Origin of the sequence: Sediminibacterium goheungense, from assembly GCF_004361915.1 — a bacterium.
GTDB lineage: Bacteria > Bacteroidota > Bacteroidia > Chitinophagales > Chitinophagaceae > Sediminibacterium > Sediminibacterium goheungense.
Genome location: NZ_SNWP01000012.1, coordinates 1 through 57,671 on the forward strand (window position 1 = coordinate 1; position 57,671 = coordinate 57,671).

Here is a 57,671-nt window from a genome sequence, read left to right on the forward strand (position 1 = left end):
ATTGACCATTGACCATTGACCATTGACCATTGACCATTGACCATTGACCATTGACCATTGACCATTGACCATTGACCATTGACCATTGACCATTGACATGTAAAAAAAAGTCAAGGTGAAAGATCGTTTTTGATCGGTAAATAATTATATTTGGATTGAACTGATACACATGAGAAAAGGAGGGGCTACTTTTGTAGCCCTCTTTTTTTGGAGAAACCATATGCAGAAAATAGCCGTAATAGTTGCCGGTGGAAGTGGACAAAGAATGGGTGCATCCATACCCAAACAATTCCTCTTATTGAATAGGAAGCCCTTGCTGTATCATACCCTCTATTCTTTTTTACATACATGGGATGATCTCAGCGTGATACTTGTTTTGCCGGAAGAACATTTCGAAACCGGCCGTGCTATTGTAGCAGATTTGCAGGCTGCTAATCGGGTTACCCTTACGAAAGGTGGTGATAGCCGTTTTCAATCCGTTAAAAACGGACTGGCACTGATTCATCATCCTTCAGTGGTATTTGTTCATGATGGAGTAAGGTGTTTGGTGAGCAGCGATCTGATCAGACGTTGTTATGAACAGACCCTTCGCATGGGTAGTGCTGTGCCTGCTGTGGCAGCAACCGACAGTATACGCATTGTACAGGAAGGCAAACATCAGGTAACTGACAGAAACAACGTAAGGATCATACAAACACCCCAGACTTTTTTGAGTGAATGGCTGGTGCCTGCTTTCGACAGACCCTATGAAGAAAGCTTTACCGATGAAGCTACTGTGGTGGAAGCTTCAGGCAGGGAAGTGCACCTGATAGAAGGGGATTACAACAATATAAAAATTACCCGACCTGCAGATCTGCTGGTGGCTGAACAAATACTGGCATCTATCTCCCAGAAATAATCTCCATTTCTTTCTTTCTTTCTCCCTGTAAAGACTTATCATTTCCTTTTACAGGATGAAGGGTAGAAAGGGAGGTTTGCTGAATTGAAAGGATGATGCAAATGGATATTGTATTTAATACCCTTTCAGAATGTTGCGGGTGTAATGAAAATAGGGCTGTGAGTATCCACCGAATTTTTTATAGAAAGTCCTCACACCTTCCAGTTCCGAGCCCTCAAAATCGAATAGCAGATCCCTGCCTGATAATTCTCTTAACAGCTGATCAAGTAGTAAATGATTGCTATGCATTTGCCTGCCTTCCGTAATGGTGGTGTTAATAAGATGATAGATTCGTTTATTGTCTTTTAAAAGCAATACATTCGATAAGATGTCTCCTTTCTCATTGCGTACCGATCTTACAAGGCAATTGCCTTCCTGAGAAAGCTGTCTACACAACAAGGTGAATCTGGAAAAACAATCTGTATGGATATGCGGCATTCTGGAAGCATAATTTTGCTGGTAAGCTGTTATGGCTGCGAGAAAATCATTTTCACTGGTATAGATTAAGCCCGGGTGTTTTTTTTGTAAAGTTTGTTTGAGGTCATGGCTATAGGCTTCATGAATTTTATCATACCCGTTTTTCAGCGTAATGATGAAATTGATTTTCTGTTTGGCCTTCACCGCTTCTGCCAAACCGCTATTGCTGAAATTGAACATCAGATCGCCATACCATGCAAACTGTCTTATCTCTCTTGTTAACAGTTCCAGATCTATTTTTTCGGTATTACCGGTTAATCCGAGCTGCTGTATGAAAGGTGGTGTATAAAAATAGCGGAGTCCATATTTTTTTCTCCAGGGTAATGGCATCACCGCTTCATAATCTCCGATCACGATACCATGCCAGTTATCGCAGATATTGGAGAGGTAATCATAGCGACTGTAGATGAGTCCGTTTGCATGTTTGGCAATGCATTGGTCCCATTTGTCTTGTTCAATGATGTGTGCGGGTAATATCAGTATTTCTTTTTTCAACCGGTGTTAATTGATACGAGTCCATGTTTCTGTTCTGCCCAAAAGTGATACACCTATATAACCTCTTACGCTTAAGGTTTTAAGATCTTTTAAACGTAAAAAACATTTGTAGTCTTTGCCGTTTTGCGGATCATAAATTCTGCCACCGTTCCATTCATCATCATCAAATACAAAGTCACGAAGAATGATGGAGCCCAGTAATGGTTTGTTTCTTTGTGCAGCATCCGGATTTTTGATATCCATTTTCGGAGCACCTTTTTCGTCATTGGGTTCTTTCAGCCATACCAGTTTTCCATAGTATTTATTGCCTTGTTTGTAAATCTGTATATGTCCTTTACCCGAAGCGTTTATCCATGTACCAATAATGGCATCGGCATCATGGCGTTGCATAGCTAAAACTGTGGCAGGAAGTATCAGGACAAAACTGATCAGTAATAACCGAAATGTTGTACGCATGTTTTTTTATTTATGGTTGCAGATAAATGATGCCTTCTTTCATAACAAAGGAAACTTTTCTCATGGCAGCTATATTTTCTACCGGGTTACCTTCTACTGCAACAATGTCAGCCAATAATCCTTTCTGCAGTTTTCCGATTTTATGGGCCATACCAAAAACCTTTGCATTGACAGATGTAGCAGACTGAAGAACTTTTAGTGAGGTCATACCATATTCCACCATCAGCTCCATTTCACGGGCATTGTCGCCATGTTTGAAAACACCCACATCACCGCCGAAACAGATGGTAACACCTTTTTGTAAAGCCAGCTGAAAACTTTTCTTTTTTGCCTGAATACGTTCTGTAGGCTGCATGGTTTGTTTGTTCCATCCGTTATAAGAGGCGCTGGCTTCTGCGGCATTCAGCGTGGCACATAAAGCTGTTTTATAGGTGAACATCAGATCAAATACTTCTTCATTACCATAATCGCCATGTTCAATGGTGCTAACGCCCGCCAGTGTAGCTCTTTTCATACCTTCAATGGTACTTGCATGCGCCACTACCTGTCTGCCAGAACTCGCACTTACTTCCACAGCCTTGCGCATTTCTTCCAGGGTAAATGTAGGAGCGGAGTTATTATTCAGCCCCCAGCGGTAATCGGCATACAGCTTTATCAGATCGGCCCCATTACCTATCTGCTGCCTGATTTCTCTGGTAAGTCCTTCTACACCATCTGCTTCCGCAGCAGCTTTTACCAGTAGATGGCTGGTATTACCGAGTTTAGGGCCATAAGTCCCGGTGGCAACAATGGCACGGGTAGCTATCAACATCCTGGGGCCGGGTATAATACCTTTTTCTATGGCTGATTTCAGGCCTACATCTGCATAGCCTGCTCCTTCCGATCCGAGATCTCTTACTGTGGTAAATCCGGCCAGTAAAGTGGCACGGGCATGGTTTACGGCTCTTGCCACCCTTTCGGCTTCAGACTCTTCCAATACCTGATTTTGCCAGCTGTTTTCATTGTAAGGGTGGAGAAGCAGGTGTGAATGTCCCTCTATCAGCCCCGGCAACAGGGTTTTTCCTTTCAGGTCAATGGTTATTTGTCCTTGCCGGGCAGATAAGCTTTCCAGCGGGCCGGCTTCCACAATCGTTTTGCCCTTTACGAGAATGGCCCAGCCGCTATGCATTTGTTCACCATCAAATACACGATCTGCTTTGATCAGAATAAAACTATCGGTTGTTTGTGCTTTTATAGAAAAACACAGACAAACACTAAACAGCAGCATGAGAAAATGCCTAAACTGTACCATCATGTATCGGTTTTGCTGAAAATAACAAACTATCAAAGAAAAAAAATTTGTTTGTATACATCAACTGCCCCATTTTTGCAACACAATGAACAGAATAATTAATAATCAGTGGTGGTGGCATACAAACTCCGATCGGGGAATGTAATGGCGTAGCCAGTACTGTATGAATCATATTCAGAAACCCCGACAGAATTTGTCGGGGTTTTTTGTTGTTATCTGTTCAGTGCCAAAAAATAAATATGAAAAAGATCCAGCTTGAAACGAGTGTAAAAAAAATGTTGGCAGACGTATACACGCCGGTAGGTATTTACCTGCGCATCCGTGATCGCTTCCGGGATACGGTTTTACTGGAAAGTACCGACCACCATGCAGCTGATAACAGTTATTCCTTTATCTGCATCAATGCCATTGGAGGCATTGAAATACGGACGGCAGCAACCATGGAAATAAAACTGCCTGCAGAACAGCCTGAAAAATTAAGTATTACTGATAGGTCGGCCGTTCCTGATCAGCTCTGGAATTTTATGCAGCGCTTTGACGTGGTAAAGTCAACACAGAAAGAAGCCGCTTTTGCGCAGGGACTTTTTGGATACAGCTCTTTTGATGCGGTTGGTTTTTTTGATACGGTTCAGTTACAAAAACCAGCAACTGAAACAACCGCCATCCCTTTAATGCGTTACAGACTCTATCAGTATGTGATTGTGTTCAATCATTATAAAGATGAATTGTTTATCTGCGAAAACAAGATTGCCGGACTAGAATCTGAATTGACGGTAGTAGAATCCCTGATCAGAAGTAAGGATGTACCTGTATATCCATTTGCTGTGAGCGGAGCAGAAACATCCAATATGACCGATGATGATTATCGTACTATGGTAGCGAAAGGGATACAAAGTTGTTTGCGTGGTGACGTATTTCAGATTGTATTGAGCAGGCGTTTCCAGCAATCATTTACCGGCGATGAGTTTAATGTATACCGCGCATTGCGTACCGTGAACCCATCACCTTATCTATTTTTCTTTGATTATGGTGAGTATAAACTCATGGGCTCATCTCCCGAGGCACAACTGATTATACAGCAGGGTAAAGCCATAGTACATCCTATCGCAGGTACTTTTAAGCGAACAGGCGATGATGAGGTAGATCAGCAGATGGCAGCCCGACTGCTGGATGATGCCAAAGAAAATGCAGAACATGTAATGCTGGTTGACCTCGCACGGAATGATCTCAGCAGAGCCTGCACCGATGTAGCGGTGAGCCATTACAGACAGGTACAATACTATAGCCATGTGATTCATCTGGTAAGCGAAGTACAGGGGAAAGTGCCAGCCGCACACAACCCGTTTTCAATACTGGCCAAAACCTTTCCTGCAGGTACATTGAGTGGTGCGCCGAAATTTAAGGCCATGGAACTGATTGATACTTATGAGCCCACAGCAAGAAGTTATTATGGGGGTGCGATCGGGTTTATGGGTTTTGATGGCAGTTGCAACCACGCCATTATGATCCGTACTTTCCTGAGTAAAAACAATACGCTCTACTATCAGGCAGGTGCAGGCGTAGTAGCCGCGTCCAATCCGGAAAGTGAATTGCAGGAAGTGAATAATAAACTGAATGCCTTAAAAACAGCTATTGGGATTGCGGGTGAGGTAGCAGGCAATTAAAGAAGGGTATAGAAATTCAAAAGTCAAAATTTTCAGAAAGTCTTTTTAAAAAAATAAAAAATGAAAATCAAAGAATCACAGATTGAACAATCAAAAAATCAGCCCCGATGAATATTCTTGTTTTTGATAATTACGATTCTTTTACCTACAACCTTGTTCATCTGGTAGAGAAGATTATACATGGGAAAGTAACGGTAAAAAGAAACGATGAGATAGCACTGGAGTCGGTGGATGCTTTTGATAAGATTATTCTGTCGCCAGGTCCGGGAGTACCCTCAGAAGCAGGGTTGCTGGTGCCATTAATCAAAGCCTATGCTGATTCAAAGTCAATATTGGGTGTGTGTCTGGGGCATCAGGCCATTGCCGAGGCATTCGGCGGTAGTCTTACCAATCTCAGTTCCGTATACCATGGTGTAGCCACCGATATTCAACTGGTGCCTGGACGTAGCGAGACAAAGGCTAATGATGTTTTTCAGGGTTTCAGTAATGAATTGTTGGTAGGCCGTTACCATAGCTGGGTGGTGAGTGAAGAGGGTTTTCCTGCTGAACTGGAAGTAACTGCCAGGGACCAACAAAATTATATCATGGCTATGCAGCATAGAAAATATGATGTGCAGGGTGTTCAGTTTCATCCTGAAAGTGTGCTCACACCCGATGGAGAAAAAATGTTACGTAACTGGCTGAAAGCGTAAAGTTGTTTGCCTTTTCATTTTTGCATGTTGAATTTTACAATCGTATGAAAAAAATATTACAATACCTTTTCGAACACAAAACACTCAGCAGAGAAAAAGCGAGAGAAGTATTACTGCAGATGTCGTCTGGTCAGTTTAATGAATCTGAAATCGCTTCTTTTATTACTGTATTCCTGATGCGTAGCGTTACCATAGAAGAATTGCAGGGTTTCAGAGATGCGCTGCTGGAACTTTCTATTAAAGTGGACCTGAACGGGCATGATGTGATGGATATTGTTGGTACGGGTGGAGATGGAAAGAACACATTTAATATTTCCACACTTTCCTGTTTTATTGTAGCAGGTGCGGGTCAGCAGGTTGCCAAACATGGTAATTATGGGGCATCTTCTGTGAGTGGTGCTTCCAACCTTATGGAACAGATTGGGTATAAGTTCAAGCATAATACCGATCATTTAAAACGTGAACTGGAAACAACTAATATCTGTTTTCTGCACGCGCCACTCTTTCACCCGGCATTAAAAGTGGTGGGCCCTGTTCGTAAAAACCTGGGTGTGCGCACTTTCTTCAATATGCTTGGTCCCATGGTGAATCCGGCCGCACCCGCCTATCAGTTGGTAGGTGTCTACAACCTGGAAATGGCAAGGATTTACAACTACCTGCTTCAGCAAACCGGTAAAGCCTTTACCATCATTCATAGCCTCGATGGTTATGATGAAATATCCCTGACCAATGATACCAAGGTAATTACCAATGAAGGGGAGAAAATTATGACACCCGAACAATTGGGTAAACGAACGGTAACGGCACAGGATATTTATGGTGGTAATACAGTGGAAGAAGCGGCTAAATTATTCCTGCGCATTATTAAAGGCGAAGGTAGCTGGGCGCAGAATGCAGTGGTACTGGCCAATGCAGCCATGGCTCTTTTCTGTACGGGCAAGTATTCAGATTATGAAACCGCATATGCCGCCGCTGTAGAAAGTCTGGAAAGTAAAAAAGCATATTCCGCATTGGAGCAACTCATCAACCTGCAATAACCATGAATATATTAGATACTATTATTGCGCAGAAAAGAAAAGAAGTAGCCACTCGTAAGGCCGCTATTTCCTTAACCCAACTGGAACAGGAAACCTATTTTGCAAGGTCCTGTTTTTCCCTCACGGGCTTTCTGGCCGATACCAGCCGAACAGGTATTATTGCTGAGTTTAAGCGGAAGTCGCCTTCAAAAGGTATCATCAATGCAACAGCATCCGTAGAAGAAGTAACAGAAGCTTACGCAAAGCATGCCGCAGGCATATCGGTGCTCACTGATACAGATTTTTTTGGTGGTAATACAGAGGATCTGCATAAAGCCCGCTTCAATCAGGTACCCATCCTTCGTAAAGATTTTATGATTGATGAATACCAGGTATACGAGGCCAAAGCCATGGGAGCTGATGTTATTCTACTGATTGCTGCCTGTTTAAGTCCGGAAGAAGTGAGTACATTAGGTGCCTGTGCCAAAGGGCTGGGTATGGAAGTATTACTGGAGATACATAATGCGGAAGAATTAAACCACATTAATGATATGGTAGATATGGTAGGTGTAAACAACAGAAACCTGAAAACATTTGAAGTAAATATTCAGACTTCTTTGCAGCTCATTGAACATATTCCGGCCGGAAAACCTGCTATTGCAGAAAGTGGAATCAGTAATGTAGATACTATCGTAACTTTACGCAATGCGGGATTTTCGGGTTTTCTGATCGGAGAAAACTTTATGCGGGAACCCAAGCCTTCGGTTGCTTTTGCTGATTTTGTATGTCAACTAAAAGCAAACTAATATGCGAATTAAGGTCTGCGGTATGACCAATACCGAACAAGTAATGCAACTGGATACAATGGGCGTTGAATTTGCCGGATTCATCTTTTATCCCAAATCGCCCCGTTATGTGTTCAGGCATATGTCAAGACCGGATATCAAAAAAATAAAAGGACAGCATATTAATAAAGTAGGGGTATTTGTGAACGCTCCGGTTGAAGAATTGTTACAGACAGTAGACGATTGTGGTTTGCATCTTGTACAGTTACACGGAGACGAAACGCCCAAATATTGTGAAAAAGTCGCCGATTATGTAGGTGTCATCAAAGCGTTCAGGTTAAGAGACGATGATCAGGTATTATGGAAGGTGAAAGATTATCAGGATATAGCCGATATGTTTTTATTTGATACAGATGGAACGGGTTATGGCGGAACAGGGAAAAAATTCAACTGGTCTATGTTGCAAGGGCTCCGTATCAACAAATCTTTTTTTCTGAGTGGAGGTATCGGACCGGATGATGTGGAAGGATTGGCATCATTTTCGAAAGATACCGTTGCAAAGGATCTTTTTTCGATTGATGTGAACAGCAAGTTTGAAACCATTCCCGGATTGAAAGATATGATGGCAGTTGAAAAATTTGTAAAAGCAGTAAAACAATTATAAGCAATGGTAACAACTTATCAGCAACCGGATGCGCAGGGGTATTATGGCCAGTTTGGTGGAGCCTATATACCGGAGATGTTGCATAGAAATGTTGCAGAACTGAGGGAACAGTACCTGACGATTATGCAGGAGCCTGATTTTAAAGCAGAATTTGAGGCATTGCTGAAAGATTATGTAGGCCGGCCCACACCTTTGTTTCATGCAGAGAGATTGAGTGAGGAACTGGGAGCTACTATTTTTCTGAAAAGAGAAGACTTGTGTCATACAGGCGCACACAAAATCAACAATACCATTGGTCAGATATTACTGGCCAGAAGATTGGGTAAAACAAGGATCATTGCAGAAACCGGAGCGGGGCAACATGGCGTGGCTACCGCTACTGTGTGCGCATTGAAAGGTATGCAGTGTATTGTATACATGGGTGAAAAAGATATAGAAAGGCAAGCACCTAATGTGGCAAGGATGAAAATGCTTGGTGCCACGGTAGTACCCGCCATCAGTGGCAGTAAGACTTTGAAAGATGCTACCAATGAAGCCATCAGAGATTGGATCAATAATCCGCATGATACACATTATATTATTGGAAGTGTGGTGGGGCCGCATCCTTATCCGGATATGGTGGCAAGGTTTCAAAGTGTTATCAGCAAAGAAACCAGACAACAGTTACTTGAAAAAACAGGTACTGAATTACCTACCCATGTAGTAGCCTGTGTGGGAGGCGGTAGTAATGCAGCAGGTGCATTTTATCATTTCCTTGATGAAAAAGAAGTAAAACTGGTAGCGGTAGAAGCAGCCGGTCATGGTGTACATACCGGTATGAGTGCAGCCACTACCCAGTTGGGTAAACCCGGTATTTTGCATGGCAGTAAAAGTTTATTGATGCAAACGGCAGACGGTCAGGTAATTGAACCACATAGTATTTCTGCTGGCCTCGATTATCCGGGTATCGGACCACTGCATGCGTATTTATTTGAAAGTCGTAGAGGCGTATTCCTTAGTGCTACAGATGAAGAAGCATTGGCATCTGCTTTTCATGTAAGCAAAACAGAAGGTATTATACCGGCATTGGAAACGGCACACGCATTTGCCATACTTGATAAACTCAATTTGAAAAGTACCGACCGGGTGGTGGTTTGTTTGAGCGGAAGAGGCGATAAAGACCTGGCAACTTATATGCAACACCTATAAAACAATGTAGCACTGATGAGCAGGATTCAACAATTATTCCACCGAAAAAAACAAAGGGTACTGAATGTGTATTGTACAGCAGGTTATCCTAAGTTACAGGATACACTTGAAGTGATACTCGCATTGGAGCAAAACGGTGCAGACCTGATAGAACTCGGTATGCCTTACAGCGACCCGTTGGCAGACGGTCCGGTTATACAGGCAAGCAGTACCATTGCATTGCAGAATGGTATGAGTATTGAAGTGCTTTTTGAGCAATTAAAGGAACTTCGGTTAAAAACAAATATTCCGGTGATACTGATGGGGTATATGAACCCTGTATTGCAATATGGTTTTGAACGTTTTTGTAAAGAAGCTGCTGCTGTGGGGGTAGATGGACTGATTTTGCCGGATCTGCCTGAGTATGAGTATGAAACCATATATGGTAGCATCATTAAAAACAATGCCCTTGATTTTATTTTTCTGGTAACGCCGGAAACAAGTGAGGGGCGCATCAGAAAACTGGATACACTGAGCAGTGGTTTTTTATATGCAGTAAGTTCTTCGGCTACTACGGGTAATGATAAAGATTTTACGCCCGTGGAATCGTATTTGCAGCGATTAAAGGATATGTCGTTGCGTAATCCAGTACTGGTAGGTTTTGGTATAAAAGACAAAGCAAGTTTTGAAACAGCGGGTAAATATACCAATGGAGCCATCATCGGGTCTGCCTATATAAAAGCACTGGAGCATTCGGCAGATATCAGGGCCACAACAAAACAATTTCTTCAACAGGTATTACAATAAGATATGAAGTTGGTGATCATAAAATACAATGCAGGTAATATACAGTCGGTTCGTTATGCATTAGAGCGTATAGGTGTAGCGGCTGAGGTTACCGACAATCATGAAGAGATAGCTGCGGCAGATAAAGTAATTTTTCCGGGTGTGGGAGAAGCCAGTACGGCCATGCAATACCTGCGCGAAAGAAAACTGGATGTTTTGATTGCAGGATTGAAACAACCTGTACTGGGCATTTGTCTGGGCATGCAGCTCATGTGTAAACACTCGGAAGAAAACAATACCGACTGTCTGAATATTTTTGATGAGGAAGTGAAATTGTTTCTCCCCAAAAAAGGGGATGGGCTGAAAGTGCCACAAATAGGATGGAACACGATTCGTGCCTTGCAAACACCGTTGTTTGAATCGGTTCCTGAAAATAGTTACTGTTATTTTGTACATGGTTATTATGCTGCAACCGGCGAACATACCATAGCGACTACTGACTATGTTCAGCCTTATAGCTCGGCTTTACACAGAGACAACTTTTATGGTGTTCAGTTTCACCCTGAGAAGAGTGCAGAGGCAGGGGAAAAAATTTTAGCTAATTTTTTAAAGATTTGATCCGTAGTATATGCAGATTATTCCGGCGATAGATATCATTGATGGTAAATGTGTAAGGCTTACGCAGGGCGATTACCAGCAGAAAACCATTTACAACGAAAACCCGCTTGAAGTGGCTTTGCAGTTTCAGGATGCCGGTTTGCAAAGATTGCACCTGGTTGATCTGGATGGCGCCAAAGCCGGGGCTGTTACCAACTGGAAAGTATTGGAACAGCTGACAGCTAAAACCTCTCTGGTGATTGATTTTGGCGGAGGTATTAAAAAAGAAGAAGACCTGACTATTGTATTTAATTCAGGTGCCGCATTGGCTACTATTGGTAGCCTGGCCGTAAAACAGGAAACCCTGTTTGCTGAATGGTTGAAAAAATACGGGCCAGACAAATTTCTGTTAGGGGCCGATGTGAAAGAAGAAAAAATAGCCGTGGCAGGTTGGCTGGAAACAACCGATATATGGATCTATGATTTCATAGAGAAGTATATGGCTCATGGTGTGCAGCAGCTTTTCTGTACTGATGTAAGTAAGGACGGAAAACTGGAAGGGCCCTCTGTACAGTTATACAAACAGATTTTGGAGAAATTTCCATCCCTGCATTTTATTGCAAGTGGTGGGGTAAGTAATATGGGTGACCTGGAATTGTTAAGAGAAGTGGGTTGCTCAGCTGCGATTGTGGGCAAAGCGATTTATGAAAACCGGATCAGCTTACAGGCATTATCAAAGTTTAATAGATAAATTCAATCTGGATAAGATGCTGGCAAAAAGAATTATACCCTGTCTGGATATTAAAGACGGCAGAACCGTTAAGGGCGTGAATTTTGAGAATATACGTGATGCGGGCGATCCTGTAGAACTGGGGGCATTGTATGCAAAAACAGGTGCCGATGAACTCGTGTTTCTTGACATTACAGCGACCAATGAAAAAAGAAAAACACTGAGTGAACTGGTGAGCCGCATTTCGCAGCATATCAATATTCCTTTTACCGTAGGTGGAGGCATCAGCAGTGTGGAAGATGTACAGGTATTATTACAACATGGTGCCGATAAGATTTCGGTGAACACGGCTGCGTATAAAAATCCGCAGTTGATTGCTGATCTGTCAAAAGAATTCGGTTCGCAATGTGTGGTACTGGCTATTGATACCAAACAGGAAGCTGATGGTCAATGGTATGTATACCTGAATGGCGGAAGGGTGAAAACAGATACTTTATGTATGGACTGGGCGAAACGGGCTGTTGAACTGGGTGCAGGTGAAATATTGCTCACTTCCATGAACCATGATGGTACCAAACAGGGTTTTGCCCTCGACATCACAGCAACACTTTCCGAAACCTTATCGGTACCAGTGATTGCCTCGGGCGGTGGCGGAACCATGCAGCATTTTACAGATGTATTTACCAAAGGAAAAGCCGATGCAGCACTGGCTGCCAGTATTTTTCATTTCAAAGAAATCGCGATACCCGAACTGAAAGAGTATCTTGCAGGGCAGGGAGTGAGGGTGAGGAAATGAGGAATAAGAAATAAGAAATGAGAAATGAGAAATGAGGAGGGGGAGAGGCTGTTAAGTTACCATTTGCTCTCTTAATAGCTAATTGCTAAAGGCTACCCGAACGCTGCTCATATTCTAAGAACCGATTAATGACTATTGTATGAAAGTAGATTTTGCTAAATATTCGGATGGGCTGGTACCGGCCATTGTGCAGGATTTTAATACGCACAAAGTACTTATGCTGGGTTTTATGAACCAGGAAGCATTGGATAAAACAGAAGCCACCGGAAAAGTCACTTTTTATAGCCGTAGTAAACAGCGTCTCTGGACAAAGGGAGAAGAGAGTGGTAATTTTCTGGAACTGAAAAGTATGGCCGTAGACTGCGACAATGATACTTTACTGATACAGGTCCACCCTCTGGGACCGGTTTGTCATACAGGTGCCGATACCTGCTGGAGCGAAAGAAACCACAGTGAAGACTTTCTTTTGTACCTGGAAGACATCATCCGTTTGCGTAAGCAGGTTTCGCCTGATGAATCTTATGTGGCGAAATTGTTTTCCAAAGGCATGAATAAAATAGCCCAGAAAGTGGGGGAAGAAGCGGTAGAGCTGGTGATTGAGGCTAAGGACGACAATACCGATCTCTTTCTCAATGAGGCAGCGGACCTCCTTTTCCATTATTTACTTTTGCTTAACGCCAAAGGTCATAACTTAGGGTCTGTGATTGATATATTGAAAAAACGACATTCCAGATAAGTATGAAAAAAATCTGTTTTTTACTTCTCATGCCCTTTGCCTTACTGGCACAGGGTGGTTCGGGTGAATATGTAATAAAGGGTACACTGAAAGGCCTCGACAACAATACCAATATCTTTTTGATCAATGGTATCAATGGTCAGACTATTGCCACGGCACCTGCCCAGAACGGACAGTTTACACTAAAGGGAAAACTGATGCATCCGGAACTGGTACAGCTGGGTTTTTCGGGCAGAAAAGAAATGCTGGATATATTTATTGGTAATGAAGAAGTGACCATTGACGGTGATATGTCGAAGCTGAATCAGGCTATGGTATCAGGCTCTGCAGTACAGAAAGACTATGAGCGTTTCAGGGTGAAATTCAATCCCACAAAAGATAAATTAAATAACCTCGCATCTGTCATCAATCAATCCAATCAACCTAAGAAAAGAGATTCGCTGATCGGTGTATTTAACCAGTATAAAGCCATTGTACTGGCAGATGCGGCAAGTTATGTTAAGAGTAATCCCGAATCGCCGGTAAGTCCTTTTGTTTTATTTGCGGTAAGTCCACTATATGAAACCATCGATGAACTGGAAGCGCGTTACAATGAATTGCAGCCGATAGCCCGGAAAGGTTTTTATGCTGAAACCGTTTCGAAATTGATTTCCGATGCCAAGGTAGGAAGGGTAGGTTCACAGGCGCTTGATTTTACACAAAATGATGTGGATGGTAATCCGGTAACACTCTCTTCCTTCAAAGGTAAATATGTACTGGTAGATTTCTGGGCAAGCTGGTGTCGGCCCTGCCGCATGGAAAACCCCAATGTAGTATTGGCATATAATACCTATAAAGACAAAAACTTTACCGTACTGGGTGTGTCACTTGATCAGGACAAAAACAGCTGGTTACAGGCCATTAAAGCCGATAACCTTACCTGGACACATGTTAGTGATCTTAAATACTGGAGCAATGCTGCAGCGCAACTCTATCGAATCCAGAGTATACCTGCCAATATGCTCATCGATCCAAACGGAAAAATTATCGCCCGCGATCTACGAGAGCAGTTTCTACAGCAGAAACTAAAGGAAATCCTGAAATAGTGAATGGTGAATGGTCAATGGTGAATAGTTTGTTTCATGAAGTAACTTCTTCACCGCTACTCACTACTGACTACTCACCTCATTCACCATTGACCATTCACGCTTCACCACTCCACTTCCGCATATTTTTTCGCATCAAATCCCACCATTACCACTTTATCTGCTTTGGTGATGACGGGGCGCTTGATGATGCTGGTATGTTCAACCATTACGGGAATGGCTTTTGCGGCGCTGGTGATAGAAGCCTGTTTTTCGGGCCCCAGTTCTTTGTAAGTGGTAGAGCGCTTATTAAAAATCGTTTCCCAGCCTAGCTGTTCACACCAGCTTTTTAATATTTTTGCTGTAATGCCCATGGTTTTATAATCATGAAAGGTAAACGGGATGTTTTTTTCTTTCATCCAGCTCAAGGTCTTTTTAACTGTATCGCAATTCGGGATGCCGTAAATAGTGTACATCTTTTCAGTTTTTTCAGGTGCGAATATAATATGGCAGATAAAACTGTCAATTCCCCGATTTTCAAAAGGGTATAGGGCCAATTATCTAAAATAGCGCTGTTTATAACCCAATAATCTTTATTTTGTTGCCAAGCAATCGATAAACCTTGAGAATTTACTTATTGTGGGTAGTCATGCTGATTACCTCTTCACTTACCGCACAAAAAACAGAGGATAAACCCCGCGCACAAATGGGGTTAATCATTGGTAATATACTGGAAGCCAAATCAGGCAAAGCACTTCCATATGCGAGTATAAGACTGCAATTGTTATCTGATACCTCGAAAAAAATAAATACAACAGCCGATAAAAACGGTGCATTTGAATGCAGTAAACTTTCATTGGGTTATTACCGATTACTGGTGAATATGGTGGGCTTTGCTGAAACGCAGATCGACAGCATCTTTCTTCGGCCGGAGCGATATGATTTTAACCTTGGTGATATTAAACTCAATGACGCATCCAGTGCACTGAATGAAGTGATTGTATACGCAGAAAAGCCGCTGATTGAAAATAAAGATGATAAGATTACTTACAATGTTGGTGAAAGTGCTTTGAGTGGCGGTGCTACGACCGCTGAATTGCTCAAGAATATGCCCCTTGTCAACAATGATCCTACCGGAAAAATATTACTCAAAGGAAAGGAACCCAAAATTCTGATTGATGATAAACCCACCGAACTGAACGCCCAGCAATTACAGGACTTGCTGGAAAGTCTTCCCGGAAGCAGCATTGAAAAGATTGAAATCATGACCAATCCACCACCGCAATATGCAACTGAAACAGGTGGGGTGATTAATATTGTAACCAAGAAAGGAAAAATAGGCTGGGTGGGAAGAACCACTGTAAGTGGCGGTACCCGGGGAGAAGGTAATATTGCGTTGAATGCCAGCTACCGGACACAACCCTTCTCACTGAATATTACAGCAGGGCTGGGAGGAAGTATTTTAACCGGTAACAGTTATTCCAAAAGAGAAAATATTTACAAGGATTCCATCAACTATTTCAATAACACAGGATCTTTCACCAATAAAAATCTCCGGCCTAATCTACGTGTTCAGTCTGATTTTGAACTGGATAAAAGAAACCAGCTGAATATTACTTATCAGGGTAACCTGAATTATTTTGATAATGAAAGTATCAGTACGTTTACCAATATCAATAAAGACAAACAGATTTACCGTTACAGTACACGTACCAACAGAAGTGATGGGGAAGGGTACGGACATAATACCTCTGTATCTTATACGCATAAGGCAAAGAATCCCGCAGAGTTTGTAAGGGTGATCCTGAATGCCAATTTCAATAAGAACAATAATGACCGTGGCTTTTTTCAGGAGTTTTTACAGCCTGATATGTCGCCTACCGGTATTGATTCCACACAGTCGCAGTTCTTCGATAACTATAACAGATCGGTTTCGGCCCGTGTTGATTATAATAAGCCATTGAAGAAAAAAGGCAGTAATTTCTCTACAGGTGTTACTTATAACCGTTCTTATTTCCATAATTCCCTAAACACCAGTTTCCTGAGAAAATCAGACAGTTTGTTTATATCCAATGATCTGCTCAGTAATGACTTTGAATTTCGTCAGGATATATTTACGGCCAGAGCTGGCTTTGGTTTGCAGTTGAACAAAGGATGGCGCATTAATATGGGAGTGCAGGCAGAGCATACCGATATGGGTTTCGCTTTTTTTAAAGGCAACAGTTCCAATGTGAACAATGGCTATTGGAATGTATTACCCAATTTTACCTTACGAAAAGAGTTTAATAAAACGCTGAATACGTCTCTTGTTTATAGAGCCACCATCCGCAGGCCGGGTATTGGAGAACTGAACCCGAATGTGGATTACAGTGATCCTTATAATCTTCGTTTTGGTAATCCATACCTGCGGCCCACACTGTCTGATAATTTTGATTGGAATGTTAGCTGGATCAAGGGTAAATATTATATCAATACGTCCATCGGGTATAACAGACTGAGAGATGTTTTCAATTCGATCCGTAATCTTGTGGGTGGTGGTAAAACAGAAGTAAGCTGGTTAAACATTGCCGATAGGAGAGAATATGAAGCCAGTATCTGGGGTGGATATACTTTCAGCAGACAGTTCCGCATCAATACCAGTATGGGTTATACCATGAACCGTTACAGTGATGCTGAAAAAACTTTGTATAAATACAGAGATGGTAATAGTTTTTACAGCAGCTTGAATTATACATTCACCCCCAGCAATGTACTCAGTTTTGAAGGCAGCGTACGTTTCAGCAATTTTGCCAACCCGCAGGGTAGAAGCAGGAGTAATGTGAATATGAATATCGGCGTACAGCACCGCTTCTTTGACCGTAGATTGATTGTTAGTTTCAATGCCATCGATCCATTTACACCACAACGGTATACAACCTATACATACGGTGCTAATTTCAACCTGGAGAGTTTCAGTTCCAGTAATACAAGAAATTTTCGCTTATCTGTAAGCTACCAGTTAAACAGGGTGGTACAGAAATCGAAGTTGAGTGAGAAGGATAAAAAAGCTGCGTTGAATAAATTGAAAAAAGCCTGAAGCCGACAAGCCATTGATGAACAGCGGATTACTGCATTCGTTTTGTGATATGACTAAAAAATCGTATCTTAATAGGAAGAACATGGCATGAATTACCAGATCAGTCTCATCATCGCATCAGCTTTTGGGCTTTATCCTGTTTGTATTTGCTTACTGGGGTTTCAAGCGAAGTTTCAATGCTTCACTGGCATTGGGTATCAGCAGTTTTATCACCTGAGTAGTTGTAGAATGGTTACGCCCGCTGTTTATAAAAAAGAAAGTGAAGGTTTAGCCGGCTATTGTTTTCATCCTCGCTTTGAGCCAACTTTGTTTCACAGGTATCAGCCATTTTTCCATTAGTTCCTGTTTGGTAGCCACCAGGTTATTGAAATAAAGGGTCTCTGCGTTGATGAAATTATTTTCAAGGGCATAACTGAACTGCGCGAGTGGTATGAGCTGTACTTTATCTTTCACCACAAAAGCCAGCTGCTGTCTGTCGAACATACTCACTTTAAAACGTTCCTCAATCATTTTTACCACACGAACAGAACTATCGGTACTACAGCCACTAACACCGGTTGCTGTTTCATCGGCCATAAAAACCAAAAACTGACCGAAAAGCAGGTTGGCATACCCTTTTACAGGGGTGCCGTGACTTAACCAGTTACCGGTAAATTCTTTTAGCATGCTTTCAATCTCAAACGCTTCACTGATTAAAAATAAACGGGAAGACTGATACACCCAGACACGGGAACTGTCATGAAAATCAGCAGGAATAAAAGATTGATAGTTGAGTTCCATACCGCAAAGATAGGAGAAAGATGTTTTGATGGCAGATCGTAGATGGCAGATGTCAGATCTCGGATGTCTGATTTGAAATCTGCCATCTGCTATCTGAAATCTGATATATTGTCTTATTCTGTTTCGGGATTTTGGAGAATGCGTAGAGGAAACCCATAAAAATAGCAAGGGTCATATGCCGGATGAGACGGGGAAGCGTAAATTCCTGCGCAGCTTCATCCTGCAAGAGGATTCGCCAGCCTATAAAAAAAAGAAACAAAAGGAGACTGAGCAGACACATCCTTTTCCACGAAAAATAACGCCACCTGAAATGTGCCGTTGCTTTATACAGGAAATCGCGGATACCTTTCATACTCGAATATTACTAAACCCACTAAAAATCGCAGATGGCAGATGTCAGATGTATGATCTCGGATGTCGGATGTCTGATTTGAAATCTGAGATCTGCGATCTGACATCTGCCATCAAATCCGACATCAGCGATCCTACATCAGACATCAATCAACCATGCTTTGTGCTACCATTTCTGCCACATCTAGTACCGCTACTTCGTTTTCTTTTTCGCGGTTTTTTACGCCATCGGTCATCATGGTATTACAGAAAGGGCAGGCGGCTGCTATAAAACCTGCACCTGTAGCGAGTGCTTCGTCGGCTCTTTCAATATTAATGCGTTTATCGCCGGGTTCATCTTCTTTGAACATCTGGGCACCGCCGGCACCGCAGCATAATCCTTTGCTTCTGCAGCGCTTCATTTCAACCAGTTCGGCATCCAGTGCTTCGAGTACTTTGCGGGGTGCTTCATAAATATTGTTGGCGCGTCCGAGATAGCAGCTGTCGTGAAAAGAAATTTTCTTTCCTTTAAAACTGCCGCCTTCTTTTAACTGGATCCGGCCTTCATCTATGAGTTGTTGTAAAAGGGTGGTATGATGAATAACTTCATAGGTACCGCCGAGTTCAGGGTATTCATTTTTTAAGGTATTGAAACAGTGCGGACAGGTAGTGACGATTTTTTTGATACCGTATCCGTTTAATACCTGGATATTCTGGTAGGCCATCATCTGAAAGAGAAACTCATTGCCGGCCCTACGGGCAGGATCGCCTGTACAGGCTTCTTCTTTTCCCAGAATGGCATAACTAAAGCCTACTTTATCGAGAATGCTGGCAAAAGCTTTGGTGATTTTCTGGGCACGCTGATCAAAACTGCCTGCACATCCTACCCAGAAAAGTATTTCAGGACTTTCTCCGTTCATTGCCATTTCCGCCATGGTTTTCACTTGCATCGCCATAAAATTATTGCTGAAAAACAGCAGATTATAAAAATCAGATCCACCAAATGGGGTCTTGTATCATTGATCCGGATGTAAATTTATGGGTATCAGGTTATATGAAGGCTGTTTTGTTAGATACCTTGTTCCAGATTTGTATTTATCATAAAAAAAATGGATATTGTTGAACCTAAGGATTCAGAAATATCACTTCCTCTCATGAAAACAAACCGACACACATACACTGGTAAATCGCCGGTTAGATTGGATGAGTCGCAACAGCAGAAATCATCAGCTACTGTTAAATCACTTCCTGCAGTTCGTGCTTTTTCAAATGTGCCAGTGCAAAAAAAAACAGAAGAGCTGAACGGGGACACAACTGAATCCCTGTCGGGTGTACCGGCAGTTCAAATGGCGGGTATCGGTGAAGCTGATGAGGAAGCTCCTTTGGCGGCAAGTGCATCGGCTTTTTCATCTGCACCATCAAAAAGGCCAGGATTATGGGATCGTTTCAAAGCAGGAGCTTCTTCTGTTGGCTCTAGCATTGCTTCCGGGGCTTCTTCATTATGGAGTGCCACAAAATCGGGGGCCAGTGCTGCAGGATCTGCGATTGCTTCCGGCGCATCTGCTGCATGGGATAAAACGAAATCATTTGCCAGTTCAGCAGGTAATGCAATTGTTTCAGGAGCCAAAGCTACCGGAAATGCTATCGGAGATGCTGCTTCATGGGTTGGTGATAAAGCCTCAGCAGCTGCTTCTTCTGCTTCAGCGTTTGCTAACAAAGATGAAAATATCAATAGAAAAAACACCGCACTTGGATCAATGCTTCCAACAGCATTAACAGGTGCGGGTATTTATTCTGCGGTTGATGCCGGACAGAAAGGATTTATTCAGCAGGGCGCATCGGCAGGTTCAAAACTAAGCGGCTCACTCGGAGTAGTAGGTGGAGCTGTTACTGGTGGCTTAGGCGCAGCAGAATTATATGGTGCTTATAAATCAGGCGATACACGTCGTGGATTACTGGGTGCAGCCGATGTAGCCAGCGGGGGGCTTTCTGTAGCAAGTGGTGGGTTGTCTATTGCCGGCACAGCTGGTATGGCCATTCCGGGATTGGGTATAGCTTCAGCTGGATTAGATACCGTAGTTCAGGGTGGTAAAAGCATCTATGCCCATAAGCAAATGAATAAGCTGGCTGCCATGCAGGATCGTATTAAAGAAAGAAATGGTCCTGATTTTGGAACCTTATCTCCCGGTCAGGGCTATACGGGAGACATGAAAAAACAATATGCCTTGTTGAATATAGCCAAAGAAGCCATGGATGTTCGCAGAAAGCAGCGAAACAGAGCAGGCATAAACGCCGTTGGTTCTGCTATTGAAACAGCAGGTCATAGTACCGTGGTAGGTGCGGGTGTTACAGGCATTGGTGCAGCTGTGGGTATGGGACTGGTAGCAGGAGGAAAAGGTATTAAAGGAATCGCCGCACTGGTTCGAGGTGCCAAACAAAAAATGATTGATAAAGGCTGGGTAGGAAAAGGAAAAGATGACGAACGTACAACAGAAAACAAAGAGAAAAGAGCACAGGCATTCATTGAAAATGTACTGGAGAACCATGATGATCCAGAAGTAATAGAAGCGATGGATGCACTGGGTGCCAATAAGGACCAAATTGAATTGCTGAAAAAAGGTGAACTGCCTAGGGCCGATATTTATAAATTGTATAAAGCCAGATAATAAAAAATCCAATATTCATTTCATTCACAAGCCAATTATATGTTTAGTACCAAAGCATCTAAATCCGCTAAAGCTGTTGAACAGGAAACAAAACCATCCGCTTATTCAACAGCTATGAAATTACCGGCAGTTGCGCCAAAATTTATACAGGCTGATGCCGTTCAGCGAATGGGCGTTGAGGATGAAGAACCCTTGCAGGGTAAGTTTGACCCTGTACAGAAAGCGGGTATAGAGGAAGAAGAGCCCTTACAGGGTAAATTCGATACAGTACAAAAAGCAGGTGTAGAGGAAGAAGAACCTTTACAGGGTAAATTCGATACAGTGCAAAAAGCAGGTGTAGAAGAAGAGGAACCCATGCAGGGTAAATTTGACCCTGTACAGAAAGCTGGTATAGAGGAAGAAGAACCCCTGCAGGGAAAATTTGATACAGTGCAAAAAGCAGCAGAAGAAGAGGAGCCTATGCAGGGTAAATTCGAAAATATAGTACAACGCGAGCAAAATAAAACCGGACTTCCCGATCAATTGAAATCAGGGGTAGAAAAATTATCAGGGGTTTCTTTGAATGATGTGAAAGTACATTACAATTCTTCCAAACCTGCCACATTGCAGGCTCATGCGTATGCGCAGGGTACTGAAATTCATGTAGCGCCCGGTCAGGAAAAGCATTTGCCACATGAGGCCTGGCATACTGTTCAACAAAAGCAGGGTAGGGTAAAGCCTACCATACAAATGAAACAGGGGATACCCGTTAATGATGATGTTGGTTTAGAAGCAGAAGCAGATCAGATGGGTGCCAAAGCTTTGCAAACAGGGGGAGAAATGAATGTTTAGCATAAAAGGTGCATTTCCCCTTAATGATGTTCAGCACTCAAACGGATAAAAACATTTCACTTGCCGATTACAGATAAAATAAATAAAACCGGTTCAGCCTTTTCTCCGGTAGCTGCACCAGCTGGTAAGCAGGCGCAAACATTACCCGCTATTTCTGTTGCTCAGCTGGCAAAATTTCATATCAATTCGAAGAAGGGAAAAGATGAAAAAGCTGACCCGCATGCGGAAGGTGCCAAAGCTTTTGAACTTACTACACAAAGAAAACCAACCGGGGGTGCTGAGAACAGTTCTTCAATCGAACCATTCAGGCCTTAATTTCTTTCTGTACAAACTTTCTCTGAATAAAATTCAAACATCTTCCCATTCAGCTGTTATAAAATGCTTGTATGGATGTAGTGTTTTTTTAATGATACATAAAAATGGTATAATCATTCGTCTTGTAATCATCCCTGAATTGAATATTAGAACTAAGCCTATTGCAATATTCCCGGATAAAATCTGGTTTGTAAGATACAATTAATCCCTGCGCAGGATCGGCATAACTAAGCAGGTTGAATCCGAAAGCGATTCTGCAATTATTAAAAAGTTTCTCAATTATTTTCAGGATAAACAGCGGGTCACTATTGATATAGTTTAAAGAACCTGAAAGCAGGATATAATCTGTTACGGGTAATTCAGCACTGGAAAAATCGCCCTGAAAGAAAAGTGTTTCAGGTAAGGAAGCATAACGTTCTACAGCAATATCCAATAGGGCAGGAATCTGTTCAATACCAAAATAACGGATATCCGGATACTTATCCTGCAGGTATCCCCGTAAGTCACCATAACCGCACCCGGCATCCAGAACCGAACGATGATTCAGGTCGCCGATAGCTGATAGTACTTCAAAACGCTGTAGCTGACCCTCTTTGTTTTCCCAGCCCAATGCTTCTGCCGTACCCTCGCCATAGGTTTGTATCTGTTCCTTATGAAACCGGAATATACCAGCAGTGTCTAATAATGACATGGTAAAATCTTTGGGGTTACTATGGGATATCATCCCTTTTAATGAAAAGCAGAATGATATAACGTGTTATTAGGAATCCAATAAATATGCCTGCCAGAATAATAGCCATCAGGGTATATAAAGGCATATTGATGCAGGAATCATTGATTTCTGTATCACAGGACTCTATATAGGTGGCTGTAGTTGGATCTGTGGTAGCTTGATTCGCAGTAATAAAGTGCATGTTCTTTCCTACAGCAGGTGCAGAACCGAATATAGGTATGGTATCATCGCAAAACAGGTAACTAAAAAGAGATATTACAAACACAATGATAGAGGCTGCCATGGCCAGCTGCACTTTCTTCTTCAGCTTCCATTCTGTGCTGTTGACTTTAATCTGATAAATATAAAAACCACAAATCAGCAAACATAGAATAAAGAGTACTATGGTAGTGATAAACAGAATATTGGTAAGTTCATAGTTGATGTATTCAAACCGGCTTTTATATTGCTCTTTGGGAGATAGTTTTTTATTTTCCGCAGTAATCAGTGAGTCTATTTTCAGTTCCTGAAGGTATTTGTTCAGTGTGGCTGCATAAGCAGGGTCTTTGATATCATCAAAACATACTTTACAGGGATTGTTTACAATGTACCAATAGAGGGATAGTCTTCTTTGTATTTTATCAAGCCAGCTGAGGTTCAGATCAGGCGTGCCGGCAATCAGGCTATCCTTAATAAGGGTAGAGTCAATCATGGCAAACTTATAGGCAAGTGCATCCCATAATTCGCCATAACCGCTGTCGTAAGCGAGTGCGTTGAGTGCAACTCCCCTTAAGCCGTTCTCCAGTATAAAATCGTATTTTTTCTCCAGTGAGTTTTGGTCATCATAAATAACCCTTACCGTTCTGTACTTATTTTCCAAAGCGTCTATAATAGCATTGCCACTTTCTTTATCATAATTAACCGGAACATTTTTATAGGTATCCCTTATCTGGCTATATGTCATCAGGCTGAGTGGGGTGGTAGATAATTTTTTGTTCCGGACGGGCCATCTGATACCGAAATAGGGAACTGATGCCACTACTTTATTCAGCGGCACTTCCATGTTGCTGGTATAGTAGGCAATACTGTTCTCCATGGTATAGACACTGGGGCCATTCAGCGGAGCCAGGGCGCCCATCGATGAAGGGGTGCGTGTAAAGTCTATGAGAAATCGATCAGCAAAAGCTTCCAGTGATTTGATATCGAAAATATCAGATTCATTGTAGGCGGGTACCGTTATCATCAATTGATACGATGGGTTGCTACTCTGTAGAAAATCATGCAATCTTTTAATAAAATCTGTAAACTGTATTCTGTCGGCAACGGTCAGACTATCAAAATCAATATTAACCCCATCTGCTTTACGCATTTCCAATGCAACAATGATGCTATTGGCCAGATAAGCCTGTAGTTTCGGATCAATCAGTATTTTTCGTATGGTACTTCTGGTGCCGCCAGCCACGCTAAACATTACTTTCAGGTTTTTGGCTTTGGCACGGGTTACGATAGCAGCGGTGTCCCACCCGTTCAGGCTTTTAAAGGAGCCTGTTTTTTCGTTGATGTATAAAGACTGGTATACGATTGTATTGAGGTAATCGTATTTATACGTGTCGATATTATTATTTAATGTGTAGTTGTGGAGTCCGATTACTTCTGCCCGGGTTTTTATGCCAAGCTTATAGATTTTAATACTTTTTTTGTCTTCCGAGGAAACATGAACGGTATCCGAAGTACGGGTTCTCAGTTTGCCGAGTGCACTGAGTGCTTCTCTTTTTATTTTCAGCTTGGCCGCTTCCTGGTTTCGCTGTTCCAGTAAGGGGATGAAATTGCCTGTAGCATCCAGAATATCTTTATCGGTTACAAAACTGCCGCTGATAAAGGGTGGGGGCGATTTACTGGTATCACCATCAAGTCTTTGGGTAACGGCATTGATAAAATCACGGAAGTCGTTTCTGTAGCTGGTATCGGAACGTAGTTTACCGATTATGGCTAAAAGCGAATCAAAATCAGCTTTTTCTCTGTCTGAAAGTTCATTGATAAGACCTGTGATTTCTTTTTGAAGCGAAGCCGTTGCTTCAACAATGGTATCTCTTATCTTAAGTTTGTTCAGTACGCCTACGATTCTGTCTTCTTCTTTTTTCTGGCTGTTCTTTCGGAACTTAAACAGGGATAAAATCTTTTCGAAAAATTTCTTGTCTTTGGCTTCTTTGGGTATCTCGTAGTTAATTCCCTTTTTCTTTAGAATATTGTCGGCCGCTTTTTTGGCAGCATCTGAACTAATCTCTTTTAGGAGTTCTCCGGCATCTCCTTTCTTAGGAGTGGTGTCGGCTGCGATATAATGGATAAAGAATCGGTGGTGTTTGTGCCAGTCATACGCATTATTTGCTCCCCAGGAAGAAAATGGGAAAGCAACAGCTGTCAGTGTAAAAAAAACAACAGCTGAAAGAAGCAGTAAGCTTTGGCGGCTTTTCATATCAAGTCAATAAAAATATCATTTTATTTATATTAACTTATATTTTTCTGTGAATTTATTATTGTTTTTTTGTATTTTCATCGTCCACCAGAACCTGACTGCCTGCAACGCGATGGAAGATATGATCTGTTCCGGTGTATAATCTGTACCAATGATCTATGAATCACTCAACTGCGTAGCAGAAGAACTTAATGAGTATTTCAGAAGTAAACTCCGGATATCTGAAGATAAAGTAGTGTTGTCAGGTATCGTAAACCAGGATGGTACCATCGCTATTCAGGGCGAAAACAAAGTCTTAATCACATTAATTAATACAGAGAAAGAACCCAGTGTAAAAAGCAATGCATCGGCAGGGGGGGCGAGAACATTTGCCAATACATCTTCTGCCATGAGTGTAAATCTCTACGTATTATTTTCCTCTTATTTTACAGGTGCCAATTATCCGGAAGCGCTTCGCTTTCTTTCTTTTGTTATTGCTTTTTTACAGGAAAAAAATGTGTTCAGTCTTGCTAATACCCCCCGTCTTGACCCATCAATAGAAAAGCTCACGTTTGAAATGGAGAGTCTGAGTTCAGAAAAGCTGAACAATGTGTGGGCCACATTGGGTGCCAAGTACATGCCTTCCGTTGTATACAAAATCAGGATGCTGACATTTGACAGCTCTGTTATACGTGAATACAGACCGGCAGTGGCGGGGGTTGAGCGGGCAAGTGATGCAGTATAAATGATTAAGATATTTTAGTTGAGGATTTCATAAACCTATGGCTTCTACATACGATAAATTAACGGAAGTGATTATAACGCATACCTATTTCCCCGGTGAAATACCTGTGGGCTTTACGGTATTGCCGGATGATGCTACCCGTAATCTATTGTTGCGTCTGGGTCTTGTGCATAAACTGTCTGCCAACAGGATCATATTGTATTATGATGCCTCCTTTGCCGGATCGCCCCGCACAAGAGAGCAGGTATTGAGCAACGACGACACGCTTGTTTTTGTGCTTGCAAATGCTGATGGTACTTTCCTGAATTACACGGGTAATATTGAAACCGAGAATATCAGTAAATCAGTCTTCTTATTCAGCAATGTGGTGAATGAAGGGGAAGTCAGAGAAGGTTTAACAAATGCAACTTATGTTTCTGCGGATGATCTGGTACCCGTTGAACAAACAGGCCGGTCTTTTTTCAGTAAGCCATTTGGCTTACTAAGCATCAGGCTGCACAAAGAGCTGGGAACTTTATTGAATATAAGGTTTCAGGCAAAGGCAACCTACTGGCGTTATATACTTACCAGTGAGCACCTGAAAACACTGGTAAATCCGGCTGTTGTTCATAAAGAAACCAGGGAGACATTTATTGGTCCGGAAAATTTTCTGTTGCCTGATCAGCGAGAGGCCATCGTTTTCAGATCGGCAGTGCCGGTTGAAATAACGGCCTTGCCGAATAAATCTTTTCAGTTACTGGAGAACTATGAGCCGGCAAGTGGAAAAGGAAGGGTCATCATTGGCATGATGCCCAATCCTAATAATAATACCATCAGTTCATTGCCGGGAGGAGAGAAATTAAATTATTCGGAAATATTCCTTTAATATTTTATTAATAACAAACAAACATTATATTTAGAATCCAAAACCAATCACCATGGCTGCAACATTAATGACTCCTGGCGTTTATATCGAAGAGAAAAACGCCTTCCCCGGCTCGGCAGTTGCCGTTGAAACTGCACTTCCTGTTTTTATCGGATACACTGAAAAAGCAGAACGAAATGGAAAATCTCTTTTGTACAAACCAACCAAAATTTCATCTTTTGCTGAATATGTAGAGATGTTTGGTGGTGCATTCAATCCAAAATTCACGATTACAGATGCGCCTGCAGGTACCAAAGAAGAAACTTTCAGTTTGAATGGCAAGGAAATGCTTGTTAAAATCAATGACAACAATACCTTGTATTTCTACAACTGTATTCGTTTGTTTTATTCGAACGGTGGAGCAGGTGCTTACATTTTATCTGTAGGAACCTACGCAGGTAAAGACAGCCTCGAAATTAAATTAGATGATTTTGTAGGTAGCGATGTACCCAATGTATTCGAAGTACTGGAGAAAGAGTATGAACCAACATTGGTAGTAGCACCTGATATTATTGCCAAGCCAGACATGGCCAATAATTTTTATCAACTCGTATTGCAACATTGTCATAAAACACAAAGCCGTTTCGGTATTTTTGATGTTGCCCAGTCTAATGCGCAAACATCGACTGATGATATTACGCAATTCAGAGAAGCCATTGGTACCAATTTCCTGAATTATGGTGCTGCGTATTATCCATGGCTGAAGACTTCTGTTGTACAGGCTTCAGAGCTGGATTTCATGAACCTCGATGCTTCTGTTGATCTGGGTACGCTGTTGCCTGAAGAAGCTGCCAAGCAGGTGGTAACCAATATGAAAGCCCTTTCTCCGCAGGATTTAGTGGCTTCCCGCACCAATGTTCACCAATCGCTGAAAGCTTCCAGCTCTACGTATGTTCACATACTGGAAGAAATCAGATCAAGACTGAACCTGCTTCCGCCAAGTTCGGCAATGGCTGGTTTATATACACTGGTAGATAGCTCAAGAGGTGTTTGGAAAGCACCTGCGAATGTATCTGTGAATATGGTGAATGCACCTTCTGTAAATATTTCAAATGAGCAGCAACAGAAAATGAATGTGGATGTGATAGGAGGTAAATCTATCAACGTAATCAGGCCCTTCCCCGGTATCGGAACCCTGGTTTGGGGTGCCCGTACACTGGATGGTAACAGTCAGGACTGGCGTTATATCAATGTAAGAAGAACATTGATTATGATTGAGCAGTCGCTGAAACTGGCAACCAGGGCTTATGTATTCGAGCCCAATGATGCAGGTACATGGGTAACCATTACCAGTATGATGAATAACTTCCTCTATAACTTGTGGAAGCAGGGAGCGTTGGCAGGTGCTGCACCTGAGCAGGCTTACGATGTACAGCTTGGTCTGGGTACCACTATGACGCCCAATGATATCCTGGATGGTGTTATGAGAATTACGGTGAAAGTAGCGATTGTAAGACCTGCTGAATTCATCGTGATCACATTCCAGCAACAACAGCAACAGTCATAATCAAAATCCAATTATTCTTTAATTCAATAAAAAATATTTTATGGCAGATAATGGAGCAGCACAGTCAGCCGCAACGTGGCCACTTGTTAAATTTCAGTTCTCAGTAAAAATAGGATCCGATGAACTTTTCTTTCAGGAAGTTACCGGCCTCTCATCTGAAACACAGGTAATTGAGTACAGGGCTGGCAATAGCCAGGCTTATTCAACTGTAAAAATGCCGGGCATTAAGAAGTTCGGAAACATTACATTGAAAAAAGGCATCTTCAAAGATGATAAGAAGATGTGGACCATGTACAACGCTATTAAGATGAATACCATTGAAAGGGTAACCGTAGTAATCAGCCTGCTCGATGAGGCCAATGCGGTAGCCATGTCATGGAACCTCACCAATGCGTTCCCGTGCAAGATGACCGTAACCGATATGAAGTCTGACGCAAATGAAGCAGCTGTGGAAACCATGGAGCTTGCGCATGAAGGACTTACGATCGTAGCTTAATATCTAAGTAAAGGAAGTTAGTACGGGTATTGATTTGAAATTTAGTATTTAGATATGCCAGCCAGCCAATATCCTTATAACATCCCGGTAGGGTTTAGTTTTAAAGTGGTTTTTCCTCTTTTTGCGCTCCTGGATGGCAATGAAGCCATGTTTCAGGATGTAAGTGGTATCAATGTACAGATTGAAACCACTGAAATACAGGAGGGAGGGGTAAGCTCTACTTATAAATTACCCAACAGAGTTAAATACGAAAATCTTGTTTTAAAGAGAGGGCTCCTTAAGGGCTCCTCTCTTTATTTTTGGATGAAGAACTCATTCAGCAACTTTGATTTTCGTCCGATGGATATACTCGTCATGTTAATAGATGAAAGAGGTATTCCTTCTGTAACATGGATGTTTAGAAAAGCATACCCTGTAGCTGTTAAAATATCTGAATTTAAGTCTACAGAAAATGCCGTTGTTATAGAAACACTGGAATTGGCATACAATTATTTTGAACGTGTAGATACGCCCTCTTTTATCTGAGGGTGCATCGCTGAAAAAAAACGCTTATGCCTCTTGAAATACGTGAACTCGTGATCAGGGTAAATGTTCGTGATAACGAAAGGCAGATAGATGAAACTGAGATCAACCGGAAGATTCAGGAAATGAAAACCAAAATTGTGAAGGAGTGCATGGAGAAATTGCTCTCCAGAATTGATCATTTAAATACCAGGTGATATGAGTGTGATGGATACTTTATTGGGAGGGCTGAAGAAAATCAAGATCGAGTGTTTCTCCGATCCTTCCTGCTCTATTACCAAAAAGAAAGGGGAGATTGAAGCTTTTATCAACCCCAAATCTTATACCAGAAAGAAAACCGTTGAATATACCACCCCGGAAGTTATCAGTGATAGTGGTCAAACCTATTTCTTCTCTAAGATGGGAGAAGAAACACTGGTATTCGATGAAATCATTGTAGATGGTACAGGGCTCACTGAAAACTCTGTGGCTTCCGTTTTGTTGCATCAGGATGTTGAAACCTATGTTCAGGATTTTCAGGAAGTGGTTTGTCAGTATGATGGGGACTCGCATAGTACCAATTACCTCAAAATATCGTGGGGAAAACTCTCTTTTAAATGTGTATGTAAATCGGTAACGGTAAAATACACTTTGTTCAAACCCGATGGTACGCCTTTGCGGGCATCTATTAATATGGAACTCCAGAAGAATGTAGACTGGCAGCAAAAAGCTATGGAAGCCGGAAACAATTCACCCGATCTTACCCATCTGCGTACTGTAAAAGCAGGTGATACCCTTCCGCTAATGAGTTATCAGATTTATGGAGATAGTTCTTATTATATGGAAATAGCCAGGGTCAATAAATTATCAAACATAAACGCAATTAAACCAGGGGATCAATTGTATTTCCCTCCCTTGAAAAAATAGATCCCTATGGCTACACCTTTAGATAACCTAACAAGCCTTACACTAAGGGTTACTGTAAAAGTGGATGGTTCGCCGATGGGAGATACCTACGGACTTTCTTCTGCCAATATTCACCATACCATCAATAAAATTTCGTATGCCGAACTGATCCTGCTGGGTAATTTTGTACCCTCAGAAGGAACGGTGCCGGTATCTGATGCTGCTGATTTTAATCCCGGTAAAGAAATTGAAATCACAGCTGGCTACGGAAATGCAGCCGAGAAAAGTTTATTCAAAGGCTTTATTGTAAAACACAGCCTTGAAGTAGATGGTGAATCTCCCTTCAGGGTTAAGCTGGTATGTAAGCATAAGGCCGTGAGTATGACTTTCAATGAAAAAGAAGCCAGCTTTAAAGAAAAGAAAGACAGTGATATTATCACCTCTATTATTGGCTCGTATAGTGGATTGAGTTCAACAGTAACGGCCACCACTACAACTTATGAGAATTTTTTCCAGATAAGATCAACCGACTGGGATTTTATTTTATCAAGGGCCGATTTTAATGGTTATATCATCTGCATGGATGGTACAGACTATAAGCTGGTGGTTGATAAACCGAAACTGGATGCAGCTGCTGTCATGAAAATTGCGGTAGGCGAATCCATGATGGCTTTTGAGGCAGAATTAAATGCAGAAGATCAACCCACTGCCTTAAATGCTTCAGGCTGGGACAATAAAACACAGGCGATGGTTAAGTCTGCTGCTACAGAACCTACAGTGAATGCCCAGGGTGAATCATCCTTATCAGCCAAATCGCTTTCAGCAAAACTGAATCAGTCGAGCCTTGATCTGGTTTCTCCCACACCCATGACCACAGCTGAATTAAAAGTATGGGCCGATGCAGTATTGCTTCGTAAGCGTATGGCCGCTTTTAAGGGTCGGGTGAAATATGTGGGCAATGCAACCGTAAAAACAGGTGATATTATTGAACTGGAAGGTGTGGGTAAAAAATTTAATGGTAAAGCATTTGTGTCATCTGTGAACCATGTAATTGAACCCGGCACATGGAATACTACCGTTCGTTTTGGTCTTGATAATACGCCCATTCATAAATTACCGGATTTCGGCTATTCGCCTGCTACCGGACAATTGCCACCGGTACATGGACTGCAGATTGCTACCGTAAAAAAATTAAGTGCCGATCCGGCAGGTCAGTTCAGGATTCAGGTAGAACTCGCATCTGTAGCAGAAACCAAACCCCAGTTATGGGCGCGTTACCTTAATTTTTATGCAACATCTGCCGCAGGTGCAGGGTTTCTTCCTGAAATTAATGATGAAGTAATCATTGGATTTTTGGATAATGATCCAAGGTATCCGGTTGTACTGGGGTCTGTTTACAGTGATAAAAATAAGCCGGCGAATCCGCCGGCAGATGAAAATAATTACCTCAAATCCATCATCACAAAAGCCAAACTGAAGATTAGTTTCGATGATGAGAAGAAAGTAATGAAATTCGAAACACCCGGTGCCAATTCAATCACCATAAGTGATGAGGATAAATCTATTCTGATCAAAGACCAGAATGGTAATTCAGTGAAAATGTCTTCTTCCGGAATAGACCTTGATAGTGCGAAGGATATTAACCTGACTTCAAAAGGAAACATTTCCATAAAAGCAACTTCGAAAGTTTCTGTGGAAGCAAGCGGGGGTGATGTTGAAATGAAAGGATTGAATATTAAAAATACAGCCCAGGTAGGCTTTACAGCAAAAGGGAATGCCACAGCCGAAATATCGGCTTCCGGACAAACCACTGTAAAGGGAGCCATGGTTATGATTAATTAAATACACGAAAAATGCCACCAGCAGCCAGATTAACAGATATGCATACCTGTCCGATGCAGACACCAGGTGTTCCACCCATTCCGCATGTTGGAGGCCCGATCGTTGGGCCAGGTGCTCCAACCGTACTGATTGGGAAAATGCCGGCAGCTGTGATGGGAGACAATGCAGTATGTGTAGGCCCACCAGATTCAATTGTAAAGGGTTCAGCTACTGTAATGATATGTGGTAAGCCGGCAGCACGTATGGGCGATACTACGGCACATGGTGGAAGTATTGTTTTAGGATGCCCAACCGTAATGATAGGAGGATAATTATGAGTAATGAAATAAAATCTTTCTTAGGAACAGGTTGGAGTTTTCCTCCAACTTTCAGCAGGTTCAATAATTCGGTACATATGGTATCTGATACTGATGATATTGAAGAAAGTATACGAATCATACTGGATACTTTTCCGGGTGAAAGGTTGATGCAGCCGGAATTCGGATGTTTTCTGAAAAGACTTGTTTTTGAAAAAATAGATACGGCACTCATTACCCAGATTAATGATGTGATAGCGAAAGCATTACTCAATTTTGAACCCAGGATTAAGTTCATCAATTCTGAAGTAATGCAAAGAGATGATACGGAAGGAGTATTATTGATCAGGATAAATTATACAGTAATCATTACCAATACCAGGCATAATATTGTTTATCCGTTCTATTTTACGGAAGGTACCAATGTGCAGGGCAGTTAACAAGTGTGATCCGGCATGAGTCAATTTGAAACTTCACATATTGCAGATGGCATCAGTCAGTCGGAGAGGTATCCCCGATCACTTCAACCTGATTTTTTTCAGATTGATGAACGTGATATGGATGATATGCTTCGTTTTATCATTGAGTTGTCCAGGCATTTTAACTATTATGACCTCAATAACCAGATCGATGGTAACTGGGAAGATATTTTATTGTCTGATATCAATATTGTTTTAAGAATCATTCCAAAATTTGGTGTTAATAGCTTCATCAAAAAATATGATCACCTGAAAAACAGTATCAGTCTTCAGGAGCCTGACGAGGTAAATATTAAATATGTAAACCGCATTTTTCAGTTCCTTAATAATTTTATAGGATTTCAGGAGTCTGTCCATCATAAATTCAGGATCAGTTCACGGGCAGATCAGGGAATGCTTGATTTTAGAAAAATTGTAGACGGGCATGATTCTTTTGAAGAAGAACTGGATGAACTGGATCAATTGGTGCAACAGGCAAGAGATGCTTTTGGCACGGCAATAGAATTGCCTGTTTTCAGGAAGGTAAAGGGCAGGGATATAGATATTACTACTATCCCGGTAACTGCTTTGGAAGGCTCTCATACATTTGCCAGAATCGCGGATCTGTTGCAGAAAACCAATGGGTTATTTGGCACAATACGATCAAAATACAGCCGGCTCACTGAAGCAGCCGAATGGTACCTGTATAAGCAGAAAGCCGGTGTGGATGATTATGAACCGCACACAGCATTACTGATTAGTTTTCTTGAGTTGTATCAATACCTGAAAAATGACCTCAATCAGTTAACTGGCAAACACCTTGATTTTTACTACAGGGATATCCTGGGTATACAACCCAAAGAAGCCGTGCCCGATAAAGCCCATATAGTAGCTACACTGAATCCTTCTTTTGATCAATACCTGTTGCCCAAAGGAGAAATATTACTCGCTTCTGTACCGGATACAGATGAAAGTCTGCGATTTGAAGTTGATGAGGATTTGCTGGTTACAAAAGCAGCCATACAGGCTTTGAACACCGTATACGTAAGTGAAACAGTAAAAATACCTGTTAAGTCAGAAGAATATGAAGACGTAAAAGAATTACAGGTTTTTTTTGCCAATAATCCGGTAATAGCAGATAAGCATACGCCCAGTTGGCCATTGATGGGAGAAGATCAGTCAGATTTATCTTTCGATAAATGTTCAATGCAGCCTGCAGACATGGGCTTACTGGTAGCTTCACCCTTGTTTTATGCGGAAGATGGTAAAAGAAACCTCAGGGTTAAGTTTTACATACATGATAAAAGTGCAGCCGGCTATTTACGCCATGTAAGAAATTTTGCAGGGGTTACAGATACCAATGAAAAAGTATTGATTTTTGAAATGCTTTCGAAAGCATTTCTCGTAAGTATTACCGGAAAGGAAAACTGGATTGCGGTAGAGAAATACACGATTCATTATGAGCTTGAAAATGTAACGGATAAATTCATTGAAATTGATTTCGAGCTTGGACATAATGATCCTCCTGTTGGTGTGTACCAGTCTGCCATTCATGGTTATGAGATCGATAGTGACTGGCCTTTACTGCGGTTGCAGATAAATAATCATTCCTTTCACAATCCATACACTTTCCTGAAAGATATGGTACTACAAAGGGTAGGAGTTCGCTTGTCTGTAACTGATAGTACGTCGGTGCAATTACAGAATAATATCGGGACACTGAGTATGGCTAGTCCGTTTCAGGTCTTTGGTCCGCAACCTTCCATAGGCTCTTATCTGGATATTCACAATCCCAATATTTTTAACCGCTACACAAAAAATATTTCAATAAGGTTTCATTGGTTTGATCTTCCGAGAGATAAGGGCGGTTTTGAAACGTATTATGCATCTTACCCCAAAAGTTTCGGGAACAATGCTTTTAAAGTAGCCATCAGTGCTTTGAATGACGGGAAGCACCAACCCATACCGGAACTCAGACAGCAGTTCTCACTTTTTGAAATGGGTAAGGAGCCGGGTACCATGGCCTATCTGAGCAGTACCTCTGAATTTGTAGGAGTTGACTTTTCAAAGATCAGGTTTACCAATGCTCCTGCGCTCGGTGAAATAGTAGTGGGTGCGGAAAACGCATATAAGGAAGGCTCCATAAGGTTTGAATTAACATCTCCCGAAGAAGGATTTGGTCACCGCATTTTTCCCGGATTATTTCCGGAAGTCATTATGCATAATGCGAAGCGCTTCTCTAAAAAAATAGCCATTCCTAATCAGCCCTATATACCTGTACTGAGTAGAATCGCGATTGACTATACATTGGAACACACCGAGGCGGTGAATGGTATCAATAAGGAAAGTAAGAAAGCGCATAACCTTAATTTATGGCATTATACGCCGTTTGGGTATCGTTCCAATTACCCCTCGAATGATGTGTCTGAAATGTTTTTTGTTCCGGTACTGAAAGACCAGAGTAATTTGTTTATCGGATTATCTGATGTGGTGCCCGGACAATTACTGAATCTGTTTTTTCAGATAGAAGACAACGACAATGACGATGCCAGCTTTGAAATTGCCACAGTAAACTGGGCTGTGCTGCAGGATAATAAATGGAAAGAAATACCCAGAGCCGATGTGCTGCAGGATTCGACAGGTAATTTTATCAATAATGGAATTGTGATACTTCGCTTGCCTGAAACAGATGCAGGTGTAAATACCGTATTGGATTCGGCGTATTACTGGTTAAGGGTATCCTGCAATAAAAGAGGCGACCTGCGCACAAAAGTAAAAGGCATTTTTACGCAGGCTTTTACGGTGTCTCGATTGATGGACCCATCTGCATCTCAGGGGTTTTTGCAGCTGGATGCAGGTATGATTAAAACAACTGCGAGAACCATTCCGCAGTTGCAGGAAGTGCGGCAGCCATACCCCTCTTTTAATGGAAGACAGCAAGAGTCGCTGGAAAAATACTATGCAAGGGTAAGTGAAAGGCTGCACCATAAACAAAGACCGATCACCACCACCGATATTGCTGAAATTGTACTGGAAGCTTTTCCTGATATTATCAAAGTACATTGTCTGGGAGCAGGTATCAATGTTACTGCCCAGCAAAATGAAGAAAGTGATGTTAAGATTGTGGTGATTCCAGGTAAGCAGGCGCATACACTCGATACTCTTGAAGAACCCAAAGCCTCTTTATCTACCTTGTTTCAGATACGAAAGCTGGTAGCATCCAAACTGCCTTCATTCATAAAAGTTGATGTGGTGAACCCGGTTTATGAACGTGTAAAAGTGGTATGTGGAGTTATTTTTAATGATGCCTTGTACAAGGAAAGTGTAGGTAATAATATCAGCAGATTGAACAGGGATATCAGACGCTTTATTTCTCCCTGGCTCTTTAATGCAGATTCTGATGTACAAATGGAAGGAAGATTGTATACTTCGGAAATACTCAATTTCATAAAAAAATGTCCTTATGTAGTACATGTAACCTCTTTCTCAGTATTACATTTTTACAGGATCTATGATGCACAAACCGGACGTTATGAGGCGAGAGTGGTAGATTCTGCTATTCAGAAAGTAGATTTTCTGAAAGGCTCATTGCCCGGCAGTATTCTGATATCTGCACCTGAGCATGAAATCATCGTGTTACCCGAAAGGAAATATCTGAAACCACAGGAGTCGGGTATTGGTGGATTAGTAATAGGGGAAGAATTGCTGGTGGTGAATGAAAGAAACAGGCAGATAACGGAGCCTGAGAAAGAGGATGCTGATGAAGAAAGATTTGATTTTACATTTCAAGTAAACGACTGACCAATATGAAAACACAGGGAAATAATAAATCATTCGGAAGAGAAGACCTGAAGAAGTATTTCCGTAATGGACAGATCCCATCTGAGAATCATTTCGCATATCTGATTGATTCCATGATTAATAAACAGGACGATGCTTTTCTGAAAGATAAAGATGACGGCTTTGTGATTGCTACCATGGGTAATTCGAATCGCTTTATGTCATTGTATAAAAACATCAATGACCTCGATCCTTTTTTTTGTATAGAAAAAGATGAACAGGGGACAGAGAGTTTAAAATTAAATCCGGTAAGAGAAAATGAGGAGCAGTCTGATAACAGTAGTTTTTACTTTGATGTGCATGGTAATCTGGGTATCGGTAAACGAAGCGCTGAAGGCCTGAAACTGGATATAGCTGGCTTTAGTGGCATGCAGGGGCGTTTGGGAACATTTGCTTCAGGAAGGGTAAAAGCCGATGGTAAATGGCATACAATACTGGAAGGTCTTGATAATTGTAATGCATTTGAAGTAGTGGCAAGAACAGGAAAAAAAGGAACAGGCAAATTTGCTATTATGCATGCCATTGCACTTAGTGCCTTTGGAGGATCTAAAAGCCGTATCAGAAAAACCTGTTCTTATTATGGATTTTTCTGGAACCGGCTTCGTTTACGCTGGAGAGGTAATACACATAACTATAGCCTGCAGATTAAAACAGGTAACAATTATGGTAATGATGTAGACATTTTCTATAACATCACAAAACTTTGGGATGATGAATTATGTCTGCCGGAAGAATATTTTAATTCATGGAAGACAGATGATGCTGTATAAATAAAATATGGATAGGGATAGTATCATAGAGTATCAGTTAGAAAAGCCAACGACACCAGACTCTGCGCTGAATTATGCGTTTTTACGTGCAAAAGGACTGGAGTTGGTACAGCGTTATGCCGGTTCGAAGTGGACCGATTATAACCTGCATGACCCGGGTGTAACCATACTAGAATACATCTGTTATGCTATCACGGATTTGGCTTATCGTACTGGTTTTGATATCAGGGAAATACTGGCAGACAAGGAGGGTAAGATTGATCTGCATAAAAATCTTTTTTATCCACGGCATGAAATACTTACATCGAAACCTATACTGATTAATGATTTCAGGAAGTTGATAATAGATCGTGTACAGGAAATACATAACGTCTGGATTCAACCTGTTACAGATGCAAAAGGTAACGAAAGTATCAAAGGCCTGTATAATATCCTCATTCAGGTAAATGATAAAGAGGTGGATGAACACCTGAATGATGAAAAAACAACGGAGGAAAAAGAAAATTATAAGCAAAAAATCATTGAGCAGGTTAAAAAAATAATACATACCCAAAGAAGTATCGGAGAAGATTACCAGTCATTTGTAGTGCTTGAACCTGCAGATGTGGAAATTGAAGCGGAAGTGGTAGTAGAGAGGCATCAGATGCATGAAGAAGTATTGGCGGAGGTTTATGAAATGCTTATTAAAACCATTACGCCTCCTGTACGGTTTTACACAGAGTCGCAGCTAAAAAAAGAAGGATGGGCTTTTGAAGATATTTACAGCGGTCCTTCTTTGTTACATGGCTTTATAAAGGATGAAGAATTAAAAGACCGGGTATCTATTCTTGATCCTTCGGATATGATACAGTCTATATTGAATGTGCCTGGCGTGAAATATGTTCGGAATTTCGCACTTCATTATAAAGGAATCCAGTACGATTTCAAGCCTCTATATCTGGAGGAAGGTATATTTCCTCGCCTTATGTTTGATATGCACAAGCCAGGTATTCGTGTGTTTAGCTCCAGTCATGAACTACCCGTGAAAACAAGCATATTCTCCGGCTTATTGCATAAGAAAACCGATACCGGGAAAAGAAAATATATAAAAGGATACGGTCATGATGATTTTAGCCATATAAAAGCGGTACATAGGCAGATAGATAGTTATTATTCTATTCAGCATTTGTTTCCGCACCTGTACAGGTTAAATGAAACCGAAATTGAAAGTGCCAGGAAAATTAAAAATGAGCAGCAACCCGCTGAGCGTTCTGACAGGGCCAAGGTAAAGCAGCTGAAAGCTTATCTGATGTTGTTTGAACAGGTGATGGTGAATTATCTGGCACAACTGTCTAACCTGAGTAATATCATTACTGCTGATATAGATACAAACACGGCTAACAGTACCTATTTTACCGGGAACCTCTTCGATGTGCCCGGTGCAGGTAATATATTATCGCATTTTATGCCTAAGGGGGCAGACCTGACTGAAGTTGATTGGGAACTATTTAAAAATGACAAGGAAAACAATTATCTGAAATTTCTGGGTAAGGCGATTGAGCCGGATGACGTATTTTTTGGCAGAAAGAAAAGAATACTGGATCATCTCTTGTCGCGGTTTAATATCAATCTGGTTAAATATCCTTTGCAGTTGTTTTATCAGTTGTATCATCAGGGAGATGATAAGGAGCAACTTTTTGCAGAACTCGAATGGAAATCTGATATTTTAAGAAAGATGGTGTCGTATGGTTCCTGCAGGAATCAGGCGATTGATTACACAGATCAGCCAACGGATATAAGAAGCGGTTACGATAACCTTATGGCAGTATTGTTGTATTTACAGGAGTCAAAAATCAAGAATATCAGTAAGGCTTTTGAGGAGTCGCTTGATCAATGTTCCATTATACCCGGGAATACCCCAAAACAAACTGGTAATGAGAAAAAAGTAGTCTATGAAGTTCGCTGGGATGAAGAGCGGATCGATATGCTCATCGAAGAAGATTTACTGGAAAGCATGTTCTCGGAAACAGAAGAAAATACTTCTGATATAACGGAAGATATTCATATTCCTGCGCAAACAATGTCGTTTCTGGCAGCAGGTATTGACCATAAATATTACAGGATCGGACCGGAAATTAATGGTCAGGGATTTATTTTGCTTTATCGCCCACGTGGAAACAGGCAATGGCTTCGTGTTGGTAAATTTCCAACCAGGGAACAAGCACAGCAAAAGTTGAATCAGTTTATTGAAACTTTAAAGCGGATCAGTATTTCCTCTGAAGGCTTTCATACAATTGAGCATATTTTATTGCGTCCGACAGAGACAGAAACTATATTCGGATTCAGGATATATGACGAAAAAGGTGTACTGCTCATGCAGCAGCATGAGTGGATGAGCATGGCGGATAGAACAACACAATTGGAAAAGATCAAAAATATTTGTCAGCGTATATCCGATACCGGTGATTATACCATCTTTGGTGAGTTGGAGGGGCTTTGCCAGCTTAACTTGGGGCAGGACTCCAGTTATACATGGCTGGCAGCACCTAAAACACTTGAACTGGCATATCGTGAACAGTTCGATCAATTTGTAAAGAAAACATTGTACACGATGCGTGCTTTGGAAGAGCAGCCTGAAGCAAAGTTTCCAACAATTAAAAAAACGGTTTACTATTCGCAGGATATGGAACTTGATGAGCGATTTTTCTCATTCAGGATGTCTGTAGTATTACCATCATGGCCTGCTAGATTTCAGGACAGGGATTTCAGAGAATTCGTGGAAAGTCTTTTCAGGGAACATGCACCGGCGCATTTGAGACAGCAGTTTTTCTGGCTTACTGTAAAAGAATTGAAAGTCTTCGAATCAGTTTATTTTCCATGGCTTATATCCATTAAAGAAAACAAGGCAGGAGAAGATGGCAGGGCATTATCAAAACAAATGATTGCAATGCTGGCAGGTTCAGATAAAATTCCTAATTAAACAGGTATCCATTGTCAAATCAATATTTCAGCATAAACAGAGAAATATTTGATATCGGTTTTACATCAAAATCGGGGGCCTATGATTTGCAAAGTCGCATCAGTTCATTGGTCAATGGAACTTTAACCAGGCAGATGGAGCTTCTGCTAGAAAAAGTCATACCTGAAGAGCTTTTGTATAAATTCAATACCCTCACCGTTGATGTAGGTACGGTTAGCTTGCATAATCTTGAGACGGAATTACCTGAAAAATTTATAGAAGCATTTGCTGCCATACTTGATGAACAAATCAGAAACCTGCAATCAGGAGCAGGTGATAGTAATTTTGAAATACTTCCTGCTGCGCATAGTTTTAGTGACCTGCTCAGTTATTTTCTATATACAGGTCATTTACCTTGGTGGGCTGTCAAAAACAATCTTTTAACGCCGTCGGCAGCATTGGATGAGATGTTGTTGCGTTCACCTGGACAACTCAAAGCCCTTATAGTAAAAGCAGGTCAGCTTGAGCATGTGCGTAAGCGTTTGGTAAATCAATTTGCCAAAACACAGGTGAGGGGCATAATACAGATACTGGAGCCCACAGAAGCCGCTTATATTTTTGCTTTTGAAGATCGGGTAACGGATGTGAAAAAGGAAACAGCCATTGTGCAGGCCGAAGAAAAAGAATTCGAGAAAGCAGTTTCTTATTTTATACTAACCTATCTTCTTGTTGAACGTGGCGGTGCATTTAACAGAAAAGAATTTGCTAAAAGTATACTGTCGCAAATTGCTGCCGGTTTTAATATCGGATATATTGATCTGCTTCAGATTTTTTATTCAGTTATAGAAACCCTTACTGAAGAAGGCGTGGATTATGCAGCCTCGCTTAAATTGCTGATACAGCAACTGGCTGCTGAAGAATACGAAACGCCCCAATGGAAACAGAAAACCCTGTCGCCGGATCAGTCCCAGGTATCTCCGGATCAAACCGTAGAAAATCTAAATATTATCAGGCAATACCTGGTATCAGGAACCCTGCCGGTTGATCAGTTTGCTGATAAGTCTGATATAGGGGCGGTAAGGGCTTTATTATTTGCTATCATCAAAACCATACCTGATACATTTCAGTTAATGCTCGCCCAATTATCCTGGAATAGAAATATAACAGATCGGTTATTCGGACTGATTGGGACAACAATGTCAAGAGAGTATATCAAAATTCTCTATGGAAGCAGGGCTGATACCTTTATTAAAATAGCTGCTACATTCAGTCTGCTGCATAAAACCCGTCAGACATGGAATGTGGCAGAACAGGAATTTGAACATGCCGTCTGGCATTCAGTACTCTCAGCAACACTATTATCGCCTGTGCACCTGGTAGACGACAGACAACTGGTGCATCATCTATTGGCCGGGCTGGGATCGCATTTACGGGTGCCCGTGTTCATCGTAGCTCAAAGGGTACAGACAGGTATAAAAGCCCTGTTTAATGTTGACCATATGCAAATGCGCCATCTGGATCTGATTACTGAAGTACTTTCAACGATGCAGGAGGGTAAAGATTTGTCGCTGCTGACAAATAAAGCAGCATTAAGTAGTAGTAAGGAAATTACCGAGGCATTATTTAGTAATGAAACACAGATACTGAATCATTTGCTTCGCTTCATATTGCGTTACAGGAGCTTACCATGGTGGGGAAGAAATTATGCAGGACAATCGCCTGTTATGTTGTTTCAACAGTTATATGAAAAATCACCTTTTGAAGCACAATTGTTATTTCGTTATGCAGGAAATGACCGGGAACTCAGGTATCGATGGTTGCAGGTTATTGGGATAGATGCTTATATAAAGATACTGAAATCTTTTGATAATAGTGAATTTGCTCTCCGGGCCTATAACCAGCAAAAGGAATTATATGAAGTGGTGTTCGAGAATCTGCGCGAAAAGAAACCCGCTTCAGCAAACGTAGTCATTGTACTGGCTGATATTGTCTGGAAGGTATTACACGAGGGCCGTTACCGGTTTTTCTCATTGAATGATGTGTATACGAAGACATTTGTTTCCATGCTGGAACTGCTGAATGTACATCCTGCCATTTTATTAACTGAGTGGAAGCGCTGGCTGGAACTCGCAGATGCTGAAACATCCTCTTTCAGATCGGTTGTAGAAGTATTAAGGAAGTTATATCCCGTGAATGAGACGGAACCGAAAGAGCAATCTATTGTAGACCATAAAGAAACGGTAAAGCATTTTTTATCGTTTTTAAAAGAGGTGAAATTAATGTCTAAACCGGATAGCAATACTGCGGAACCTCTATCCATAACAGAATGGCTAACCGGCACAGATGCTGCTGATAAAGATAAAATTGCCACCTATTTACTAAGCCTGCTGAAATTATATTTGATATCCGGTAATTTACCGATATCTGCCATAAAAGGCATTGGTACAGCCAAGATGGAGTTTTTTAAACTCTTGTTACGTGTGGTTTACCAGATTAATCCGCTCGCACTGGTAAAAGTATTGACGCAATCAGATCTGAATGCTTTCAGGGTATTGGAAATTACGTCCCTTTATCAGCTGTCGGAAGGAGGGGAAGGAAAAGACATAGCATTGCTGATGCTACCGGTTGCCAATAAAATAAAATCAGCAAGCCGTTTAAAAGTTGTTGAAGAAGTAAAAATTCAGGGCAAGCGGGAGCAGGAAATTTTTGTAGAAGATATATTGAATTTGTATGCGGCAAATCAATCTGTTATAACTGCAAAAGGACCATCCACAACTATTTATGAGATATTGGCATATTACCTGGCCTGGAGAAGGCTTCCGGTTTCTTTGGCGAAAACCGATACGGCCGATGGTATTATTATTAAGCACCTCCTGAGGTATTTATATGAAACCGATAAGGCGCTTTTAATACAGTTATGGAAAGAAAAAACAAATCAGTGGTCTGCGCTGGTTACAGTTTATGTAATACTGAGTACCGATAATACAATAGAAGATAAAAAAATACAAAAGCTGATCAGTGAGGAGATATCGTTAAAGCCTTCGCAGGCCATCGCTCCGCTGCCCCTTACAACAGGAGTACAGGATATTGAGGCATTTACGTCTGTTGGTGATCTGGATAGTACGGATATTATAGCAGCGTCTTTGCAAACAGGTACTATCCGGAATGAATTGCGCCAGCAAAAAGAGTGGGTAAATTATCTTTCCGAAAAGTCGCCTGTTTTATATGAACAGGTCAGGGATCTGTTTGCACAGGATTTTCATAGCAGTTACCATAAAGATTATACTTATTTCAGTAAGCTGATACAAAATGCCTTTACCGATACCCTGCTTAGAGAAAGGGTGATGGTATTGTTCAGGTATTTTAACCTGCAGTCATGGGTACAAAAGATAACGTTCAGGGATAGTATGGATTACTTTGCTCAGCTGATCCGGTATTTTGCACAGGCTATGCCAGACAGTAAGCCGATCCTAGATCAATTTTACCGACAACAAATAGCAACGTCGGATGAAACGGATGCAACTGTATTACAGGTGTTGATAGAGCAGATCAGTGTGATACAGGATATGGAAGCATCTGCTACTTCTTTTAACACATATTATGATGAAAAAAATGCCGCTCTTATTTCACGGGATAAAAAACTTGAACAGGAGAAGATTAGAGAATCGATTGAACGAGAGCTGAAAAGGGCCAAAGAAAAAGAACGGAATATAGAAGCTGAAGAAGCCAGTCAGCAACAAAAAGAAAAGAATACCAGACTTTTTATTCCCAATGCCGGGTTAGTTATTTTACATCCATTCTTTGGCACCTATTTCACAAGACTCGGATTGATGGAAGCTAATGTTTTTCTATCTGAACAGACAAAAGAAAGAGCGGTTTTATTATTGCAATACCTTGCAACAGGCAGAACTAAATTTGAAGAGTATGAACTAATCCTGAATAAAATATTATGCGGATTGCCCATTGAACAATCTGTTACTCTTGAAATGGAACTCACGGAACAGGAAATGGCATTAACCGATGAACTGTTTGAGGTATTAAGACAGCGGTGGGATAAGGTAAAGAATAGTAGTGTAGAAGGCATCAGGGCATCATTTATATTAAGAGAAGGCGCGCTTGAGCTGATAGAAGAACAGTGGAACCTTCGTGTGGAACAAAGAGGATATGATTTATTATTGCAGACCCTTCCCTGGGCTTTTGGATTTATTAAAACAAGTTGGATGAATCAAATATTAACTGTAGAATGGATATAAAACCCTCAATAGAAAATGCATCAACCCTGCAGTCTGAACTGCTGTGGCTCGCCAATATTATAGATGCCAGGTTCAAGATATACTGGCAGCAGGAAGGTGCAATGACCGATATATTTGAGATACAGCCACCGGATCTCAGCAACAATACATCTATGTATGCACAGGTGGTAAAACATTATAAGATGTCGGTAGAGGAAAGAATGATATTACTTCTATCGCTTGCTCCACACATACAACCGCATTTATTGGATGTGTTTTATGTAAAGAATGCCAATTATGACCGTGGATTTACTGAGTTTGGCGGCGTAAAGGGACAAAATCATTCCGGTTTTATTCCTACCGGAGAAACGGCTGCTTTTATTCTGGCTGCAGATAGCCTTGAAAAAAGATTTGCACTACTTGAGATATTTGGTGAAGATCATTATTTCAATAAGCACAAGATATTGAAGCTGTCATCAACACACGCAGATGAACCATACCTAAGTGGGGTGCTCACACTTTCTGTTGAGTACCTTAATTATTTCACGAATGGCAGTTCTCATAAACCCGATTATAATGTAAACTTTCCGGCAAAAAGAATCAGTACCCGGTTAGACTGGGATGATCTGGTTTTACAGGACGATACTCTGGAAGAAGTCATGGAAATCAGAGACTGGATTCAGTATGGAGGGCATCTGTTGAATGATTGGGGAATGAGTAATAAAATAAAACCAGGATTCAGATCACTTTTTTACGGACCTCCGGGAACGGGGAAAACATTAACCGCTTCTTTATTGGGTAAATCTTCTGCGCTTGATGTTTACCGGATTGATCTTTCCATGGTGGTTTCAAAATATATAGGCGAAACTGAAAAAAACCTGGGAAATATTTTTGATCAGGCCGAAAATAAAAACTGGATACTATTTTTTGATGAAGCAGATGCACTTTTCGGAAAGCGAACACAGACAAGTAGTTCCAATGACCGACATGCCAATCAGGAAGTTTCCTATTTGTTACAAAGGGTGGAAGATTTTCCCGGGGTGGTGATTCTTGCCACGAATTTAAAGGCCAATCTGGATGAAGCATTTACCAGAAGGTTTCAATCGATGATCTATTTCCCCATGCCCGGACCAGAGCACAGGAAGAAATTATGGGAACAGGCTTTTTCAGAACAAACTATTCTGGATGCAGGGGTTAATCTTGATGAAGTTGCACAGAAATATGAAATGGCGGGTGGTGCTATTATCAACGTAACCAGGTATGCTTCACTAATGGCGCTCAAACGAAGTTCTAATGTGATTTTAATGAAAGATATTATTACGGGTATCAGAAAAGAATTCGGGAAAGAGGGTAAAACCGTTTAAGAGGCTATGTGTGTATTTCGTTAGGATTTTTTACCTGATCAGAAGGATTGATATCCAATTAAAATGTAAATTGTTGACTTCCAAACCAACTAACTCACCTTGCTATGAATTTTAAGCGGGTTAAGCCATTTATTTTTCCTGTACTGATTGTATCAGTATTCATTTTTGCAATACTGGGTTTTAGGGCAGACCTGGGTGAAAAATTCAATTTCTGGGGCGTACTTTTTACCATTTTTAATTACTTCATCATGAATGATGCCGACCCTGTGGAAGTGTCGGGTAATCCATTCCTGCTGATTGCCAAATACCTGGCAGCGGTACTGGTAGGGTACGGGCTTTTTTCTCTTTCCTTCAGATTTCTACGAAGACTGTTCTTTTCTTATCGCATTCGCTTTTCTTTTTCAGATCATATTATCATCTTCTCACTGGATCCTATTGCAAAAAGTATAGCTGAGCAATTATTATCGGCAGGATATAAAGTGGTAATAGTTGAGAATGACGAAGAAAATCCTTCCATCGAAGAAGTAGAAGAGATGGGAGGTATTATTATTACGGCAAGCCCTTTTGAGAAAAAGACCCTTGATATGATTGGTCTTTCCAAAGCGAGAATTTGTATCCTGGCACACACGGAAGATATTACCAATATTCAGATTGCAGATAAGATCAGTAGTTATGCCTATCAATTTCATCTCAATGAAGACAGGAGAGGACATGATGTCCTCAAAATATTCATGCACATCGATGAGTTTGAGAATATTGATGTAATCAAAGATTATTTCGATATCAATAATGCTGATGAGCATTATGACTTACATGCTTTCAGCATCAATCAGCTGGCGGCACAAAAAGTATACGATGCGTATGCACCTCATCAGTATTTTACACCGCAAAGCGGTGAAGAATGTTCTATTGCCATCATCGGCTGCAATAAAACAACGGAATTTTTTCTTCTGGAAAATATCATCTTAAGTCATTATGCAGGAAAGAAATCATTGAAAATTTATCTGGTCGATAAAGACGTGGAAACATTTTACCACGACTTCCATTATCAATATCCTTTCTGTGATGAGTATGTAGAACTTATTCCCGTAAAACTGCTTAATGCCAATTTTTTTGCCAATTTTGCCTGGTCGAAGTTGCATATTGAAAAACTGGCAGAGGTAAACGCAGCTTATTTTTTTGGAGAAAGTGATTCAGTGGTGGTGAGTACAGCCGCTGCATTCCGACAGTTTATCTATTCTCAGACACTTGCCATTTCCCAGACCCCCTTAATTATTACGCTTCCGGAAGATAGTGGTATATACAATTTCTTAAATGAAAACGATATGCATAAAGATGAGGTTGAGAACATGTTTAAAACCTCGCTCAATATGCATTATGTAAGAAGGCAGAGTGATACATTCTCGGGGAAAAGCCTGATAGAAGAATCTGAAATGACAGACTCTTTGTCGAGAGTGATTAATTTTTATTATTCGGTAAGCTATGAATTCGGATACCTTTTAAAGGAGGAGTTCAAAGTAGCTGATGCCAGTAACCTTATAGCAGAGTTGGTTTCTTTTATTGAACATTATCCCTTACAACATACAGTTGTTACAGAAACGGCTTTGGAAAATGATTTTATTACATTTCTTTCTGTTAAGACAGGAATTGACAAACAGGCTTTGCAGCGGCATTGCACCATTAAAAAACGATGGAACTTATTGAACAACCGGAAAAAAGATTCTAATCGTTATGCAGCCAGAAACCTGAGTGTAAAACAATTTATGATGCAACAGATAGGTTGCTGGCCTGTAAACAGGGAACAGATATTGAAGTTTTATCCGGCCTTGGCTTCCATCGAACACAAACGCTGGAGTGCTGAGAAAATGGTATTTAATTTCAAGTATGGTCCTTTTCCCGCAGATAAAAAAGAACGTACTGTTTTAAAAGAAGTACTTAAAATTCACGATCAGTTGATTCCTTATGATAAACTAACGGAAGAAGAGAAGGGAAAAGATCTGAACCTATTTCTTTTAATGCCATTATTATTTGCATTAAAACAACATTCAAAATTATAAACATCGTTGATGCAGTTTCCGAAGGACATATTTATCAGTTACGCGCATATCGATGATGAATCATTGATTGAAACCCAGAAGGGATGGATTGCTGAGTTTCATCGGGCATTGGAAATCAGATTGGCGCAATTACTGGGTCGCAGGCCTGTTATCTGGCGTGATCCCGCCTTACAGGGGAATCACATATTTGATCAGCAGATTGTTGACCAGTTTGAACAGGTAGCTGTGATGATATCTATTCTTACGCCGCGGTATATAAAATCAGAATGGTGCGTAAGGGAAGTGAATGAATTTTATGAATCCTGTCAAAAAAATATTGGGTTCAGTATTAATAATCAAGCCAGGATATTCAAGGTTATTAAAACCCCTGTTAAAGTAGATATGCATCCTGAAAAAATCAGGAACATACTGGGATATGAATTTTATACCACCGATGCACACACAGGTAGGCTGAAGGAATTGTCGCAAACTTTTGGTCAGCAAACCGATAAGTTATACTGGGAGAAACTTGATGATCTCGCAAACGACCTTGCTGGTTTTCTGGAAGGATTGGAATACCAGCAGCCAGGGCATAGCTCTGCAGTGAATGGCAGTAGTTCAAAGAAAACCGATGTTGGTATTTATCTCGCCGAATCAAGTTATGAAACACTTTCGTTTCGTGATAGCCTCCGGAGAGAGCTGCAGGATAATGGCTACCGTATTTACCCTGACAAACAGTTGCCACTGGTAGCGCCGGTGCTGGTAGAAGAAGTACAACAGTACCTGAACGAAACCACCTTATCTATCCACCTTGTAGGTGAGAACTATGGTATTGTACCCGAAGGAACACAAAAATCGATTATTGAATTACAGAATGAAGTCGCTGCGGCTGCAAGCGGAAGTAATCAACTTGAAAGATTAATCTGGATACCTGAAGGAAGAGAGGCAAAAGAAGAGCGGCAGCAGGCATTTATCAATCGGCTGAATGAAGGGAAAGAGGGGATTACCGGAGCGGATCTGGTATATGGATCTCTGGAAGATTTTAAAAGTGTGGTTTTTGATAAGCTGGATGCCATTGAAAAGAAAAGAAAAAAAGAATCGGAACCGGCAGCAGTAACGGCAGCAGTTGCATCTTCAGCAACAGGTATTGTTTACCTGATTTGTGATGTGCTGGATCTGGATGATATAAAGCCTTTGGAAGACTATCTGTTTAATCAGGGCTATGAAGTAGTGTTACCCATATTTGAAGGAGAAGAATCCATGATCAGGGAAGACCATGTTGAGAACCTGAAAATGTGTAATGCGGCGATTATTTATTATGGCAATGCCAATGAGATATGGTTGCGTTCCAAAACAAGGGATTTTTTGAAAGTGAACGGTTATGGAAGAGAAAAGCCATTGTCTGTAAAAGCCATTTATATCGGTGGCCCCTCTACTCCGGCAAAAGAACGTTTCCGCACATTAGAGGCTGATGTAATTAATGGTATAGAGGGACTAGCGGAGGAAAAATTAAAATCTGTATTATCCAAAATGTAGAACCAGATGTTCAATGATCTGACCATACAAAATCCATTTCCCGGTCTTCGTGCTTTTGAAGAGCATGAGGATGTGTTATTTTTCGGCAGGGAAAAACAGGTGGATGAACTGTTGAAGAAATTACGTACCACGCGATTTCTTGCTGTAATCGGTTCCTCCGGAAGTGGTAAATCTTCACTGGTAAAATCCGGACTGATACCTTCTCTGCATAGTGGATTTATGTCGGGAGCCGGCTCATTGTGGCGTATCTGTTCTTTTCGTCCCGGGAATGATCCTATTTATAACATGGCTGTAGGTCTTTCAAAACCGGGTGTTTTATCTGATGATGAAGAGCAGGATACTGAAACGATTGCGGCGATTAATGAAAGTGTTTTAAGACGTAGCAGTAATGGTTTGGTAGCTGCGTATAAACAATCGGGTCTTGATCCTAAAAATAACCTGCTCATCCTTGTGGATCAGTTTGAAGAGTTATTTCGTTTTAGCCGATACGAGAAAGATAATAAAGATGGTAAACGTGATGCGGTTGCATTTATTAATCTTTTACTGAAAGCAACAGAGCAGAGAGAAGTACCCATTTATGTGGTGTTTACCATGCGATCAGATTTTCTGGGAGATTGTACAGAATTCCGGGGACTACCGGAAGCGATCAATGATGGCGACTACCTGGTGCCGAGAATGACGCGGGAAGAACGTAAGGAAGCGATTACAGCCCCCATCTCTGTAGCAGGAGCCAGTATTAGTCAGCGCTTGTTGAATCAACTGCTGAATGATGTTGGCGATAATCCTGATCAGCTCCCGATATTACAGCATGCATTAATGCGAACCTGGGATATCTGGCAGCAAAAAGGTAATAAGGAACAGCCGCTGGATATTGATGACTATGAAGAAGCAGGCACCATGGAGCACGCTTTGTCGCAGCATGCGGAAGAAGCATATAATGAACTGGTAACAACCCGGCAAAAACAGATATGCCAATCGCTCTTTAAAGCTCTTACCGATAAAGGCAGTGATGCCAGGGGTATAAGAAGGCCAACCCGGCTTTCAGAAATCTGCGAATTGTCGAATGCTCCCATAGCTGAAGTTGTTGAAGTGATCGAAGTGTTCAGAAAAACCGGACGTTCTTTTTTGATGCCCCCGCCGGGCGTAGCCTTACGGGAAGATAGTATCATCGATATATCGCATGAAAGTCTGATGCGGGTTTGGGAACGATTGATAGAGTGGGTAGATGATGAAAACAGATCGGCAGAAGCTTATAAAAGACTATGTAATGCTGCGGTTATGTATCAACAGGGTACCGGAGGATTATTAAGGAACCCTGAGTTAGATATTGCACAGAAATGGAGACTTCAGAACAACCCCAATGCTACATGGGCGAAAAGATACAATCCCAATTTTGAAAGCACGATTGGGTTTCTTGATTACAGTAAGGCTCAATATGATTTTGAAATAGAGCAAAAAGAACTACAGCAAAAGAAAAGAATTAAACGGGCCAGGATGATTGCAGTAGTATTGGGTACAGCATCCATGATCTGTCTTGTTTTCCTGCTGGTGGCATTGAACCTAAAGTTTAAGGCAGAAGAAAGTGAAAAGAAAGCTTTGGTGAATCAGGAACTGGCCATTGCCGAAAGTAAGGAGGCACTAAGGCAAAAGCAACTGGCTGATACAGCCAAACAAAAAGCAGAGGAACAGAAATTGGTAGCCGAATCGCAAAAGCGTCTGGCAGAAGAACAGAAGAATATAGCCGATAAACAAAGAATGCTGGCCGAATTTGAGAAGCGGAACGCACTCTTTCAGAGGGGTGTAGCTGAAAAAGCGACAACAGCTGCTTTAGATGCAAAATCAGAAGCAGAGCTAAGGAAAAAAGAAGCGGAAGACCAGACGGTGATTGCTAAAAATGAACGAAGCATCGCAGAAAGAGAAAGAGTTCGTTCAGAAAACTCTGAAAAGAATACCAGAAAACTTCGCTTGCTCGCATTGAGTCGATCGCTGGCCAACCAGTCTGTGAGAGAGTTTAATAGTAATAATCTTGAACTATCGCGTTTGCTGGCAGCACAGGCATATGCATTTAATAAAGAAAATGGGGGAAATGAATATGTACCTGAAATATTTACGGCCTTATCTATAGTAACTGATAATCAAAAAACCTACCGGGTTTTTAATACAGGTGTACGAGCTATTGCAGTGAGTAATCAATTATTTGCAGCAGGAGACGAATCAGGCATGGTGAAATTATGGGAGGGTGATGATTTGTCGCAAAAAGCGAAAGAATACAGACCCAAGGGAGCCGGGCAACATAATATAAGATCTGTAGCCTTCAGTAAAGATGGTCAGAAAATAGGTGTTGGTACGGTTGATGGGGTTGTTTATGTGTTCAATAGTTCCACATTCCCCGTGGCACCTGTTCAGGTAAATGTACACAAAGGACCGGTTACAGATATCCGCTTTCAGGGTGCTGGTACTATATATACATCTTCAGGCGATAGTACCATTCAGCGAATCAATATCAATGCCAATCCGGTACAGATTTCACAGGTGGTTAAAGCGGGTAGCCGTATTATGAGCATCCGGATATCACCTGATGGAACTAAAATCGCAGCAGCAGAAGAGAATGGAAAACTATTGCTGATTGATGGATTACAAACGGCAACGCCTCAGAAAAGAGAATTGCTTATTGTAAAAGAGTTGATTAAGTCGGTTGAGTTTAGCCAGGACGGAAAATTTCTTGCCTGTGGCACCACAGAAGGGAATATTTACCTGTTTGAGTCTGATAAGCAATATGCCAACCCACAGAAAATAAAAGCACATCAATCGCCCATATATGCCATCAGCTTTAAAGACGATAATAGTCTGATAGCAACTGGCGCAGGTAATGGTGAAATCAAAATCTGGCATACCAATAATTTCCTGCTGGAGCCACTGTTGCTGAATGGCAATGATTCCTGGGTATGGGATATGCGTTTTACTACCCATGGTAATCAACTGGTATCAGCAGGGGCCGACAGAAGTATCCGTAAGTGGACTTTCGATCAGGAACTTTTGCAGAAGCGAAATTGCACACAGATAACAAGGCCGTTTTCAGCAGGAGAATGGAAGACTTATATAGGAGAAGATATTGAACAGAAATCAGTTTGCGGTAATCGATAAAACGATAATCATGCGAAGTTATTATATATTATTTGTTACTCTTTTTGGATGTTTGTTTTTACAGCTATCAGCGGTAAAGGCACAGGTAGTTTGTGGAGAACAGGCATTGAAGCTGGCAGACAAACATTATCAGGCTGGGGCATTTGAAGAAGTGGAATCGGCTTTATTACCCTGTCTTTCAACCGGCTTCACCGATCAGGAAAAAGTACAGGCTTACCGGCTGCTGGCACTGAGTTATATAGCCAATGATTTTCCGGATAAAGCCAACAAAGCCGTAGCCGACCTGTTGAAAATCAATGCAGCATTCGAACCTTCTTTTTTCGATCCGGAAGAATTCACCTCGTTGGTGCGAACCTTAAAAGTTGGCTCATCTGTTCAGTTGGTAACTTCTGTTTCCAAAAAAGCAGAAGATATCAGAAAAGCCCCTGCTACCATTTCTGTTATTACACAGGATGAAATTATCCAAAGGGGGTATACTGATCTGGTAGAATTTTTAAATGATTTACCTGGCTTTCAGATATCACGTTATTATGGTCCACAGCTGGCTAATATGTACCAGCGGGGATTACGAACCAATAATACTGAAAAGACATTGCTGCTGATTGACGGTGTTGAAGAGAATGATCTATGGACAAATTGGGCTGATATTTCCAGACAGTATTCATTGTCAAATATCAAACAGGTAGAAGTGGTTTTTGGGCCGGCATCTACCATGTATGGCTCAAATGCTTTTGCAGGTGTGATTAATATTATTACCAGAACTGCTGCTGATTTTACAACTGCTCAGAAACCTCTTGGTGTAAAAGCCATGGTTGGTTATGGTGCCTATAATCATCGTTTTGCAGATGTAACCGTGGGCTATAAAAAGAAATTGGTTTCTGCAACTTTTACAGCCAGGCTTTTTGAATCTGGTAGTCATGATCTTTCTTCTCAGTCATTTTATGATTACAATCCGGCTGCTTATAATACCATTAACTACAATTCAATCCTGGGTATCCGATCCGGGGCACAGCAGTATATCAATCAGCATGGAATACCGCTTACAAGTCCGTTGTATACGGTATATGGAGCACCCGGTAATGCGGATAGCATCATTCCGACAGCGCAAGGAATAGAAGCTGCCAGAAACCTTGATAAGTCAGCTTACACACAAATTGTGAATGGTCAGCCAGTACGATATTCCAAAACAGATAAAGCCTATCTGATCAACGCACGTATCACCATTGGTGATTTTACAATTGGGGCCCAGACATGGAAGAAGAGTGAAGGAGGAACCACGCAGTTTACAGATATGTACGTGGCAGGTGGTGACAATGGTCAGGTATGGGTACCTACACAGACATTTTTTTATGTGAAGTATGATAAACAGCTTTCAGATAAAGTAACCATCTCAAGTTTTTCCAATTACCGGATTCATGGGGTAGACGATTCCAAGCTTGTATTTGTAAGTAATTATGCACGTCGTGATCTGGGTATCAAAGACCTGGTTACCAATAAACAGGCTTTTTGGAGTACCCGATACCTCTATTCCAATTCAAAACAATTCAGAACCGAATTGAAAATTTTATATACCCCCAGCCGTAAGCTGGATATGATTGCCGGTATAGAACTTAGAAACAGTCAGCTGCAGGGTAACTATCTTGTATCACTGAACGTGCGCGATGCTCAGGAAAGAGGATTGTTTACAGCACCACCTGAAGGCGGTAATCAGTTCAATGTAAATGATGCAGGTATATATGGACAGGCAACCTATCGTTTTACAGAGGCTTTCCGTGCCACATTTGGAACACGTATTGATTATAACGTTATCAGAACATCTGGTGGTTATGGAACAGAAATTAACCCCAGACTTGTATTGGATTACACAAAAAAAAGTTGGGTCTTCAAAGTTATCTATGCCAGAGGTATCATGAATGTGTCTAACTGGACCAAATTTTCTACTGCCGGTAACAGAATTCCCAATCCGAATCTGGGAACAGAAAGTATTAACAATATTGAATTTTCTGCAAGTAATGCCATCAGTAAAACAGTAACAGCTGATATTACTTATTACCGTTCAGATATTAAAGATGTAGTGGGAACAAGAACTTTGTCAACCGGACAGAATGTTAATGACAATATCGGTCGCTTTAATATTAAAGGTATTCAGGCCAATATAACCATCCGGAAAAAAACGTTTAACGGGTATTTGAATTATGCCTACACAAAAGGAAAACAAACCCGCGACGAGAAAGGAGATGTAAATCTGGTGATTGGTGATATCGCCAGTCATACCATCAACGCAGGCGCCTATTATGAGCCTGTTAAATACCTTGGCATCAACCTGAGGGGTAATTACATCAGTAGTCAGCCTGTTGGAACCGGTACTTCTGTGCCATCTAATACAGAAAAATTTTCGGGCTATTTTCTGGCACATACAACTGTGAGTTTGAAAGAACTGATTAAAGGCACTACGCTTCAGTTGATTTGTAACAATCTATTTGATAAAAACTATTTCAATCCGGGCGTAAAAGCTGCAGATGGAACCGAAAACCCGACACAGATTTTACAAAGAGGAAGAAATTTCCTGCTCCGTTTAAATTTTGATTTTTGATGAAACCCATCCATTCAAAATATGTTGAAAGATTCAACCAGCCAGACTGGGGGGCTTACTATATGCCTGACCAGGATTGGGAAAAGCAGGAGACCGGTCTCAGGATTGTACTTTTCGGTTCAACATTGGGGGGTATGTGGGTGCTTGAAAGTCTGAAACAGCTGAAAAATATTTTGGGTGCTCGGATCACGTTGGTTGGATTAGCCACTGATGATGCCAGAGATCCGCATGCGAGGATATCTCTCAAAAAAAGAATCTGGCACTATTTTGAAAAAGCACAGCAGCATGAGATGGTCGATGGAATCGTGATGCAGGCTTTATCGATAGGGATGGAAGTGTTTACCGGTAATATTAAATCCGCTTATTTTCAGGGCTTGCTTCAGCAATGGAAGCCGGATATTATTATCATGGCTTGCTTTGGCCAGATTGTTCCGCCTTCTGTATTTAATTATCCGGTAATGGGGATGTATAATTTTCACCCCTCAGATCTTAAAAATGACATAGGTGCGGGGCCGAAACCTTTTGAAGAAACCCTGGCCAGCAGAATGAATACTACCTGTGTAAGTTTGATGGGTGTTACAGAAATCATTGATCATGGACCATTAATCGGTCAATCACCAGCTATCAGGATAACGGGAAAGGAGGATGAGTTTTTCAGTGATGTGTTACTTACAGAAGAAAAAGTTACCAGTGTGTTTCCGGATATGACCTGGGTACTTGTTCATAAAATATTATTGATGCAGGGAACTGCTTTGCCTGTAGAATTTACGATTGATTTTGATCAGGAAATTGATGAAGCTGTAAAGCAAAGACTACTACAACCTTTGTCTGGCAAACATAGTGCTGTATATCCATTTCCAGATATGACGCTTTTTTCTATCGGATATAAAACCCTTCAGGTTTGAGTAAGGTATCAGCCATATCGAAAACACTGAACCGTATTTTCAATATTGAAAAAGGGGAGAAGAAAGATATTCTATTATTGGTCTGTTTTTCTTTCCTGAATGGAATTTCATTTGTGTTTTATTCTACCGCGACAGTTTCTGTTTTTATTTCTACATTCAAAGCAGATATGTTACCCTACGCTTTTATTGCATCGGGTATAGTAGGTTTTATACTCTGGTATTTATTTGCCAGAATTCAGCAATACCTTTCATTCGGTAGGCTGCTGAGTTCCGGATACCTGTTTTTATTAGTGAGTATTGCCTTTCTTTTCCTGATGGCACAGCGTAGTGGAAATGAGGGGTGGTATTTTTCCATGTTTGTATGGATGCGCTTTTTTACTTTTCTGAATGCAGTTATGTTTGGGGGTGTTTTTGCACGAATATTTAACATGCAGCAGGGAAAAAGGCTGTTTGCGCTTATCAGTGCAGGAGATGTGGTATCTCAGATGCTGGGTTATTTTTCGGTTCCTTTACTACTCAGAAATGCCGGAGTTTCAGCTTTGTTGTGGATCTGTATGGGAGGTATTGTTCTGCAACTGTGTTTAATTTTATTTCTGAATAAATATTACAGGGAAAAATTTATTACGAATCAGCCGAAGCCAGGTGCTTTAAATACCATAGAACAGAAGCAGGATGGTAATACAAGATCTTATTATTCATTAATGTTTCTTGTTTCCTTACTACCAATGCTTGGCTTTTATTATGTGGATTATATGTTTCTGAATGAGCTCAAGCTGGAATATACATCCGGACAGGCAGTGGCAGGTTTTCTGGGTTTGTTTTTAGGTGGGGTGGCAATTGTTGAGTTGATAACCAGGTTATTTATTTCCGGTCGTTTACTGACCATGTATGGACTGAAGTTTGGCATCAATATATTGCCGCTTACTTTATTGTTTTCAACTTTGCTGATTGTTTTTTTTGCGCTCATGCCCGGATTCGCAGGGCTTGTGTTTTCTATGATTGCTTTTTCCAAACTATTGGAAAGAGTATTACGCTTTTCTTTTAATGAACCGGCCTATCAGATATTTTATCAGCCGGTACCGCCCGAGAAAAGATTTAGTCTCCGAACGCGGATGGAAGGGGTACCCAAAGCATTGGGAGTTA

General features: G+C 41.2%; 46 protein-coding genes (1 of these 46 running past the window's edge). 38 read left to right on the top strand and 8 right to left on the bottom strand.

Going from position 1 to position 57,671, the window contains the following annotated elements; all coding sequences use genetic code 11:
- The first annotated feature begins 169 nt into the window (after positions 1-169).
- Positions 170-898 carry a 2-C-methyl-D-erythritol 4-phosphate cytidylyltransferase gene (locus tag BC659_RS12545; protein WP_246027137.1) on the top strand — a complete coding sequence of 243 codons (729 nt, stop codon included), beginning with the start codon at positions 170-172 and terminating at the stop codon, positions 896-898.
- Between the two features lie 114 nt (positions 899-1,012).
- Here BC659_RS12545 and BC659_RS12550 read toward each other — a convergent pair whose 3' ends face one another.
- The 3 genes from BC659_RS12550 to BC659_RS12560 are packed head-to-tail and all read right to left on the bottom strand — an operon-like array spanning position 1,013 to position 3,659.
- Positions 1,013-1,909 carry a GNAT family N-acetyltransferase gene (locus BC659_RS12550; protein ID WP_133475147.1) on the bottom strand — a complete coding sequence of 299 codons (897 nt, stop codon included), beginning with the start codon at positions 1,907-1,909 and terminating at the stop codon, positions 1,013-1,015.
- Positions 1,910-1,915: 6 nt separating this feature from the next.
- A complete protein-coding gene (locus BC659_RS12555) occupies positions 1,916-2,365 on the bottom strand; it encodes a DUF2147 domain-containing protein (RefSeq protein ID WP_133475148.1) in 450 nt (149 codons plus the stop codon).
- 10 nt (positions 2,366-2,375) lie between these two features.
- A complete protein-coding gene (locus BC659_RS12560) occupies positions 2,376-3,659 on the bottom strand; it encodes a metal-dependent hydrolase family protein (protein WP_246027138.1) in 1,284 nt (427 codons plus the stop codon).
- A gap of 236 nt (positions 3,660-3,895) precedes the next feature.
- Here BC659_RS12560 and BC659_RS12565 point away from each other — a divergent pair, with 236 nt between their 5' ends.
- The 12 genes from BC659_RS12565 to BC659_RS12620 all read left to right on the top strand — a co-directional run bounded on the left by BC659_RS12565 (position 3,896) and on the right by BC659_RS12620 (position 14,374).
- A complete protein-coding gene (locus tag BC659_RS12565) occupies positions 3,896-5,320 on the top strand; it encodes an anthranilate synthase component I family protein (protein WP_133475149.1) in 1,425 nt (474 codons plus the stop codon).
- Positions 5,321-5,427: 107 nt separating this feature from the next.
- Positions 5,428-6,012, top strand: coding sequence for an anthranilate synthase component II (locus tag BC659_RS12570; RefSeq protein ID WP_133475150.1), 585 nt, complete (start codon positions 5,428-5,430; stop codon positions 6,010-6,012).
- 44 nt (positions 6,013-6,056) lie between these two features.
- Positions 6,057-7,049, top strand: a complete 993-nt coding sequence (gene trpD / locus BC659_RS12575) for an anthranilate phosphoribosyltransferase (protein ID WP_133475151.1) — start codon at positions 6,057-6,059, stop codon at positions 7,047-7,049.
- Between the two features lie 2 nt (positions 7,050-7,051).
- Positions 7,052-7,834 carry an indole-3-glycerol phosphate synthase TrpC gene (gene trpC, locus BC659_RS12580; RefSeq protein ID WP_133475152.1) on the top strand — a complete coding sequence of 261 codons (783 nt, stop codon included), beginning with the start codon at positions 7,052-7,054 and terminating at the stop codon, positions 7,832-7,834.
- Position 7,835: 1 nt separating this feature from the next.
- Positions 7,836-8,477 (top strand): phosphoribosylanthranilate isomerase, encoded by a 642-nt coding sequence (locus BC659_RS12585; protein WP_133475153.1) that lies wholly within the window; start codon positions 7,836-7,838, stop codon positions 8,475-8,477.
- A 3-nt stretch (positions 8,478-8,480) separates the two neighbouring features.
- Positions 8,481-9,665 carry a tryptophan synthase subunit beta gene (trpB, locus tag BC659_RS12590; protein WP_133475154.1) on the top strand — a complete coding sequence of 395 codons (1,185 nt, stop codon included), beginning with the start codon at positions 8,481-8,483 and terminating at the stop codon, positions 9,663-9,665.
- A gap of 15 nt (positions 9,666-9,680) precedes the next feature.
- The gene (gene trpA / locus BC659_RS12595; protein ID WP_133475155.1) at positions 9,681-10,451 is read left to right on the top strand and encodes a tryptophan synthase subunit alpha; all 771 of its coding nucleotides are present in this window, start codon (positions 9,681-9,683) and stop codon (positions 10,449-10,451) included.
- A 3-nt stretch (positions 10,452-10,454) separates the two neighbouring features.
- Complete coding sequence (gene hisH / locus BC659_RS12600; protein WP_133475156.1) at positions 10,455-11,048, top strand: imidazole glycerol phosphate synthase subunit HisH; 594 nt, start codon at positions 10,455-10,457, stop codon at positions 11,046-11,048.
- Between the two features lie 10 nt (positions 11,049-11,058).
- Complete coding sequence (gene hisA, locus BC659_RS12605) at positions 11,059-11,778, top strand: 1-(5-phosphoribosyl)-5-[(5-phosphoribosylamino)methylideneamino]imidazole-4-carboxamide isomerase (RefSeq protein ID WP_133475157.1); 720 nt, start codon at positions 11,059-11,061, stop codon at positions 11,776-11,778.
- Complete coding sequence (gene hisF / locus BC659_RS12610) at positions 11,732-12,553, top strand: imidazole glycerol phosphate synthase subunit HisF (protein WP_281277256.1); 822 nt, start codon at positions 11,732-11,734, stop codon at positions 12,551-12,553. The genes hisA and hisF overlap by 47 nt, the downstream gene beginning before the upstream one ends.
- A 139-nt stretch (positions 12,554-12,692) precedes the next feature.
- Positions 12,693-13,289 carry a bifunctional phosphoribosyl-AMP cyclohydrolase/phosphoribosyl-ATP diphosphatase HisIE gene (gene hisIE, locus BC659_RS12615; RefSeq protein WP_133475158.1) on the top strand — a complete coding sequence of 199 codons (597 nt, stop codon included), beginning with the start codon at positions 12,693-12,695 and terminating at the stop codon, positions 13,287-13,289.
- A gap of 2 nt (positions 13,290-13,291) precedes the next feature.
- Positions 13,292-14,374 (top strand): TlpA disulfide reductase family protein, encoded by a 1,083-nt coding sequence (locus BC659_RS12620; protein WP_133475159.1) that lies wholly within the window; start codon positions 13,292-13,294, stop codon positions 14,372-14,374.
- A gap of 104 nt (positions 14,375-14,478) precedes the next feature.
- Here BC659_RS12620 and BC659_RS12625 read toward each other — a convergent pair whose 3' ends face one another.
- Positions 14,479-14,829: a Spx/MgsR family RNA polymerase-binding regulatory protein gene (locus BC659_RS12625; RefSeq protein WP_133475160.1), complete on the bottom strand. Its 351-nt coding sequence runs from the start codon at positions 14,827-14,829 to the stop codon at positions 14,479-14,481.
- A gap of 146 nt (positions 14,830-14,975) precedes the next feature.
- Here BC659_RS12625 and BC659_RS12630 point away from each other — a divergent pair, with 146 nt between their 5' ends.
- Positions 14,976-17,429, top strand: coding sequence for a TonB-dependent receptor (locus BC659_RS12630; RefSeq protein WP_133475161.1), 2,454 nt, complete (start codon positions 14,976-14,978; stop codon positions 17,427-17,429).
- A 267-nt stretch (positions 17,430-17,696) separates the two neighbouring features.
- Here BC659_RS12630 and BC659_RS12635 read toward each other — a convergent pair whose 3' ends face one another.
- Positions 17,697-18,209, bottom strand: coding sequence for a hypothetical protein (locus BC659_RS12635; protein ID WP_133475162.1), 513 nt, complete (start codon positions 18,207-18,209; stop codon positions 17,697-17,699).
- Between the two features lie 497 nt (positions 18,210-18,706).
- Positions 18,707-19,489 carry a (Fe-S)-binding protein gene (locus tag BC659_RS12640; RefSeq protein WP_133475163.1) on the bottom strand — a complete coding sequence of 261 codons (783 nt, stop codon included), beginning with the start codon at positions 19,487-19,489 and terminating at the stop codon, positions 18,707-18,709.
- 204 nt (positions 19,490-19,693) lie between these two features.
- Here BC659_RS12640 and BC659_RS12645 point away from each other — a divergent pair, with 204 nt between their 5' ends.
- The 3 genes from BC659_RS12645 to BC659_RS12655 are packed head-to-tail and all read left to right on the top strand — an operon-like array spanning position 19,694 to position 22,351.
- Complete coding sequence (locus tag BC659_RS12645) at positions 19,694-21,205, top strand: hypothetical protein (protein WP_133475164.1); 1,512 nt, start codon at positions 19,694-19,696, stop codon at positions 21,203-21,205.
- 39 nt (positions 21,206-21,244) lie between these two features.
- Entirely contained in the window at positions 21,245-22,036 is a 792-nt protein-coding gene (locus BC659_RS12650; protein WP_246027139.1) for an eCIS core domain-containing protein, read from the top strand.
- 60 nt (positions 22,037-22,096) lie between these two features.
- Positions 22,097-22,351 carry a hypothetical protein gene (locus BC659_RS12655; RefSeq protein ID WP_133475165.1) on the top strand — a complete coding sequence of 85 codons (255 nt, stop codon included), beginning with the start codon at positions 22,097-22,099 and terminating at the stop codon, positions 22,349-22,351.
- Between the two features lie 88 nt (positions 22,352-22,439).
- Here BC659_RS12655 and BC659_RS12660 read toward each other — a convergent pair whose 3' ends face one another.
- Together BC659_RS12660 and BC659_RS12665 are read right to left on the bottom strand one after the other, a co-directional pair.
- Entirely contained in the window at positions 22,440-23,042 is a 603-nt protein-coding gene (locus BC659_RS12660; RefSeq protein ID WP_162847428.1) for a class I SAM-dependent methyltransferase, read from the bottom strand.
- Between the two features lie 19 nt (positions 23,043-23,061).
- Entirely contained in the window at positions 23,062-25,536 is a 2,475-nt protein-coding gene (locus BC659_RS12665) for a glycoside hydrolase family 18 protein (protein ID WP_133475167.1), read from the bottom strand.
- 151 nt (positions 25,537-25,687) lie between these two features.
- Here BC659_RS12665 and BC659_RS12670 point away from each other — a divergent pair, with 151 nt between their 5' ends.
- The 21 genes from BC659_RS12670 to BC659_RS12765 form a co-directional block, all read left to right on the top strand.
- Positions 25,688-26,260, top strand: coding sequence for a Pvc16 family protein (locus tag BC659_RS12670; protein ID WP_133475168.1), 573 nt, complete (start codon positions 25,688-25,690; stop codon positions 26,258-26,260).
- Between the two features lie 37 nt (positions 26,261-26,297).
- Entirely contained in the window at positions 26,298-27,125 is an 828-nt protein-coding gene (locus BC659_RS12675; RefSeq protein ID WP_133475169.1) for a hypothetical protein, read from the top strand.
- 52 nt (positions 27,126-27,177) lie between these two features.
- Positions 27,178-28,671: a phage tail sheath family protein gene (locus tag BC659_RS12680; RefSeq protein WP_133475170.1), complete on the top strand. Its 1,494-nt coding sequence runs from the start codon at positions 27,178-27,180 to the stop codon at positions 28,669-28,671.
- 40 nt (positions 28,672-28,711) lie between these two features.
- Positions 28,712-29,167, top strand: coding sequence for a phage tail protein (locus tag BC659_RS12685; protein WP_133475171.1), 456 nt, complete (start codon positions 28,712-28,714; stop codon positions 29,165-29,167).
- Between the two features lie 54 nt (positions 29,168-29,221).
- Positions 29,222-29,692 carry a phage tail protein gene (locus BC659_RS12690; RefSeq protein WP_133475172.1) on the top strand — a complete coding sequence of 157 codons (471 nt, stop codon included), beginning with the start codon at positions 29,222-29,224 and terminating at the stop codon, positions 29,690-29,692.
- A 26-nt stretch (positions 29,693-29,718) separates the two neighbouring features.
- Entirely contained in the window at positions 29,719-29,886 is a 168-nt protein-coding gene (locus tag BC659_RS16860; RefSeq protein WP_162847429.1) for a DUF5908 family protein, read from the top strand.
- A 1-nt stretch (position 29,887) separates the two neighbouring features.
- Positions 29,888-30,595, top strand: coding sequence for a CIS tube protein (locus BC659_RS12695; protein WP_133475173.1), 708 nt, complete (start codon positions 29,888-29,890; stop codon positions 30,593-30,595).
- Between the two features lie 6 nt (positions 30,596-30,601).
- Complete coding sequence (gene vgrG / locus BC659_RS12700) at positions 30,602-32,416, top strand: type VI secretion system tip protein VgrG (RefSeq protein ID WP_133475174.1); 1,815 nt, start codon at positions 30,602-30,604, stop codon at positions 32,414-32,416.
- A gap of 11 nt (positions 32,417-32,427) precedes the next feature.
- The gene (locus BC659_RS12705; protein WP_133475175.1) at positions 32,428-32,727 is read left to right on the top strand and encodes a PAAR domain-containing protein; all 300 of its coding nucleotides are present in this window, start codon (positions 32,428-32,430) and stop codon (positions 32,725-32,727) included.
- A 2-nt stretch (positions 32,728-32,729) separates the two neighbouring features.
- Positions 32,730-33,152 (top strand): GPW/gp25 family protein, encoded by a 423-nt coding sequence (locus tag BC659_RS12710; RefSeq protein WP_133475176.1) that lies wholly within the window; start codon positions 32,730-32,732, stop codon positions 33,150-33,152.
- A gap of 15 nt (positions 33,153-33,167) precedes the next feature.
- On the top strand, positions 33,168-36,971 hold the full coding sequence (locus tag BC659_RS12715; RefSeq protein WP_133475177.1) for a hypothetical protein: 3,804 nt from the start codon (positions 33,168-33,170) through the stop codon (positions 36,969-36,971).
- Positions 36,972-36,976: 5 nt separating this feature from the next.
- Positions 36,977-37,780, top strand: a complete 804-nt coding sequence (locus BC659_RS12720; RefSeq protein ID WP_133475178.1) for an adhesin — start codon at positions 36,977-36,979, stop codon at positions 37,778-37,780.
- Positions 37,781-37,787: 7 nt separating this feature from the next.
- Positions 37,788-40,739 (top strand): hypothetical protein, encoded by a 2,952-nt coding sequence (locus tag BC659_RS12725; RefSeq protein ID WP_133475179.1) that lies wholly within the window; start codon positions 37,788-37,790, stop codon positions 40,737-40,739.
- 11 nt (positions 40,740-40,750) lie between these two features.
- Entirely contained in the window at positions 40,751-44,971 is a 4,221-nt protein-coding gene (locus BC659_RS12730; RefSeq protein WP_281277258.1) for a contractile injection system tape measure protein, read from the top strand.
- Positions 44,962-46,314, top strand: a complete 1,353-nt coding sequence (locus BC659_RS12735; RefSeq protein WP_133475181.1) for an ATP-binding protein — start codon at positions 44,962-44,964, stop codon at positions 46,312-46,314. Before BC659_RS12730 ends, BC659_RS12735 begins: the two co-directional genes overlap by 10 nt.
- Positions 46,315-46,418: 104 nt before the next feature.
- Positions 46,419-48,371 carry an NAD-binding protein gene (locus BC659_RS12740; protein ID WP_133475182.1) on the top strand — a complete coding sequence of 651 codons (1,953 nt, stop codon included), beginning with the start codon at positions 46,419-46,421 and terminating at the stop codon, positions 48,369-48,371.
- Between the two features lie 9 nt (positions 48,372-48,380).
- Entirely contained in the window at positions 48,381-49,886 is a 1,506-nt protein-coding gene (locus BC659_RS12745) for a toll/interleukin-1 receptor domain-containing protein (RefSeq protein ID WP_133475183.1), read from the top strand.
- 6 nt (positions 49,887-49,892) lie between these two features.
- On the top strand, positions 49,893-53,030 hold the full coding sequence (locus BC659_RS12750) for a WD40 repeat domain-containing protein (protein WP_133475184.1): 3,138 nt from the start codon (positions 49,893-49,895) through the stop codon (positions 53,028-53,030).
- Positions 53,031-53,040: 10 nt separating this feature from the next.
- On the top strand, positions 53,041-55,623 hold the full coding sequence (locus tag BC659_RS12755) for a TonB-dependent receptor plug domain-containing protein (RefSeq protein ID WP_133475185.1): 2,583 nt from the start codon (positions 53,041-53,043) through the stop codon (positions 55,621-55,623).
- Positions 55,623-56,528: a formyltransferase family protein gene (locus BC659_RS12760; protein ID WP_133475186.1), complete on the top strand. Its 906-nt coding sequence runs from the start codon at positions 55,623-55,625 to the stop codon at positions 56,526-56,528. Before BC659_RS12755 ends, BC659_RS12760 begins: the two co-directional genes overlap by 1 nt.
- Positions 56,525-57,671, top strand: partial view of a hypothetical protein gene (locus tag BC659_RS12765; protein WP_133475187.1) — the beginning only. Its footprint extends 1,505 nt past the window's final position; 1,147 of the gene's 2,652 nt are visible here — the first part of the coding sequence; it begins with the start codon at positions 56,525-56,527; the stop codon falls past the right edge of the window. Before BC659_RS12760 ends, BC659_RS12765 begins: the two co-directional genes overlap by 4 nt.

Excerpts from the sequence above, each read along its gene's own strand:
- BC659_RS12665 (WP_133475167.1), bottom strand. The coding sequence starts at position 25,536 with ATGAAAAGCCGCCAAAGCTTACTGCTTCTTTCAGCTGTTGTTTTTTTT.
- trpD (WP_133475151.1), top strand. The coding sequence starts at position 6,057 with ATGAAAAAAATATTACAATACCTTTTCGAACACAAAACACTCAGCAGA.
- BC659_RS12750 (WP_133475184.1), top strand. The coding sequence starts at position 49,893 with ATGTTCAATGATCTGACCATACAAAATCCATTTCCCGGTCTTCGTGCT.
- vgrG (WP_133475174.1), top strand. The coding sequence starts at position 30,602 with ATGGCTACACCTTTAGATAACCTAACAAGCCTTACACTAAGGGTTACT.
- trpC (WP_133475152.1), top strand. The coding sequence starts at position 7,052 with ATGAATATATTAGATACTATTATTGCGCAGAAAAGAAAAGAAGTAGCC.
- BC659_RS12670 (WP_133475168.1), top strand. The coding sequence starts at position 25,688 with ATGATCTATGAATCACTCAACTGCGTAGCAGAAGAACTTAATGAGTAT.
- BC659_RS12690 (WP_133475172.1), top strand. The coding sequence starts at position 29,222 with ATGCCAGCCAGCCAATATCCTTATAACATCCCGGTAGGGTTTAGTTTT.
- trpA (WP_133475155.1), top strand. The coding sequence starts at position 9,681 with ATGAGCAGGATTCAACAATTATTCCACCGAAAAAAACAAAGGGTACTG.
- BC659_RS12660 (WP_162847428.1), bottom strand. The coding sequence starts at position 23,042 with ATGTCATTATTAGACACTGCTGGTATATTCCGGTTTCATAAGGAACAG.
- BC659_RS12585 (WP_133475153.1), top strand. The coding sequence starts at position 7,836 with ATGCGAATTAAGGTCTGCGGTATGACCAATACCGAACAAGTAATGCAA.
- BC659_RS12725 (WP_133475179.1), top strand. The coding sequence starts at position 37,788 with ATGGATAGGGATAGTATCATAGAGTATCAGTTAGAAAAGCCAACGACA.
- BC659_RS12760 (WP_133475186.1), top strand. The coding sequence starts at position 55,623 with ATGAAACCCATCCATTCAAAATATGTTGAAAGATTCAACCAGCCAGAC.
- BC659_RS12720 (WP_133475178.1), top strand. The coding sequence starts at position 36,977 with ATGAAAACACAGGGAAATAATAAATCATTCGGAAGAGAAGACCTGAAG.
- BC659_RS12675 (WP_133475169.1), top strand. The coding sequence starts at position 26,298 with ATGGCTTCTACATACGATAAATTAACGGAAGTGATTATAACGCATACC.
- BC659_RS16860 (WP_162847429.1), top strand. The coding sequence starts at position 29,719 with ATGCCTCTTGAAATACGTGAACTCGTGATCAGGGTAAATGTTCGTGAT.
- hisH (WP_133475156.1), top strand. The coding sequence starts at position 10,455 with ATGAAGTTGGTGATCATAAAATACAATGCAGGTAATATACAGTCGGTT.
- BC659_RS12620 (WP_133475159.1), top strand. The coding sequence starts at position 13,292 with ATGAAAAAAATCTGTTTTTTACTTCTCATGCCCTTTGCCTTACTGGCA.
- hisF (WP_281277256.1), top strand. The coding sequence starts at position 11,732 with ATGAAAACCGGATCAGCTTACAGGCATTATCAAAGTTTAATAGATAAA.
- BC659_RS12650 (WP_246027139.1), top strand. The coding sequence starts at position 21,245 with ATGTTTAGTACCAAAGCATCTAAATCCGCTAAAGCTGTTGAACAGGAA.
- BC659_RS12640 (WP_133475163.1), bottom strand. The coding sequence starts at position 19,489 with ATGCAAGTGAAAACCATGGCGGAAATGGCAATGAACGGAGAAAGTCCT.
- BC659_RS12570 (WP_133475150.1), top strand. The coding sequence starts at position 5,428 with ATGAATATTCTTGTTTTTGATAATTACGATTCTTTTACCTACAACCTT.
- BC659_RS12680 (WP_133475170.1), top strand. The coding sequence starts at position 27,178 with ATGGCTGCAACATTAATGACTCCTGGCGTTTATATCGAAGAGAAAAAC.
- BC659_RS12735 (WP_133475181.1), top strand. The coding sequence starts at position 44,962 with ATGGATATAAAACCCTCAATAGAAAATGCATCAACCCTGCAGTCTGAA.
- BC659_RS12745 (WP_133475183.1), top strand. The coding sequence starts at position 48,381 with ATGCAGTTTCCGAAGGACATATTTATCAGTTACGCGCATATCGATGAT.
- trpB (WP_133475154.1), top strand. The coding sequence starts at position 8,481 with ATGGTAACAACTTATCAGCAACCGGATGCGCAGGGGTATTATGGCCAG.
- BC659_RS12695 (WP_133475173.1), top strand. The coding sequence starts at position 29,888 with ATGAGTGTGATGGATACTTTATTGGGAGGGCTGAAGAAAATCAAGATC.
- BC659_RS12755 (WP_133475185.1), top strand. The coding sequence starts at position 53,041 with ATGCGAAGTTATTATATATTATTTGTTACTCTTTTTGGATGTTTGTTT.
- BC659_RS12645 (WP_133475164.1), top strand. The coding sequence starts at position 19,694 with ATGAAAACAAACCGACACACATACACTGGTAAATCGCCGGTTAGATTG.
- BC659_RS12565 (WP_133475149.1), top strand. The coding sequence starts at position 3,896 with ATGAAAAAGATCCAGCTTGAAACGAGTGTAAAAAAAATGTTGGCAGAC.
- BC659_RS12740 (WP_133475182.1), top strand. The coding sequence starts at position 46,419 with ATGAATTTTAAGCGGGTTAAGCCATTTATTTTTCCTGTACTGATTGTA.
- BC659_RS12545 (WP_246027137.1), top strand. The coding sequence starts at position 170 with ATGAGAAAAGGAGGGGCTACTTTTGTAGCCCTCTTTTTTTGGAGAAAC.
- hisIE (WP_133475158.1), top strand. The coding sequence starts at position 12,693 with ATGAAAGTAGATTTTGCTAAATATTCGGATGGGCTGGTACCGGCCATT.
- BC659_RS12710 (WP_133475176.1), top strand. The coding sequence starts at position 32,730 with ATGAGTAATGAAATAAAATCTTTCTTAGGAACAGGTTGGAGTTTTCCT.
- BC659_RS12555 (WP_133475148.1), bottom strand. The coding sequence starts at position 2,365 with ATGCGTACAACATTTCGGTTATTACTGATCAGTTTTGTCCTGATACTT.
- BC659_RS12705 (WP_133475175.1), top strand. The coding sequence starts at position 32,428 with ATGCCACCAGCAGCCAGATTAACAGATATGCATACCTGTCCGATGCAG.
- BC659_RS12560 (WP_246027138.1), bottom strand. The coding sequence starts at position 3,659 with ATGATGGTACAGTTTAGGCATTTTCTCATGCTGCTGTTTAGTGTTTGT.
- BC659_RS12715 (WP_133475177.1), top strand. The coding sequence starts at position 33,168 with ATGAGTCAATTTGAAACTTCACATATTGCAGATGGCATCAGTCAGTCG.
- BC659_RS12635 (WP_133475162.1), bottom strand. The coding sequence starts at position 18,209 with ATGGAACTCAACTATCAATCTTTTATTCCTGCTGATTTTCATGACAGT.
- BC659_RS12625 (WP_133475160.1), bottom strand. The coding sequence starts at position 14,829 with ATGTACACTATTTACGGCATCCCGAATTGCGATACAGTTAAAAAGACC.
- hisA (WP_133475157.1), top strand. The coding sequence starts at position 11,059 with ATGCAGATTATTCCGGCGATAGATATCATTGATGGTAAATGTGTAAGG.
- BC659_RS12685 (WP_133475171.1), top strand. The coding sequence starts at position 28,712 with ATGGCAGATAATGGAGCAGCACAGTCAGCCGCAACGTGGCCACTTGTT.